The organism is Stenotrophomonas sp. LC732 (assembly GCF_052446685.1).
GTDB classification, from domain to species: domain Bacteria; phylum Pseudomonadota; class Gammaproteobacteria; order Xanthomonadales; family Xanthomonadaceae; genus Stenotrophomonas; species Stenotrophomonas muris.
Window position 1 is genome coordinate 1,059,703 of record NZ_CP199214.1, and the last position, 53,968, is coordinate 1,113,670.

The window sequence follows — 53,968 nt, forward strand, 5'->3', positions numbered from 1 at the left end:
GGCGCCATGGGCGGCCGCGGCATGCCGTTCCGTTGATGACGGCCCCGTCCGCAGTGTGATGTAGCGCCCGAGCTCACGCTCGGGCGGCGGCGCGCAGCAGCAGGCTCGACTCTTCCCCTGTCCCGCGCGCACCATGGGGGCCTGTCCGAAACGATGGGCCGTCATGCAGAGTTCCGCTGTAACTTCCCGCGTCGAGGCGTTCTGCCGGCGCTTTGGCATTTCCGTTCCGATCCTGCTGGCACCGATGGCCGGTGCCTGCCCCGTACCGTTGTCCGCCGCGCTGGCCAATGCCGGCAGCATGGGGGCGATGGGCGCGGTGCTGTCGTCGTCGGCCGATATCGGTCGCTGGATGGAGGACTTCCGCGCGACCTCCACCGGCCCGGCGCAGGTGAACCTGTGGCTGCCGGACCCCGCACCGAGCCGTGATGTCGCTGCCGAGGCCGCCAGCCGCGCTTTCCTCGCGCAGTGGGGCCCGGACGTGCCGGCCAGCGCCGCCGACGCCACGCCTGCCGATTTCGAAGAACAGTTCGCTGCGTTGCTTGCGGCACGCCCGGCGGTGGCCTCGACCATCATGGGCGTGCTGCTGCCGCGCCACGTGCAGCAGCTGAAGGACGCCGGCATTGCCTGGATCGCCTGCGCGACCACCTTGTCCGAAGCGCGTGCCGCACAGGACGCCGGTGCCGACGCCGTGGTGGCGCAGGGCATGGAGGCCGGTGGCCATCGCGGTGCGTTTGATCCGGCAATGGCCGAACGCCAGCTGGTCGGGCTGTTCGCGCTGTTGCCGCGCCTGGCCGATCACCTGCAGATTCCGGTGATCGCTGCCGGTGGCATCGCCGATGGCCGTGGCATTGCTGCCGCACTCACCCTGGGGGCCAGCGCCGTCCAGATCGGCACCGCCTTCCTGCGCACGCCCGAGGCGGCGATCGCGTCGGCGTGGGCCGATGGGCTGGCCGCCAGCGAACCGGAAGATACCTGGCCGACGCGCGCGTTCAGCGGCCGCCTTGGCCGTGGCCTGGCGACCGCGTATGTGCGCGCCGCTGCTGCCGAAGGCGCCCCTGCGCCGCGCCCGTACCCGGTGCAGCGTGGCCTGACCGCGCCGATGCGCAAGCAGGCCGTGCAGGAAAATCGCCTGGCGGCGATGCAGGCCTGGGCCGGGCAGTCGGCGTGGATGGCGCCTGCACAGCCGGCCGCCGACGTGCTGCGCGGCATGTGGGAACAGGCGCAGGCGCTGCTGCGATGAGGGTCACCTGCAATGGCCAGCCGGCGCAGGTGGCGGACCTGCTGCCGGCGCTGGTGAACTACGGCCACTTCACCTCGCTGCAGGTGCGTGGTGGTGCAGTGCAGGGGCTGGACCTGCATCTGGCGCGGCTGTCGCAGGCCACGCGCGAACTGTTCGGCAGCGAACTGGACACGGTGCAGGTGCAGGCGTGGATGTCGCAGGCGCTGCGGCAGGCCGGCCTGGCCGATGCCTCGCTGCGGGTGACGGTGTACTCGCGCCGCTTCGATTTCCGCAATCCGCTGGCGGCCGTGCCGGTGGACGTGCTGGTGGCAGTTTCAGCGCCGGTGGCCCTGGCCGCGCCCAAGCGCGTGCGCAGCGTGGCCTGGCAGCGCGAAATGCCGCAGATCAAGCATGTGGGCACATTTGGCCTGTTTGCCGAGCGTCGCGCGGCGATGGCGCAAGGATTCGACGATGTGCTGTTCGTGACCGCCGATGGCGACGTGAGTGAAGGCAGCACCTGGAATCTGGCCGTGCACGATGGTGAACGGCTGCTCTGGCCGCAGGCGCCGGCCCTGCGCGGGACCGCCGAGGCGCTGTTGAAGCAGCATTGGCCGGGGGCGCAGGCGACGCAGCCGTTGCGGCTGGCGGACCTGGCCGGTGTGAAGAGCGCGTTTGCCTGCAACGCCAGCGGTCTTTGGGCGCTGGACGCCATTGACGGGCATGTCCTGCCCGGCTCGCAGGCCTTGGCTGAACGGGGCAGGGCAGTGCTGGCGGCGGTGCCTTGGGACAGATTGGGGTCAGATCCCTTTTGCGGCGCAAAAGGGTTCTGACCCCGGGCGGGTTCCCCGGGGTTGGCTCGGCCGGGCTCTGCCGCTATAATCGCCCGCTTACCTCGCCATCCTGGCGACTGGGCAATAGGAAAAACACCATGGTCAAGATTCGACTGACCCGCGGCGGCGCCAAGAAGCGTCCGTTCTACCACATCATCGTCACCGACGTGCGCAGCGCGCGCGACGGCCGCAACATCGAGCGCGTTGGCTTCTACAACCCGGTTGCCCAGGGCGCCGAGAAGCGCATCGAGCTGGACCTGGCCCGCGTTGACCATTGGGTCAAGAACGGCGCCCAGCCGACCGACAAGGTCCGCAACCTGATCAAGGAAGCGACCAAGTCCCAGGCCGCTGCGGCCTGATCCTGACGGGCCACGCTTCGGCGTGGCCCTCTTGGTTGAAGCAGATGAAAGATATCGAGCGCCGCATCCTGCTGGGCAGGGTTGTCGGCGCTTTTGGTGTGCGCGGCGAAATCAAGCTCGAGTCCTGGACCGAGCCACGTTCCGCCATTTTCCGTTACCAGCCGTGGATCGTGCGCAGCCCGTCCGGCGTGGAAACCACGATTGAAGGTGTGCGTGGCCGCGACAGCGGCAAGCACCTGGTCGCCCGTTTCCCCGGCGTCGAGGACCGCGATACCGTCGAAGCGATGCACGGCACCGAGATCTACGTGGCCCGCAGTGCATTGCCGCCACCGAAGCCCGATGAGTACTACTGGGTGGACCTGGAAGGCCTGGACGTGAAGACCACCGAGGGCGTTGCCCTGGGCCAGGTCTCGCACCTGTTCAGCACCGGCGCCAACGACGTGGTGGTGGTCCGCGGTGATCGCGAGCGGATGATTCCGTTCGTGCAGCCGGACTTCGTCAAGTCGGTCGACTTCGAGGCCAACCTGGTCGTGGTCGACTGGGATCCCGAGTTCTGAGCGTGAGCATGCGTTTCGACGTCATCACCCTGTTCCCCGAGTTCCTCGCCCAGTCCGCCGGACTGGGCGTGGTCGGGCGCGCGCAGGAGAAGGGGCTGTTCAGCCTGCACGGCTGGAACCCCCGTGATTACGCCGAAGGCAACTACCGCCGCGTGGACGACCGTCCGTTCGGTGGTGGCCCGGGCATGGTGATGCTGATCGAGCCGTTGCAGGCCTGCCTGCAGGCGATCCGTGAGGCTGATCCGACCCCGGCGCGGGTGATCTACCTCAGCCCGCAGGGGGCGCCGCTGACCCAGGCCAAGGTGCGGGAACTGGCGGCGCTGCCGCGCGTGGTCCTGCTCTGCGGCCGCTACGAGGGCATCGACGAGCGTTTCCTGGAGGCCAATGTCGACGAGGAGATCTCCCTCGGCGACTACGTGCTGTCCGGGGGTGAACTGGGCGCGGCGGTGATCATCGACGCCGTGGCCCGCCTGCAGGACGGTGCCCTGAACGACGCCGAATCGGCGGCGCAGGACAGCTTCGAGGGCGACCTCGGCCTGCTCGACTGCCCGCACTACAGCCAGCCGGCCCAGCACCCGCTGGGTGACGTGCCGGACGTGCTGCGCTCGGGCAACCACGCGGCCATCGCCGCCTGGCGCCGCCAGCAGTCGCTGCTCCGGACCGCCGAGCGGCGCCCGGACCTGCTGGATGAGCAGGCACTGGGCAAGGCCGACCGCAAACTGCTGGAGCAGGGCCGTCAGGCCCGGAACCAGAAGGCCAGCCCCTAGCGCAGGGTCGGCTTTATCGGCTATCATGGCCAATTCCCGTCGGCCCTGGTCGGCGCGCGCAGTACCCAAAACAAACGTGCAGCACAGTCCGGTGACTGCATGAGCCTACGTTGTCGATACGACACGCCCACCCGAACAAGAATCGGTGTAACCCATGAGCAAGCTGAACAAGTCCATCGTCGCGGAATTCGAATCCGCCCAGATCACCCGTGAACTGCCGAAGTTCAGCCAGGGCGACACCGTTGTCGTCAACGTGAAGGTGAAGGAAGGCAGCCGCGAGCGCGTGCAGGCCTACGAAGGCGTCGTCATCGCCACCAAGAACGCCGGCCTGAACTCCTCGTTCACCGTCCGCAAGATCTCGCACGGCTACGGCGTCGAGCGCGTTTTCCAGACCCACAGCGCCATCATCGACTCGGTCGAAGTGAAGCGTCGTGGTAAGGTCCGCGCCGGCAAGCTGTACTACCTGCGTGGCCTGGAAGGCAAGGCTGCCCGCATCAAGGAAGACCTGGCTGCCGCTGCTGCCGCCAAGGCTGCCCGTCTGGCCGACAAGGCCTGATAAACAACTTCGGTTGTTGCCGCGACGGCCACCTTCGGGTGGCCGTTTGCGTTTCCGGCATCGCATCGGCCACGATCAGGTGATGAACGACATCAACCTTCGCTATCCGGCCGTGATCCAGTCGGCGTTGCGCTTTCTCGACGGCAAGGGGCTGGCACGCGTGCAATCGGCGCCGTTGCTGCATCGCCTGTTGTGGCGCCTGGGCATCGCACTGCCGCCACCGATCCTGGCCGGCTTTGGCACCAACGCGTTGGTGCAGGGCCTGCTGTTCGGGCTGTTCTGGACCGCGCTGATGTGGCTGATGCTGTGGCAGGGCAGCGAACGTCCGCTGGTGCTGTTGCTGGTGGCCGGTCTGGTGGCCGGCGCGCTGTTCGGCCTTGTGATGGCGGCGCTGATGCGCTCGCTGCGCCGCCACCGCAAGCTGCCGGATTGGCGCCAGTTCCGGGCGCGGCAGGCGGACTGAGCCGATGGCGCACTGCGCCGTGACCGCTGGCTACGGGCCGCGCTAGGCTGCGGTTTCATCCCGATGGACGTGCCGTGCGATGCCTGCCAAGCGAACCGCACCTTCCACCGCGCCCACGCTGTTGTCCGGCGGCAACCCCCGGATCGCCAAGGGCGAGGGCGATGCTCCGGTGCAGGCATACATCGCCGCCATGCCGGACTGGAAACGCCCGGTCGGCGCACAGCTGGATGCGTTGATCGAACGGGCCGTACCCGGCGTGCACAAGGCGGTGAAGTGGAACTCGCCGATGTATGCGGTGGCGCCGGGCGAAGGCTGGTTTCTCAGCTTCCATTGCTTCACCCGCTACATCAAGGTGGCGTTCTTTCGTGGCGCGGTGCTGAAGCCGATGCCGCCCGAGCCGTCCAGGAGTGCCGATACGCGCTACCTGCATATCGCACAGGATGGCGCGCTGGATGAGGCACAGTTCCTCGACTGGGTGCGCCAGGCCGCCGCGTTGCCCGGCGAGCGCATGTAAGCCCACCGTTCTGATTCCTTTCCCGACGAGAACCGCTGATGGCCACGCACGCGCCGAACCCTGACGGTGCCGGAACCCCGGCGACCGAACTGATCGATGCACGCATCGCCGAGCTGGGAGACTGGCGCGGCGAAACGCTGGCACGCGTGCGTGCATTGATCCATGAAGCGCTGCCGGACGTGCAGGAAGCCTGGAAGTGGCGCGGTACACCGGTGTGGGAGCACAACGGCATCCTGTGCACCGGCGAAACCTACAAGCAGGCAGTGAAACTGACCTTCGCCAACGGTGCGGCGCTGGCGGACCCGAAGGGCCTGTTCAACGCCAGCCTGGAGGGCAACACGCGGCGTGCGATCGACATCCATGAAGGTGCGATGCCGGATGCCGCTGCGTTCAAGGCGCTGCTGCGCGCAGGGGCGGCGTTCAATGCGGCGAAGAAGAAACGGTAGAGCCGGCCGCTGGCCGGCTGTTGCGCGATGCTGCTGGAGAGGTGTGAGGTTGCCGGCCAGCGGCCGGCACTACCTTGTCATTGGCCGGTCCATGAGGTTGCCGGCCGGCGGCCGGCACTACCGTGGCGGTGCGGCATCCGGGTCGGCCACCGGCGACGGCGGACAGGCCGGAATCTCCGACGGCGTCGCCAGTTCTTCGGCATGCGAGGGCTTGCCCATCATCTTCGCCTTGCGCCAGCCGCCCCAGCGGTAATACGCCAGCGACAGCAGCATCGACACCAGCGAGCTGACCGGGAAGCTCCACCAGATTGCATCGGCGCCCCAGTACGGCTGCAGCAGTTCGGCGAACGGCACGCGCACGCCCCACAGCGAGCCGGCCAGGATCAGCAGTGGCGGAATCACCGCGCCGGTGGAGCGCACCACGCCGGAGATCACGAAGCTGACGCCGAAGAACAGGAACGAGCCGATCACCACATGGTTGAGGTGGCGGGCGATGTCCAGCGCCTGGCTGGCCGGCGGCAGGAACAGCGCCAGCAGCTGGCGATCGAACACAACCAACGGCAGGATCAGCGCGCCGGTCAGCAGGAAGTTGAACAGCACGCCCTGGCGTGCGGTACCGCGCACGCGGTCCCAGCGCTGCGCACCGACGTTCTGTGCGGCCATCGAAGAACACGCCGCACCGATCGCCATCGCCGGCATCTGCAGGTAGTTCCACAGCTGCAGGGACGCGCCGTAGCCCGCGGCGGTGTCGGTGCCGTACTGGTTGACCATGGTCATCAGCAGGATCACCGACAGCGAGATCAGCACCATCTGCAGGCCCATCGGCACGCCCTTGACCACCAGCGCCTTGAGGATGGTCATGTCGAGCTTGAACAGGCGCAGGTCGGCGCGGCCCAGCCACAGGGTGTGGCGCTTGTGCCGCATGTACAGCAGCAGGCCGGCCAGCGACAGCGTCTGCGCGACCAGCGTGGCCCAGGCCGAGCCGGCGATGCCCAGCGCGGGGAAGGGCCCCATGCCGAAGATCAGTACAGGGTTCAGCACGATGTCCAGTGCCACCGATACCATCAGGAAGCGGAACGGCGTGCGCGAATCACCGGCACCGCGCAGGGCGGCGGTGAGGAAGGCGAACGCGTACAGCGTCGGCATCGCCAGGAAGATGATCTGCAGGTAGGCCTCGGCCAATGGCAGCGAGGCGGCCGGCGTGCCCATCGCCGCCAGCAGCGGATGGGCCATGAACCAGCCGGCGATGGCGATGATCACCGACAGGCCGATGAAGAAGGTGGCACTGGTGCCGACCACGCGCCGCGCCTGCGCGATGTCGCGCGCGCCGATCGCCTGTCCGATCAGGATGGTCGAAGCCATGCCGAAGCCGAACACCGAGCCGATAAGGAAGAACATGATGTTGTTGGCGTTCGCGGTGGCGGTCAGTGCCGCCTCACCGAGGAAGCGCCCGACCCAGACCGCATTCACCGAACCGTTCAGCGACTGCGCGATGTTGCCTGCCAGGATCGGCAGGGAAAACAGCAGGAGATTGCGGCCGATCGGGCCGGAGGTCAGGTCAAGCGGCGCTTTGGCCATGGAGTGGTGATCGAATCCCGGGAGGCGCACACTAGCACCAAGCCGGTTTGCGGGATGTGGCAATGCATCAACGACTGCAGGTGAAGTGGAGCCTGGCGCTGGCCTTGATCAGCGTCGTACTGGCCGCATGTTCGACAGGTGACCGGCTGGGCGATACCCAGGTGCGGCCCACCGACCGGCCCGAGTGCCTGGTCGGCAGCCAGCGCCAGGATCTTTCTGCCGGCGTACCCACCCTGATCGGGGGCAGCGGCTGCCGCACCGACCCCGACAACCCGCGTCCCCTGAACAAGCGAACGGAGTAGTCCCTGCCGATGACCGAGCTTTCCCCGCTGCCGCCCAGTGTCCGCCTGGACATCTGGCTGTGGGCGGCCCGTTTCTTCAAGACCCGCAGCCTGGCCAAGCAGGCCATCGAGACCGGCAAGGTCAGCGTGGCTGGGCAGCGCCCGAAATCCTCACGCGCGGTGCGCGTCGGCGAGCAGCTGCAGGTGGATCGCGGCGAGGAGCATTTCGAGATCCAGGTGCTGGGGCTGAGCGATCAGCGCGGGCCGGCGCCGGCGGCGCAGCAGCTGTATGCCGAGAGTGAGGCCTCCAGGGCCCGCCGCGCCGAGCAGCGGGCGCTGCGCATCGCCGCACGCGATGGTTTCCAGCCGCCGGAGCACAAGCCGGACAAACGCGCACGGCGGTTGATCCGCGCGCTCGGCGATATCGACGCGTTGTAAGTTGCAGGGCGCCAGACCGGGTCCGGCGCCCCCTTGGCTCAGCGCTTGCCGCCCAGCAGGCTGCCGCCGATCTTCAGCAGATCGCCCACGCCGAGCTGGCCGTCACCGTCCTGGTCCAGCACGCTGCCAAGCAGGCCGCCGGCAAGGCCGCCCTGTTGCTGCACCTGCTGCTTTTCCTGGCCGAGGGCCTGGCTGAGCGAGCCGGCATCGGCCTGGCCACCACCGAGGCGCTGGGCGAGGAAGGCCATCACGATCGGTGCGAGCATCTGCAGCAGCTGGCTGGTACGGCCGCTGTCGAGCTGGGTGGCCTGGGCCAGGCCGGTTTCCACCTTCTGCTGGCTGCCGCCGAAGATGTGGCCGAGGATGCCGGCACCGTCGCTGGCGGCGCCACCGCCACCGCCGCCCAGTACCGAGCCGAGCACGCTGCCCAGGTCCAGGCCGCTGTGGTTGTTCTGCAGTGCACCGAGCAGCGCCTGTGCGCCCTGCGGCTGCGAGGCGTTGTTGCCCAGCGCGCCCATCAGCACCGGTAGCGCGGCACTGATCGCACCGGAGGCCTGGGTATCGCTGATGCCGAGCTGCTGCGATACCTGCTGCAGCGGGGCGCCCTGCAGTTTGGCGAGAAGTTCGTCGGTCAGGCTCATCTGCGGAATCCTTGATTGGGGTTGGGCGTGCAGAAGGTACGACGCAGACCGTTAAAACGGCGACGCCGCCTCACGGGGAGGCGGCGTGGCGTTCACGGGGCAGGGCGATCAGAGCTCGATGTCTTCGGCACCCGGGGTCGCGGTGGGGAAGTCCGCTTCCAGCTGGGCCGGCTTGAACGGATCCGTTGGCTGGCTGGCCAGCGCCTTCAGGGCCGCGGCAACACCAGCGCCATAGGCCGGGTCGGCCTTGCTGCAGTTGTCGATGTGGCGCTGCTTGATGAAGTCCGGCGCATCGCCCAGGGCACGGGCGGTGTTGGCGAACAGTCGCTCCTTCTGTGCCTGGTTGTAGCTGCGGAACAGCGCACCGGGCTGGCTGAAGTAGTCGGCGTCGTCCTCACGGAAGTTCCAGAAGTCGGCGTCGCCCCGGATCTTCATCGGCGGTTCGCGGTACTGCGGCTGTTCCTGCCACTGGCCGTAGCTGTTGGGTTCGTAGTGCGGCAGGCCGCCGTAGTTGCCGTCCACGCGCATCGCACCGTCGCGGTGGTTGCTGTGCACCGGGCAGCGCGCCGCGTTCACCGGAATCTGGTGGTGGTTCACGCCCAGGCGGTAGCGCTGCGCATCGGAGTAGGCGAACAGGCGCGCCTGCAGCATCTTGTCCGGCGACGGGCCGATACCCGGCACCAGGTTGCTCGGCGCGAACGCTGACTGCTCCACGTCCTGGTACCAGTTGACCGGATTGCGGTTCAGTTCGAACTGGCCCACTTCGATCAGCGGGTAGTCGCTCTTCGGCCACACCTTGGTCAGGTCGAACGGATGGATGCGGTAGGTTTCCGCCTCCAGTTCCGGCATGACCTGGATGAACAGTTTCCACTTCGGGAAGTCGCCCTTCTCGATCGCGGCGAACAGGTCGCGGCCGTGGCTTTCGCGGTCATGGCCGACCAGGATCTGCGCCTGCGCGTCGGTCAGCGATTCGATGCCCTGCTGGCTGATGAAGTGGAACTTCACCCAGAAGCGCTCGCTGTCGGCGTTGGTGAAGCTGTAGGTGTGCGAGCCGAAACCGTGCATGTGGCGGAAGCTGCGCGGAATGCCGCGGTCGCTCATCACCACGGTCACCTGCAGCAGGGCTTCGGGTAGCAGCGTCCAGAAATCCCAGTTGTTGCGTGCGCTGCGCAGGTTGGTATGCGGGTCGCGCTTGACGGCCTTGTTGAGGTCGGCGAACTTGCGCGGGTCGCGCAGGAAGAACACCGGCGTGTTGTTGCCGACCAGGTCCCAATTGCCTTCTTCGGTGTAGAACTTCAGGGCGAAGCCGCGGATGTCACGCTCGGCGTCGGCGGCGCCACGCTCGCCGGCCACCGTGGTGAAGCGGGCGAACATCTCGGTCTGCTTGCCGACCTTCTCGAACAGCTTGGCGCGGGTGTACTTGCTGATGTCGTGAGTGACGGTGAAGGTGCCGAATGCGCCCGAGCCCTTGGCGTGCATGCGGCGCTCGGGAATGATCTCGCGGTTGAGGTTGGCCAGCTTTTCCAGCAGCCACACGTCTTCCATCAGCAGCGGGCCACGCGGGCCGGCGGTCTTGCTGTTCTGGTTGTCCACCACCGGCGCGCCGAAGGCCGTGGTCATCGGCGTGACCGGTTCATCGCCATGCTTCTGCTTCGGGGTAGTGCTCAGCTCGCGCTGCTGCTGGGCGCCTTCCGCAGGCGACGGCGCGGTGTGATACGGACATTTCGGGCTGTTGTTATCGGACTGGCTCATGGCTGGCTCCTGCGGGTGAAGACGGGATGGAACATCTTCACTCGACTTTAGCTAGGGCCAGATGAAATGAATAATCGAATGATCCGCTCAGTTTGATAGTTTTTGTCAATTGAAACAAAGAATCAGATTTGCCGGATCTTTCGACAGGCCTCCCGCGTGGCGGCGGGAAGCCATGGGTGCGTGCTGCGGTCACAGCAGTGCTTTCAGTCGGTACAGCGCTTCCAGTGCCTGCTTCGGCGTCAGTTCGTCCGGATCGATGGCGGCCAGTGCTTCCTGTGCCTTGTTCGACGGCGCCGCGAACAGGCCGAACTGCTGCGGTGCATCCAATGCCTGCGGCGCCAGCTCGGCGGCATGGCTCTCACCGCCGCGCTGTTCCAGCTCGGCCAGTCGACGGCGCGCCTGCGCCACGGTGGCGCGCGGCAGGCCGGCCAGTGCGGCCACCTGCAGGCCGAAGCTGCGGTTGGCCGGGCCGTCCTTAACGGCGTGCATGAACACCAGCGCTTCACCGTGCTCGACGGCATCCAGGTGCACGTTGGCGATGCCGCTGCGGCCGCCCTCGTGCTGCTCGTCGGCCAGCGCGGTCAGCTCGAAGTAGTGGGTGGCGAACAGCGTGTAGCAGCGGTTCTGGTAGGCCAGGTGGCGGGCCACCGCGTCGGCCAGCGCCAGGCCGTCGTAGGTGGACGTGCCACGGCCGATCTCGTCCATCAGCACCAGCGAATGCGCGGTGGCGTGGTGCAGGATGTAGCTGGTCTCGGCCATCTCGACCATGAAGGTCGACTGCCCGCGGGCGAGGTCGTCACCGGCGCCGATGCGGGTCAGGATGCGGTCGATCGGGCCGATCAGCGCCCGGCTGGCCGGCACGAAGCTGCCGATGTGGGCCAGCAGCACGATCAGCGCGTTCTGCCGCATGTAGGTCGATTTACCACCCATGTTCGGACCGGTGATGACCAGCATGCGGCGGTCCGGATGCAGATCCAGATCGTTGGGTTCGAACGGCTGCTCGCGCACCGCCTCGACCACCGGATGGCGGCCACGCTCGATCTTCAGGCACGGTGCCGTTTCAAGTTCCGGCCGCGACCAGTCCAGCGCCTGCGCGCGTTCGGCGAAGGCGGCCAGCACGTCCAGTTCGCTCAGCGCGGCGGCGCACTGCTTCAACGGTTCCAGCTGTTCGCCGAGGGTGTCCAGCAGCTGCTCGTACAGGTACTTCTCGCGCGACAGCGAACGGTCGCGCGCGGACAGCACCTTGTCCTCGAATGCCTTCAGTTCTTCGGTGATGTAACGCTCGGCATTGGTCAGCGTCTGGCGGCGGGTGTAGTGCACCGGCGCGCGATCGGACTGGCCCTTGCTGATTTCGATGTAGTAGCCGTGCACGCGGTTGTAGCCCACCTTCAGGGTGGGAATGCCGCTGCTCTCGCGCTCGCGCAGTTCCAGGTCAACCAGGAACTGGTCGGCATGGGTGGACAGGCGGCGCAGCTCGTCCAGCTCTTCATCGAAGCCATCGGCCAGCACGCCGCCGTCGCTCAGCTTCAGTGGCGGCATTTCGGCGATGGCGCTGGCCAGCAGTTGTGCGCACGCGTCGTGCTCGCCCAAGGCGGCATGCAGTGCCTGCAGGCGCGGTGAATCCAGCGGCGCCAGCACTTCGCGCACCGCTGGCAGCAGGCCCAGGCCATCGCGCAGGGTGGAGAAATCACGTGGGCGCGCCGAACGCAGTGCGACGCGGGTCAGGATGCGTTCCAGGTCGCCGAGGCGGCGGAACTGTTCGCGGATGTCGGCATCGATGCCGCGATCGATCAGGGTTTCCACCGCATGGTGGCGCTGTACCAGCACCTCGCGCAGGCGCAGCGGGCGGTGCAGCCACCGGCGCAGCAGGCGCCCGCCCATTGGCGTCACCGTGCTGTCGAGCACGCCCAGCAGGGTATTGCGGGTATCGCCGTCGACGCGCGTATCCAGTTCCAGGTGGCGGCGGGTGGCGGCGTTCATCGCGATCGCCTCGGCGGCGGTTTCCATCGCGATCGAGGTCAGGTGCGGCAGGCGCTGCTTCTGGGTTTCCTCGACATAACCGAGCAGGGCGCCGGCGGCGGCGGTGGCACGTGGCTTGTCATCGATACCGAAGCCGCTCAGATCGTGCAGCTTGAAGAAGTTCAGCAGCTGGCGGCGGCCGCTGTCCGCGTCGAACAGCCACGGCGCACGGCGGCGCACGCCGGTGCGGTGGCGCAGGAAGTCGGGCCAGTTCTCCTCGTCGGGCACCAGCAGCTCGGCCGGCTCCAGTCGGGCCAGTTCGGCTTCCAGCGCGTCGTCGGTCTCGACTTCATTGACCAGGAAGCGGCCACCGGCCAGGTCGGCCCAGGCCAGGCCGTAGCCCTGCTTCGTGCGCGACAGCGCCATCAGCAGGGTGTCGCGGCGTTCGTCCAGCAGCGCTTCGTCGGTGACGGTGCCGGGGGTGACGATGCGCACCACCTTGCGTTCGACCAGGCCCTTGGCCAGCGCCGGGTCGCCGATCTGCTCGCAGATCGCCACCGACTCGCCCAGCGCCACCAACCGCGCCAGGTAGCCTTCATAGGCATGTACCGGCACGCCGGCCATCGGAATCGGCGCGCCGCCGGAGCTGCCACGCTGGGTCAGGGTGATGTCGAGCAGGCGCGCGGCCTTGCGCGCATCGTCGTAGAACAGCTCGTAGAAGTCGCCCATGCGGAAGAACAGCAGCGGGTCCGGATACTCGGACTTGGCTGCGAAGAACTGCTTCATCGCAGGCGTGTGTTCCTTCGAGCCCTTGCTGGCGCTGTTGTTTTCTTTAATATCAATCACTTGAGTTGAAGGGCTTTGAGTGGAGTGACGGTGATTCGAGGCGAATGAAGGCGAGTGACGGTGTTTTCTGTAGTGACGATGTAGCGACGGGCGCGGGATGGGGTGGGGTGGGGTGTAGCAACGCCGTGTAGCAATGACCGCGGGCGTGCGTTACTGTAGCAACACCGGCACCCGGAGGGGCATGCGATGAAGAGTCCAGCGTCAAGCAGTAGGGCGGGTTCGCTCAAGTTTAGTTTGACCTACGCCCAGGTGCTGGCGCTGTCGGTCCACAAAGGCCCGGCCTTGGATGCGCAAGGAAAGGTTCGGCTGGTCCCGCGCCCGGACGGGAAGGCTTACGTGGTGCTGGACGGCGGGCCGGGGGCTCCCACGGGGTTTGGCTTCCGGGTCGGCTCCACGATGACCACCTACGTTGGCCAGAAACGAGGGCCCACGGGCACGCCGATCCGCTTCACCTTGGGCAACGTGAGCGACATGGGGCTGGACGAGGCCAGGGAGGCGTGCAGGGAGCACCTGGCGCTGTTGAAGGAAACGGGGAAGAACCCCGTCCACGTCAAGCGCCAGCAGTTGCTGGAAACGCTGGAAAGGGAATCGGAAAAAGAGTTCGGGGATCTGACCCTGCGCGAGGCATTGGAGCGTTACATCGCCCACTTGGACGCCCGCGCAAAGAACAAGAAGATCAAGCCGGCCAGCGTGGACGCGGTGAGGGACAGTTTGGCCCGCCTTTCACGCCCCACGGTTGGGTTGGCGGACAAAACCTTGAACGAGCTCCATTTGGAGGTCATCCAGCAGGCCTTTGATGCTTGCCGGATCAGTTCCATGCAACTGTCCAATCGCATTCCGCGGGACATGAGCAGAAAGCTGGCGGAGGTGGCGGATTGGGCCAAGCTCACCGTTTCCCAGCTGGAAGCGTTGGGCATCACCGGCAAATACATCCAGCGGGTGCGAGCTGCAGGGTTGAGTTCAACGGAACACACGTTTTCGGACGCCAGGCGAGCGGTGGATTTCCTCATCGACGAGGAAAGAGCCCGCGATCATCGGTTTGGCCGTCCCCAGCGCCAGTTCTACAACCCGCTGGTGGTGATCCATACCCGCGACATGCTCCGGGAAGCGCACGAGCTGCGAAACCATTACAGCCGGGCAGAGGTTCGCAATCCCCTGGACGACAAAACGCTGCCCAAGGTCCTCAAAGCCATTGCAGCACGGCGGGACGAACAAGGCGGGCGCAATGCGGCCGGGGCGGACTACCTGCTGCTGACCTTGCTTTGGGGAACACGGCGCAGCGAGGCTGCTCCGTTGCGCTGGTATGACCGCTGCACGCCCGGAGAGTTGTCGCAGGAAATGGTGTCCTGGGTCTGGCTGGCGGGGCCAGAGGACATCAACCCGACCACCAAGCGGGCGGGCAGCCAGGTCTACCTTTTCGAGACCAAGAACAAGGAGCAGCGGTTCTTGCCCGTCACCTACTTCGCCGAGCGCGTCCTGCAGCGGCGCTTCAACGAGCGCGCAGACGATACAGGGGCCAAGCAGGGATTGGAGGCCGCCAAGGCCGCGCTGAGCGCCGCGAGCAAACGGGGTGGGCAACGGGGACTGATCGACGCCTTGGAGGCGGCGGTGGCCGACGCTGAGCACGCGTTGGATCGAACCCGGTTCGTCTTTCCGGCAAGGTCCGGGCGCAGCAAAACGGGTCATTACTCCGACAGCAAATCCATCATCGCCAACGTGCGTCGCGACGCTGGGCTGATCGATTTGCGCGAGGAGGTGGACATCGGCCTGACCCCCCACGATTTGCGTCGCACTCTGGGGCGCTATGCCGAACGGATTCACGGCACCAAGGCCCGGGTCGTGTCGCAGATGCTTCACCACCGGATCAAGGACAAGGATTCCGCGGCCACCGACGCGATCTACACCGAGCAGGAGTGGTCGGTCCTGCGTCAAGCGTTTGCCGTGGTGGAAGAGCACATGATGGCGAGCAGTCCCCGGGTCTGGAACCGCTGGAAGGGCACGGACAAGCCGCGGCTGGATGAGGTCAACGACCCGCCAGTGACGATTTTTGCAGCACGCAACCAGAAGGTGGCGCTCGATGACGAGGATTGAGCCCGTTCGCACAGAAGAGGCGTTCCAAGCCAAAGCGGAAGCCTCTTGGAACGCAGAGTTGGCCCGGGCGAAGAGCGCTGGAGGCGGGTTGGTGTCCGCCAAGGCCGCCGCGTGGTTCTTGGGCATCCATGCCGACACGCTGGGCGAGTGGAGGCGACGCACCCCGCCCACCGGGCCCCGCTTTCAGAAGGCCACCGGCAGCGCCGTCAATGGCCCCAACCAGCGTGTGAAATACGACTACGACGAACTGGTGGCTTGGAAGGATGGGCGTCAGGGCAGGTCAGCGAAAGAGCGTCGGCTGAGCGCTGAGCTGGAGCGCTTGAGCCAACAGCAGCGAGAGCTGGAGCTGGAGCGGCAGATCCACGAGGCCAAGGTGGCATTGGAAAAGCTGCGCAAGAACGCCGGGCGCTTTGCTGCGTTGATCACGTCCCATGAAGGTTGGGCCATTCCCCACCCATGGGCGGTGGTGGGAGGGCTGATTGCCGGGCACGTGCTCACCGTGGACGAGGACACCCTGGATCGCGCCCTGGCCGAGGGCGAACTCTGGGAGGCCCCCCTGGCCGAGGCGCTGCTGGAGCCTTGGACCAGCGTCGCGGCGCGCGAGCCATTCGATGACGCAATGGAGGCGGCACAATCCGCGTTCCAGGCGGCGTGGAGGGCGGTCCGGAACCAAGCCCGTGCGCAAGGCTTGGACGACGGCCTGCCGCCCGCGGCGGACCCAATCACTCGCACACCGTTCCGGTTCTGACCGGCTACCATCGTCATTCCACCCATGCGGCAAACCCATGTCCCTTGATTCCAAGCAGGAAGCGGAAACACAGCTGTTAAAACGCTACAGAAAAACCTGGGGCCAAAAGCACCCGGCGTTCCTGGCCGGCGAGGGCGTCTCCTGGAAGCGTCTGAAGAACGACATTGACCAAGAGGCGAAAGCGGCCAAGGCGAAAACGAAGGTGGAGTTGAGCCCGCCGTGGACATCGGCGCAGGCCGCTGGACTTCTGGGAATCAACCAAAAGGTTTTCCGGGTTCTCGCAACGATGGACAGCGAAACAGGTCCGTTGCTTGCAGACGATGGCAAGCATGCGGCCATTGGCCTGCCCCGACTTCTGGAATGGGCAGAAGGGGTGAGGGGCGCCCCCAAGGTTCGCCGCTGGCGTGAGTCTCGGCGCGATGAGGACTTGCTTGGGGCAACCGTCAAAAGGCCAGCGGCGACGTTCCAAGTGGTCAAAAAAACCCAGATCCGCCTGGGGCTGGTGGACGGCAAGGTGTCAACGCTGGACCTTTCCCACCTCAGTGAAGAGGAGAGGGTTGCACTTGCAGCGCTGCTGCGTGGCGCGCGTGGGGCGCTCCAGCAGGACGAGCGGGGCGTGGTGATGTTCATGCAAAAGGAAGCCACGCTGCCCGAAGCGTTCACGCTGCCCTGGGCGGACGAGGCGCTGAAAAAGGATTGCGCGGGACGCTACAAGGAGCTGCTGGAAAGCGCCCAGGGCGAGCTGGCCCAGCTCCTAACCCGGGTGGAGCAAGACATCCGAAAAGCCCGTGAGGCGGTTGCTCAAGAGGAAAGCCCAACCGCCCAAGCCGTCCAGGCGGCAATGCTGGACATGTGGAGGGGAGAGGAGCGCGACGTGCAGATGCTTCAGTCCGAGGTTCGCGAGGCGTTGTTCGATTTGACCCTGCCGGCTGCCACAGGTCAGGCTCGCAAGCCGTGCCCGTTCTGACCGGAGGCTGGAGCATTTCTCGCCGGCTACCCGCCGGCTCGGTCTTGGAAGAAAAGGCAGGGAGGCCGCGGCTTCCGCCGCAGCCTTGTTCACCCGCTCAAGCCCCAGGTCGCCCTTGGGGCTTTTTTGTGTCCGCACGGGAAAGGGGCAAGCGCCCCTTTTGGGCCCGATTCCCATGTCCTGATCGATAGGCTGGCGCCACACCAATCGACACAGACACCGCCATGCAGCCGCTCATCCTCTCGCTCGACCCCTCGCTCTCGACCCACTTCTCCACCCTGACACCGCAGGTCCTCATCGACGCCCTGGCCGACGCCTTGCCTCAGGCCCTGACCCAGCTCGCCGCTGACACCAGCACGTCGGTCATCGTGCCCAACCGCGACATGCGCGGCCACCACCCCGCCCGGGTGCTCACCCTGCAGCTGGCAACGCTGGACAGCTTCCTGGACGTGGCCGACGCCGCCAACGGCTAAGCCAGCAGCGCAGCGGTAACCCGGGCCTAGGCCCAACCCCCTCAACCCTTTTCGCGAAACGCGGCCGACCAGCCGTGCTGGCGGAGCTTTGCCCAAAAACCCCTCAACCCTGGAGATTTCCCATGAACGCTGCTGCTCACCCCTTCGACCCCAGCGCGCTGTCCCTGCCGAAGCAGCGCAAGAACACCTCGGCCCCTCGCGCCACCAAGCTCGCGTCCGCCATGGTCGGTTACGACCGCCTGCCCGCAGCACAAAGCACGGACACCTGGCTCACCCCGCCGGAGCTCATTTGGGGCAGCCCGAAGGAAGGCTACACTGGCCTGGGGCCCTTCGACCTGGATCCGGCAACGCCCGAGAACGGGATGCCGTGGCCCACCGCGGCTCGGATGCTCAAGCCCAGCGATGACGGCCTGGCGTCGGAATGGCCGGCGGATGCCTTCGTTTTCATGAACCCGCCGTTCGGCCGGGGGCAAGAGGCCTGGATGGAGAAGATGGCCAACCACCCGGGCGGTGGCATCGCCCTGGTGTTTGCGAGGACGGAAACCAAGTGGTTTCAGCGCTTCGTGCTCAACCATCCCAACATCAGCGCGGTGGTTTTCCAGGAGGGCCGCCTGAAGTTCCACCGGGCCAACGGAGACGTAGGTGACGCGCCCCCTGCTGGCCCTGCGTGGATTGCCTACGGCGAGGAGGGTGCCCGTCGCTTGAAGCGGGCGGTCAGGGAGGGGCAGATCCGCGGGTGTTACTTGGAGCTGGATTTCGCGCGTGTGAGTTGGGTGTTGGATGCTGACATGGGGGCGGCCAACGATGAATGAGGTCGCCAACCTGGTGAAGGCCATTCGCGCCATCCCTTCCACCGATGGCAAACCGTGGAATCCGCGGGTTGCAGTCGAAACGTTTGTTCAGCACGCGCTGATGTCACTCGGGATTTACCACGTGAAGCTGGTGGCTCACATCGACCCCAAAGTGCTTGCATTTACCCCCTTGCAAGAAAGAGCCGTCGCAGTGGCCGAGGTGGGGGCGGCCATCACCGCTTACTTCGACGCTGTCGCTGCAAGCAGGCCGTTTGAAGACATTCTTGGGCAGGTCCATGCCGAGCTGCTGGCCAGGAAGGGCGGGGAAGGGCTGGGGCAGTCTTTCACTCCCGGCGATCTTCTCGATCTGGTTCAAGCCCTTGCCACCAACCTCACCTGGCGGCACCCCAGTGCCAGCGTGGGTAACGTCTATGACTGTTGTTGTGGTGCCGGCTCACTGGCCCTGGCCGCGATCCGGAGTCGCCTCAACCTCATTTCAAGCAATGAAATCCGGGTTCGCGCGGGAGACATTGATCCCTTGTGCGCAGCGATGACAGCTTTGCAGATTCACATGAACCAGACCTTTCATTCCCTGCCGCTTAGGGAAGTCAAAGTGACGGTGGGAAACGAGCTGGTCCGAGGAAAAAAGCAGACGGAAGGAGAGGGGCAGGCAGAAGGGGACGAGTTGGCCGACCCTAGGCGATGCGGGTTCTGGTCCCACTCCTTCAACTACGAGTAGGCCGGAGGCCCGCCTTTCCCCTCTCCAAGACTCGGCGGCGAGCAGCCGCCGGCTCTTGCTCCAAGCCGCTTTTGCTTTTGCTCTTCAACCCGCAGAAACCGGGTAACAAGTGCTTGTTACCCCGCTTTCCTGAAAGCCATTCCATACGAAAAATAATCCAACCGTATCGGTTTGTTAGGAAAGACTGCTGGTTAACGCTCCTGCTGGTTAACCCCAAAACCGTTAACCAGCAGCCAAACCAGCAGCAAAACCCTTGTCACGTAAGGCTTTGAAGGCTCCTGCTGGTTTGCTGGTTAATTTTTTTCACTTTTTCTCTGCAACTGTAAAATGTTAAGAATAAGTGAAAATCTCTCGACCAAATGAGACGTTGGCGCGTAGCGTAAACCTGTTTTTTTAACCAGCAAACCAGCAGTTAGCTTATTTTTTGAACAAAAACGAGATTAAACAATCACTTGGAAGGTTTTTAGTTGCTGGTTTGTCTGCTGGTTTAAGAAAAAACAGAAAACCAGCAGAAAAGTTAACCAGCAGCTAAAAAATATTTCTGGGGAAGGGGCTTGACGGTTTCAAGAAACCTGCTTTCTTGAATGTATTACGGATGCAACACGGAGAACCCATGAGCACGCAGCAGAACCAAACCCCACGCAAAGACCCTTTCAATGCCCGCATGGAAAGGGCGTTGATTGAGCGGCTGAAAGCCGAAGCCAAGCGGTCGGGGATTTCTCCCAGCGAGAAGCTGCGCCGGATCCTCGACAACGCGTTGCCGCACGTCGCCTAACCCCACAAACGCGAAACCCCGCCTTGCCGGGCGGGGAGTCGTTGGAGCCGAACTACAATGTCTACGAACAATCTCCCTCAAGATCCGTCGGTCGTCAACCCCCCTGAGGTTGCTTTTCTCATCGAAAAGCACTGGGAGAAAAACCGGCGGGATTACGCCAGCAATCTCAAGGTTGAACAACGGGCCTTGGATCGCCACAAGCAAGCCAAGCTCAACAAAGGCGAGCTGCGCCCGGAAAGCCTGGACTTCTTGTTCGCTCGCCACCTCCAGTTGGGGCTCGACGGCCACCTCTGGGCCAGCGTCCGCGACGAATCCGCGACGCAATCGACGCTGGTCTACCGTTGGAGTGCAAATCACTGGGCGCTGGTTCACCGCGGCCTCGGCGACGGCCTGGCGTCCGACTGGCTCGATGCCAACATCCCCGCAAAGGCCAGCGACAAGCTCGCTTCGAGTTGCTGGGCCTACGCCCGCACCCGCCTAGGCCAGCAAAGCGCGTTGCCGCAGTTGGAACCCAAGCGGGCGGTGGTCCCCTGCGCTGACGCTTACCTGGAAATCACCGCCGACAGCATCCAGGCGTTGGAACCCCAGCCGCGCTACGGCATGACCCACGCCCTGAACATCGCCACGGGCGCCACGCCCGGCCAGCGCTACATCCCCAGCTCCGTGCCGGCCGATAGCCTGCTGGGCAAGTTCCTGGCCCATGCGTTGCCGGACGAAGGCGTGCGCGCCTTGGTGCAGGAGCAGTGCGGGATGACCTTGCTGCCCGGTTCCTATCAGATCGCGGCGTGGTGGCATGGCGCCGCCGGCAGCGGCAAGAGCACGCTGGCCGAGTGCGTCGAAGGCGTCCACAACAAAGTGGCCCGCCTGGACCTGGGCACGTTGAGCGACACGTTTGCACTCGAAGGCATCCTGGGCAGCCAGCTGATCTTGGTGGATGAGGTGGAGTGCGAGAAGTGGAAAGAGGGCACGTTCAAGACCCTGGTCAGCGGCAACGGCATCGCGATCAATCGCAAGCACCTCTCGGTTCTGAACTACCAGTCCAAGGCCAAGTGGATCATCAGCTCCAACTCCGCGCCGTTCTTCCGCGACAAGTCCGGCGGCGTGGCCCGCCGCCTCTCCATCGTGGAGTGGGCGAACGTGATCCCGGAGAGTGACCGCATTCCTGACTTCAGCAAGAAGCTGCTTGCAGAAGAAGGCCAGTTGTTCCTCGACTGGATGCTGGAAGGCGCCCGCCGAGTCGTGGCCCGCGGTCGCTTCATGGCCGACCACGAGCTCCCGGAGGCTGCGCGTGCTTACAAGCAGGCCGTCATCCACAACGCCGATTCCATCGCCGCCTGGGCCCATGCCGACCGCGTGCAGTTCGGTGCCGCCGCTGGCAGTGAGCAGTGGCAAAGCGTCAAGGCCATCCATGCCCGCTATGCGGCCTGGTGCGAGAAGAAGGGCTTTGAACCGGAGGAAATCCTCTCGCAGCGCCAGTTCACCCGCGGCTTGAAGACTGCCGGGCACCTGCGTGGGCGCCCGTCGAATCGGCGCGTGGAGGGCGAGCAGTTGGACTGCTACCTCTGCTGCTGGAAGGGCGAGCAGACCGACGCCGAGCGCGCACAAGAGCAGGAGCTCAAGCGGCTGGAGGCCCTGACCCCAGAAGCCCGCCAATCCGAATCTGAGCAGGCCAAGGCGGCCAACGACGCCCAGAACGAAGCACTGGCCGTCGCCGCCGAACGGCAAGACGAGCAGGACTTCGCCGACATGCCCGATGCCATCCGAGACGTCTTTGGCTTCACCAATACGCCCTACGAGCAGGTCCAGGCGGAACGCCGCGCCGAACGGGAGCGCCAAGCCAAGAACGCCGCCGCATGGGAGAGGCAGGATCGCCGGGAGCGACAGGCGCGCGAGCAACGCAAGGCCGAAGCGGAAAAGAAGAAGGCCGGCTAACCCAGCAACGCCGGGCATTTCCGGGGCAGGCCTTTACAACCGGCGACGTTGCGCTATTGCAAAGGGGTATCCAAACCAAAACGGAGCCCCCATGCCATCGCCCAACCACATCCCCGACGACGCGTTCCCCGAATCGGCCATCAGCCTGGCCGATCTAGAGAGCCCAGAGACACCGGAAGCGGACCCGCAATACTTGCTCGTGCAAAGCGGGTTTGGTCTCCATGTCCGTCTGGGAAAAGACGGCGACCAGGGATTGCGCAGCGAGGACGAAATCGCCGAGCTGGTGCGGCGAGCGTTGTATCACCGCAAGAGTCTGACCCTTCATATCGAGTTCTGACCCGACCCCACCCACAACCACCCGCTTGGAGGCGCAGGAGGTTGAAAAAGATTTGAGGCAACCCCGCATGTCCAAGTATTCCGATCTCATCCAAGCCACCGCCGAGCGAATGCTTGCGCTCATGCAGCAGGGCACCATCCCCTGGCGCCGCCCATGGAATGATCCCGACGCCCCGCAGAACGGCTCGATCAACGGGCCTTGGAACCCGACCACGGGCAAGGCTTATCGCGGCAGCAACACACTCATCCTGCGCGGTGCCCAACTAACCCATGGCTACCAAGACGACCGCTGGCTGACCTATCGCCAGGCCGAAAGCATTGGCACCCAGGTCAAGCGCGGCGAGAAGGGGCAGCGGATCGCCTACTGGGATTTCAGCAAGACGGGCAAGGCCAAAGACGGGGCCGAGCCGTTGACCGAGGGCGAAGAGAAGAACGGATACCAAGGGCCATCGGTGTTCGTCGCCACGGTGTTCAATGCCAGCCAAATGGACGGCATGCCCGAGCCCCCGCCGCCCTTCGTCATGCCCGAGTCGATCCGCAACTTGCGTGTGCGGGAGTTGTTGGACAAGCACCAGCCAAAACTTCATCACGACGGTGGCAACCGAGCGTTCTACTCCATCGCCGCGGATTCGATTCACCTGCCGAAGCACCACACTTTCAGAGATGACGTCAGCTATCAGGCCACGTTGCTCCACGAGTTGGCCCACTGGACCGGCGCCAAACACCGGCTCGACCGCGACCAGGCCGGTCGGTTCGGCAGCCAGGACTACGCAAAAGAGGAACTGGTGGCGGAGTTGTCCAGCCTTTTCATTTCCGAGCGCCTGGGTATTGCCCTGGGCAAGGAGCACGAAGAGCAACACGCCGCCTACCTGCAGTCCTGGATGAAAGCCCTGGCCGATGACCCCAGGACCCTGTTCCGCGCAGCCAGCCAAGCGGAGAAGGTCATGACCTTTTTGGACATCCCGGCGTTTGAACGCGAGCCGCTGCCGCAGGTCAAGAAGGAGCAGGACATGGAGCAGGGGCGAAAGACGGAAGCCGGTCGAAGGACCCCATCGCGACGCAAGGAACGCCAGGTTGCTTAGCGCAGGTAGGGGGTTGACCTTTTGAGGTTTCGAGTTAGAAATGAATGTGCTGGGGGAAGTCCCGGCTGTGGTCCGATTCCTCTACTTCTAACTGAGAACTTTTCCAGGGTGAGCGGTTAGAAGGTGGTTGGGTGGTTATCCTTGCTGTTGTTATAATCCTTGGTTTCCGACGTTTGCCGTCGTCGGGGTTGAAAGAATGCTTGGTTAGTGATTTCCTAGGCCGTTTAACTAAGCGCCATGTTGTTTCTTGAGCTTCTTACGCTGGATTGAGAGGGGTGGCGAACGCCACCCTTTTCTCTTTGCAGCCCCTTGCGCATCCCCTTTTCTTTGTTATGGGTATTTCTACTCACACAAAAAAGGAGGATCTATGCGCAATCTTTGTTTGTCGGCCATCGCCGGTGCGTTGCTGCTCTCTGCGGGGTGTTCCAGTCAGCCCGGCACTGCTCCACTTGAGAGCGAAACTGCGGCCACTTCCGTGATCCTGTTGGGGGAGGTAGACCTGCCCAAGGGCGCGACCCTGGACGATTTCCCCAGCCTTCTCAATGCCGGGGGTATCGCTTGGGAGAAGGTCCAAGAAGGAAGGGTTCAGCTCGAAGGCTCCTTCGACCGTCCTTGGAGCGACGGCCGTTCGTTGGCAGTGGCCGTTGACGTTCTCGGCCGAACCACCCGGTTGATCGTGCGGGCTGGCGACCAGCCACGGCTTTCACCGCCGGCCGTTTGTGTTCGCGGTGTTGGGAGGGATGCCGTCGCGTCGGATATTTCGGAAGCGCATCCCTGTAAGTAACGAGAAAGGCGGCGAAAGCCGCCTCTTTCTTTTCCAGATCCCCTTGCGCAAACCAAACCTTTTGTTATGGATGGTGCAACCCATTCAAAAAAGGAGGCCTCATGCGCGTTTTGGTTCTTTCTCTGGCCCTTGTCGGCCTGCTCCCCTTGACGGCCTCGGCTGCTGACACTACTTCCGCCCGCCGATACGGCGCCAGCGAAACCTTGTCCGTTCAGAACGCCCGCCTGGGCGAGGTGCTGATGGTCCGCAGCGTGGACATCAAATCTGACAATCGCCTCAACGCCGGTTCCGCCATCGGCGCGGCCGTGGGTTATGGGGCCGCTCGCGAGGTCAAAGGCGACTACCGCAGCGCCGCCAGGGTGGCGGGTGGGGTGATTGGGGGCGTCGCCGGCACGGCCATCCAAAACGGGGTGAGCAAGCGCCGCGGGATGGAAGTGTATGTCCGCCATCTGGAGACCGGAAAAGTCATTGCCATTGTTCAGGCCGATGACCTGCCGATCCGCGCCGGTGACAAGGTGTTCTTGACGGGTAGGGGCAGCAAGACCCGCGTTGTGCCGATTGAGGGGCAGCGCTGATGGATGGCTCCACTCAAGCAGTGCTAGACCCGTGTTGCGGTAGCCGCATGTTTTGGTTCGACCGAGCCGACGAGCGCGCCATTTACGGCGACATCCGTTCCGAGGAACACACACTGTGCGACGGCCGGCACCTGGAAGTTCGCCCGGACCAGGGCATGGACTTTCGAGCCCTGCCATTCCCGGACGGGCGCTTCAAGCTGGTCGTGTTCGATCCGCCTCACTTGCGCAAAGCGGGGGAGCAAAGCTGGATGCGCGCCAAGTATGGCTGCCTCAACCCCAGCACTTGGCGCGAAGACCTGCGAGCCGGGTTCGCCGAATGCTTTCGCGTGCTGGAGCCTTCGGGGGTGCTGGTCTTCAAGTGGAACGAAACCCAGATCAAGGTCAGCGAAATCTTGGCACTGACGGATGAGAGGCCCCTGTTCGGTCACCCCAGCGGCAAGCGTGCAGCGACGCACTGGATCTGCTTTATGAAGGGGCAGCGCTGATGGCTATATCTATTTCGGCTGGGGCCTTTGTCTGGGACGGCATGGACTCTTTGGCCGAGGAACTCCGTGCGCTTCCCTTTGCGCTCCAAATCCTGGATGGCATGGACTGCTCCCCTGCGCAACCTCACGAGCTGCACCACCTGCCAATGGCGTGGAATCTCAAGCCCAGCCAGTGGGGCCAACCTCTCACCTTCCAGGCGCGCCCGCTGAGGAGTCGCGCGGGAGGCCGCCCATGGTGAGCGCGATCCTTCTGCTGACCCTGCTTGGCCTCATGGTCCTGGTCCCGCTCTGGACGTTCAAGCGCTTTGGCGACGCTAAGGCAGCCTGGCAACGGGTAAGAGGCGGTGAGCGAGACGCTCGCACGCACGGCCGCGTCGTGATCCATGGCGGGCTGTTTGGAGTTGGGATGGTGGTCATCGCCGCGTTCTTGGCCCAAGCCACCTTCAGCGTCTGGCACCAGCTCGCCACCGGGGGAGGCCTGTTTGTCCTCGGCACGGTCGCGGTGCTCTGTCTGCTGGCCTTTTTCTGGGGCAAGGGGAGGTCGCGCGGATGAGTGCGTTGACGATGCTAGTTATTTCCGTGCTGGTCCTTGCTGTGTTTCTCTGCTCGGCGGCGTTTCTCTCTTTTATGATCGCGTTGACTTACCCGACCGTAAAGCAATCGCTGGCCCTTTTCTGCGCCGGGAAGCGCGACGCATCGCTCTACGTGGATTTCGCGATTTTTGGGGGGATCTTCGCGGGTTGCGTCCTCACGCTCGCATTCGGGGCGGTGGTAATGGCCCTCAACATTTCCAGCGCTGAGGACGCCGCTCTATACGCGGCCACCTTGCTTAGCGCGGGGCTGGGCTACTGGGTGGGCCGATGACACGCGAGCCGTCCACCTTGTTTGCCCCAGGCGTTCTTCCCGGGCCGGATGGCATCGAGCTGTTGCCGATGCCCGCAGACATCCGGGCCATCTACGACGCAGCCCAACGCAACACGCCTTTCAGCAAGGACGTGGACGACGCCCTGGCCGCGCACCGCAACGCACACGGCGAAGCGGAGCAAATCGAGCACGCCCAGCGTGTGGATCCTGCGGATGCCATGCCCTCGGAGCGCTACCGGGCGTATGTGAGCCAACGCCGCTATGCGGTCCGCGCCTGCATTCAGGCCGGCATGGCACGAAAGGACATCGCAAGGTTCCTCGGGGTGGCTGTTTACACCTTGCAGAAAGATGCTCAAGCCCTTGGACTGCGGTTGCCGGTCTGCCAACGACAACCGAGGAGCATTGCAGGGCACTCGGTTGAGGAAGTGCTGAGCCTGCTCCACGAACTGGGCACCCGCACCCGTGTGGCGGCTCGGATCGGCGTCACGCAGCAAGCGGTTAGCCTGTTTTGCAAGAAATACGAACTGGACATACCGCAAAACGGAAAGAAGGCGGTTGTTCTGGCTCGGCGCAAAGAGGTGCGCCGGTTGAGCGAGGCCGGCCTATCGGTGTCTGAAATGGCGCAACAGTTGGCCGTGCCATACGCGTGCATAACGGCCGACCGCAAAGCGCTGAAGCTGCCGCGTGTGCGTCTGCCGGCAGAGAAAATGACCCTTTTGGGCTTGAGTCGAGCAGAGATCGAGGCCCTTCTTGCTCGATTCCAGACCATCAAGGCAGTGGCGTTGCATCTCGGAACCAGTGGGGCGCATGTGTCCTCTTACATGAAGAGAGCCGGCCTCAAAGCGCCACGGGACGGGCGATGCCGCCAGGCCAACACACCATCGACCGACCGCAAACCGCTGAAGCTTCCGGGCATGCGTAAACCGGCGGAGAAAATGACCCTCTCGGGCTTGAGTCGAGCAGAGGTCGAGATCCTGCTCGTCCGATTCCAGACGGCCAACGCTGTGGCTCTGCATCTTGGGGTCAGCGCGTCGTCTATATCTGTTTACATGAAAAGAGCAGGTCTCAAAGCGCCGCGCGATGGGCGACGTCGTCAGGCCGCTCCATCATGATTCCACGCAAAGGCTTCCTCGGCGGCCGCTCCCCGGCCCAGGTTCAATCCTTGCTGGACGAAGGGGGGACTCAGCGCGCCTTGGCCCAACGCCTGGGCGTCACCCACCAAGCCGTGAACCGCTTTGTCCGGCGGCACCGCCTGGCGGGCTCCGGACGGCAGGCGTTCCGGGACCGCCAAGCCCGCGAGCTCGCTGAGCGTCGCCAGCAGGTGCAGCGGCTGGTCCGAGCCGGGCTGACCTCGGTCGAGGTGGCCCAGCGCTTGGGCGTGTCGCCGGCCACCATCGGCCTGGACCGCCAAGCCCTTTGGTTGGGGCGCGTCCTGAAAGGGCCGGAGCACGGGTTCTACCCCGAAATCACGGACGGTTGTAAAAGGGCTGAGAACTTCTGGTCTTGCCTGGCGACCCTTCGTCGCATCCTCGGGTTGTGGAACCGCTCGATGTATTCGAACACATCCGCCCTCGCGGCATCGAGCGTTGGGTAGGTCATGCGGTAGACCCGCTCGCGCTTGAGCAGGCCGAAGAAGCCTTCGCACGCGGCGTTGTCACCGCAGTGGCCCACCGCGCTCATCGAGCACACCAAGCCGTTGGCCGCCAGGTAACGCTGGTAGTCGCCGCTTCGGAACTGGCTGCCACGGTCGGAGTGCAGGATCAGTGGATGGCTGCCTTGGCGCTGCCAGACCGCCATCTGCACGGCCCTGATCACCATCTGACGATCCTGACGATGATGCATTGACCACCCCACCACCCGCTGGTCAAACAGGTCCAGCACGATGCACAGATACAGCTTGCCTTGCCGGGTCTTGAGCTCGGTGATGTCGGTGACCCACCTGGTCTCCGGCTCCAACGCGGTGAAGTCCCGCTCCAGCAGGTTGCGCACACCCGGCGGCGTCAGCGCCGGCTTGCCGCGCTGGCCTCGCCGCTTCGGTCGCGGCCAACCCTGCAGGCCATCGGTCGCCATCAGACGCGCCACCCGGTTCAGGCTCGCCGTCTCGCCTTCCTCGGCAAGGTCTTCATGCATCCGGCCGGCGCCCAATGTGCCCCGGCTGTCCTCATGCAACTCACGGATCCGGCCGAGCAAGCGCTGGTTGTCGCGCTCCCGGGCACTGGGCAAGCGCTTACTCCAGTCGTAGTAACCGCTGGCCGAGACCCGCAGGCAACGACACATCAGTCGCACTGGAAACTCATCGCGGCAACGTTCGATCACCTGATACCTCAGGATGATCCCTTGGCAAAGAACGTCGCCGCTTCTCGCAAAAAATCCCGCTCCTTCTTCACCCGGGCCAGCTCGCGCTTGAGCCGCGCCAGTTCCTCGTCCCGGGGCGTCCCGGTGCCACCGAAGGCCACCTGGCCCCGGCTCTGGGCCTCCCGCTTCCAGCGGGTCAGCAATGCATCCCGGATCCCCAGCTCCCGGGCCACCTGGGCACAGCTGACGCCCGGCTGGCTGGCCTGCTCAACCGCACCGCGCTTGAACTCGGTGCTGAACTTCCTTCGCTTCGACATGAACACTCCTCATGGCCTTGATCGGCCTTCTCGTAAGTGTCCGTGAAAACGGGGGTGAACCCAAGCAACGTCAAAAGTAGCATGGAGCAAAAGCGCTTTGGGAAAAAAGGCAGGTGGGGCCTCGGCTTCCGCCGGGCCCGGCGCTTGGCGGGAAATGTGCTGCGTTTCAAGTTTTCCATCGATCTGCGGCCCGTTTGGCGGTTTTGATACTTAGTCAATAAAACGTAGACGCAAAGTATTGCGATTTTTTGGGGGTGGCTTAGTTTGCGTGGGTAGCGAGGGAGCGCCCCCTCTTCAAAGGTTTTCGCATGATTGCTTACGTTATTGGCCGGTCCGGCTTACTTGCCCATGGTTATCGGGGGTTCTTCTAATGGCCCACCACCACGCCAGCCCCATCCAACTCCAGACGGGCGAGTGGGGCGCCCGGGTGCCCGCCCCGAACGTTCGGAACGGCGACAGGCTCACTGTGGTTGCCGGGAGCGGCAGCTCCTGGGAAGCCGTCGTTGTCGGCGTGGTTTGGCAAGGCCCGGAGGCCGCGATTTGCCAAACGGCTCGGGGGCTCATGCAGTGTGGGTGCTGCGGGGAAGTGGGGCAGAAAGGGGCCTACCCCTTCTCAACGTATCCGGCAGAAATGCAGCGTTGCGACGATTGCGCGGGTTCGGCATGAAGACGCCAGCAACGAGTCGCCGCAAACGCTTCTACGCATACCAGCGCCGCTCGGGTGGCCAGTGCTACTTCGACAAAGCCATGCACGCCCACCTCCAGCGGTATCCGCACACCATCGGCCATTACCAGCTCACACGCTTCCTGGGCACTTCCGCGTTGCTGACCGCTGAAGAAGCGGCCGCCCAAGGATGGATGGCCAAGCCGCACGGGAGCCCTGCATGACCAAACGCTACATTCTCCGCCCCCCAGAACGCTTGGTCGAAACCATCCACGAGACGTGGATTGACGCGCCCAGCAAAGCCGCGTTTCAAGCCCTGGCCGCCGCGCAAGGCCTGAGCATGCGCGCTGCACTGGCTCAACTCATCGAGCAACACGCCCAGATTCGAGAACCGTTTTCCCCTCGACGCCCGACGCCGTGGACCGGGGAGGGGTCGAAGGGGCGAGAGCGCTACAGGGCCGCGCTCCCCAGTGTGCAGCTGGGACTCCATGCCGTGACGGCCCTGCAGATTGACGCTAACCGGGCTGGGATTCGTCTGACCGAGGCCGTCCGCCAGCTGGTCTGGCTATGCATCCAAGCCAACGCCTGATCCCTCGGACGCCTTTTGCGGGCATGGGGCCAAGGACAGCCACGCGGAGGCTGGGGGAAGCCCTGGCCCACGTCCTAACCTCCCCGGAGGGGGCTTTTCAGGCGCGGCCCAGGCCGCGTTCTTTTGAGCTCTTGAAGAGAAAAAGGCAACGTCAAAAGTGGCATGAAGCAAAAGCGCATTGGGGGAAGGGCGGGTGGGGCCTCGGCTTCCGCCGGGCCCGACGCTGGGCTGGAAATGTGAGGTGTTTTAGGGTTTTTGTGTTTTCTGCTTTTTTCCGTCAGTTTTGTGTTTTAGTCATAAAAATGTAGGGTCAATCTATTGCGAAAAGTTGGTTTTCTTTTACTTTGAGATCAGAGAAGAGCGCCGATGCTCTTTAACCAAAGGGAACCCCATGTTGACGTTCTTTGCTTTTTGCCTCTTGGCTGGATTGGTCGCCGGATTGGCCATTGCTGATCGACTGGATGCGCTCTGATGAATACCCGCAGCCAAACCCAAGCGCCCGCCCGGTCCTCCACCCCTGGAGCCCTCCTGCGATTCCTGTTCGACGCCATGTCGGGCATGGGAGCGGCCAAGCTGGGATGGGAGATGGTGACCGACCCCAAGGCCAAGCTGTCGGACATTGCCATCGGCGTGTCGCTCTGCCTGGCTCCTGCAGCGATTGCGGCCACTTGGGCGCTTTGCCTGTTCGGCATCGCCCAACACCACCAGCTTTTTTGAAACCCGAACCCCTGACAACCACGGAGGACCTCGCTCGTGCGAAAACTTTTCAACAAACTGCTCAACATCGCCCTTTTTGGCATGGTTCTGTTCGCCCTGGACCAAGTCCCGGAACGCCTGGATCGCATGTCGCAAACCGCCCAGAACCTGGTTCAGCAGGTGGGCTACTCGGGCCCCATGCAGGGCATCCCCTCGGGCGTGCCAGACGGTTACGAGTTCTGATGACCCCCGCACCCTGGCCATCGTCGGAGCTCGTTCGCCTCGCATGGGCGGCACGCCGGGATCCTCTTGCCCGGCAGCACCTGCTTCAGGCGTTCCAAGAGGGGGCCGATTTCCATACCCCTCTGTCCAGCAGCGATCTGAACGACGACCTGTTTGCCGTCCCTGGGGATTGCTTGGCCGGGGTGGTGATTCGGGAAATGACGGGCGTCAAGGACGCCGAAGAGTGGCTGCACGCGTTTCTTCGCGCGCACGAGTTGCATCAAGCGCTGCCACCTGCTGTGGGAAGCGCTGGCAAGCGGCGCTTCTGATGAACGTGAGCACGCAGTAACGGGTGGTCAGGGCTACGCCTTGGGTTTCGCCGCGGTTTCCGCTCGCTTACCGAACTCCTTGCACCATTCGAGCATGTCTTGAACGTCCTTTAGCAGTTCGTCCGGACCCGGAAGCCAACTGGGGGTGTCGGTGGGTTGGGAGTGCTCGAATGCCGAATACTTCGTCATCATCCCGTCGATCAGTGCGCAGTCTGCTGGGGTGATTGCACTGAGCCGCTGTAGCTTGTTGAGCGTGTTGATCTCGCGCCGGTAGCGGTTGATGACGCCAGAACAAAGCTCGTCCTCTACAGAGCGCTCAACCAAGATTCGGAAGTTGCTGCAGGCGGCCTTCAGGGCAAGTTCTTTTAGTGGCGGATCAAGCTTCTTAAGCTGTCCGATGCTGCTGATCATTTGGTTCAAGCCGGATTGTGGCTTCAGAGAGAACGTATTGATCTGCGCCGGCATGCCGGTCCTGCTTCCATCGCGGGCGATCGATTCAACCGCGACCTTGACCGTAGGCTGATCGAGGTTGGCCCGCTGCTTGGCGGCACTCTGCAGTAGGACCATCAGTGACAATCGATGTGTGAACACGATCACCTGGCGATGCTCGGCCAGATCTACGAGGCGTTTGGCGACCGCCTCCTCAAAGCGCTGATCCAGGGAGGAGATGGGGTCGTCGAAGATCACGGGCATGCCCCGTTCAAGGCCCGTCGCGTCGGCCAGGAAGGCTGCCAACGCCACGATGCGTTGCTCACCCTCGCTCAGGATTTCACGATTCTTCTGGGCGCCTTGCGCGTCCTTCAGCTCAACGTAAAACGTGAACGCCCCTTTGCCTTGGGATCGATACGACATGCGGACAGGAAGCGAATGGCCCCCCAGCGCCCGCAACTCGGCATTGAAGCGGTCGCAATAGCCCTTGGCCAACTCCGACTCGCCAATGTCATTGCTTTTGGTCGTCAACTGGCTGGTTGAGGTGGACCGGACAGCGGCTTCCACCGTTCCCACGCGTTTGAGGCGGATCACGTCGGCCCATACCGCATCGCGCTGCTCCGACAGCCACTGTTGTGCTTTCAGCTCTGCTAGGCGGCTTTCCTTCTCCTTCCGTCCCGTCGGGTCCAGCAAGCCCGCCAGCGCGTCGCGATCAGCGCTAGTGGTCTTGACCTTCTGATCGTAGGCGTTGGTCCACACCGACCACTGCACTGCCGGAGCCGCCGTGGCCTCGGCCATGGCTTTCAATCTCGCATGGATGGCCTCAAACAGCTCAGTGGCTTGGGGGGCTTCCAAGCCAATAGCAGCGCACTGGGCCTGCCAGGCGACATCGGTGAGAGGACTGGGCAACGCTTTCTTCAGCGCCGTCAGCGCGTCTTCCGCGCTCTTAGCTTCTGTCTGCAGGGTGTCGTTGAGGTAGCTTTCAAAGCTGGCCAAGCGGGCCTTGCCGTCGTCTCCCAACGGTTGCTGGCAGAGGACACAACGGGATTCGTCCCCAACGTGGGGGAAAGGGTGGTCACGGTAGGCAAGACCTGTCGAATACGCCTTTGCAGCGTCCCAAAGGGTTCGCCACACGGCGTCTCCGACGCCTTTGAGCGGCAGCCCATTGAGGAAGGCCGTGGCATAGGCGGTGGCGGCCTGGCGCTTGACCTCTGCATTGCTGCGGGCATCCAAGAGGGCTTGGGCCTTCTCGCCGTTCAAGCTCTCCTTCAATGCCGAGATGCTTGTGGCCATCTGCGACAAGCGTTCTAGCTCTCCGACGGCCTTGGCGTGGGCCACTTCAGGGTTCGCCTGGGCCAGTGCGGTCTCCAGCGCCAAACGCTCATCGTTCAGTGCAGCGGGGAAGGCGCAACGCTGGTTAATATCCTCTTCGGTCAGTTTCGCCGTCAACTTCCGGAGGACCGTTGCAGCGCTGCTCTGCGCGTGCTCTTCCGGGATGATGGGCAGTTTGCTGGTGAGCTTGGCGGCGCGGGCCTTCAATCGGGTGGCGAGATCGTCTGAGATGTGGATGAGCATCCCGACGAACCGCATCGCCCGGGGAAGATGGGTGGCGGTGGTGGCGCTGTCTCCGAACTCCAGCGCTGTGGCTGAGTCGAAGACCGGGACCGCTTTCAACGTCGAATGGGCACCGTCGGATGCTTGCCAAGTGAGATCAGCAGACGATGTCGTGCCGTCGGATCGGGTCGCCGTGACTTTGATCAAGGCAGAGGCAGCATCGGGATTCTGCTTGAACACGTTGCCGTGGATAGATCCCTTGGCCCGCGCGCCACAAACGTGCTTCATCAAACGGGCGTAGCCCGATTTCCCGGCCCCGTTGGGTCCGTAGACCACGGTCATCTGGCCTTGGCTGAGGTCCAATGCCGCGTCCTCGCCAAGGGCATTGACGCCGCAGATGGAGGAGACCGAGTCGATGCGAAGCTCAGCGGCGGTGGGTGTCCCCAAGATGGTTCCCGGTGCCAACGCCGGGTGGGGAGCATCCAGCTTCTTGGCTGCCTCGGCCAGGCAGTGATCCGCCAGCGCCTCCATCTCCTCTTCGTTCGGCATGCGGCGGTGCTGGATCACCGTGGAAGCGGCCATGCGCAGCCAGCTTGGGCGGCCATTCAACCACTCTTCCAGAGTCGTAGGCGCAGCGGCCCCATTCTTGTTCGCCATCGGTCACTTCCCCTGTGAATGGCCAGAGCCAGGAAGGCTCCGTTCCCCTTCCGCAATAGTGACGCGGGTCACATTTGGAGGCAAGTCGGTGATGGTCGTAGGGGATGGGGAAATGGTTTTCCCGAACGGTAGGGATCAGGCCTCTGAGGGGGCATCGATCTGGGCGGCAGCCAGGGCGGCTGCCAGATCACGGTTCAGTGCTCGCGCTTCAGCCCGCAGTTCGCTCCAGTTCGGCGTCCCGACCGGGCCTTGCCCACGCATCGACGCGAGCCAAGCATGGGATCGCAGCCTGGCCGCTTCCGCGGCTGGCGTCGAGGACTTGAGGGCGTCCAACGCGGCCAACTGGATTTCCAGAAGGTTGATGTCCATCAGCGCCTGCAACTGCTCCGGTGCCATCGGGCTTGGCGCATCCCGCTGCAGCCACCAGCGTCGAAGTCGTTTCAGCATGTCTTCTCTTCCCTGAGATCGTTGTCGCTACTCGGGAGGATGGCCACGCCACGGCTCTGGGCGTAATCCCTCACCTTCGTCAGCAGCTCTCGCTGCTGTTCGGGTTCAAGCCGCGACATCACCAGCAACGTCTCTGCCACTAGATCATTTGTGGCATGGAAATAGGCGACCGGCATGCCAAGTGCTTGGGCCAGCTTTTCCATCGTTGCAGGATCCGGCACGCGATCTCCTCTCTCGTAACGAGAAACCCTGGGAGCGGCGGAGTTTTCCTCGTCCAACCCAAGCACGGCCCCCAACTGTGCTTGCGTCAGGCCCTTGGCCAGCCGGGCCTCGCGCAAGCGGCGGCCAAACGTGTGAGCTGGGGCGAGAGGGGCAGGCATGGGCGATCACGAACCGGGAACAATCCCCAAGTCTGCCGCTTCCCATGCTGCACCGCATTTGCCAAAATGGCAAATAAGGCCATGGTGGCCGGGATCAGGGGGATGCATGAAGCAAGCGATTGCAGCCGTGGCCGTGTGCCTGGCGTTGGCCAGCGGGACGGCCACCGCCCAGGACGGCATTTTGGGAAGGATTGGCAAGGGGTTGATGCAGGCGGGCAAGGACGCCGCCTCGGCCCCGGCGACCAAGCGTTACCTGGAGCCGGCAGGCACTTACTGGGACGACGGCGACCCTCCAGTGCTCGACGGCTACACCCGGATCCGGTGGGGCTTGGCGGCCACCGCGTCGGCCGGTTTCGGCATGTGCGAAGACAACCTCTTTGCCCAGGCCAAGGCCGGCGCTGCCCTGGCACCGGCGATGCGAACCCACTGCATTGGCTCATGGGGGCACCAGTTCAAACGCGTAGGCCTGCAAGGCGATCCGGCCTCTGCGTTTGAGGCCAAGGCGCGGCAGATCGCCTCTACCGATGCGTTCTACCTGCGGCCCTACATCGACGTGGAGATCGACCCCAAGACCAACATTCTCCTCGCCTACGTGCTGGTCATGAACCACGACTGGTATCCCCGCTCGCCTGACTTTCTTCCGACGGCCGTTATCGGCCCTTCGCCGTTGGGCAAGGGCAGTGCGGTGGTCGGGGTCGAGCATGGCGGGCGCTACCACGCCGCGCTGCGATTGAAGCCGGAAGACGCGGCCGAGCTGCGACGGGTGGGGCGCGACGCCGCGGGAGACCGAATCTTTTTCAAGGTCGTGGAGGGCAGGTTGAAGCCCAACGGCCTGCCCGACATCGTTCTCCAAATCGACCGGCTGGAGATCGGCTACAAGACCCAGAACATCGGCATCACCCCCTCCAAAGACAAGGACGCATGACATGAAGCACGCACTGATCGTGGCCGCAGCAGCGGCACTTTTGACCCTGACCGCCTGCTCTGGTGACAAGGGCCCCTCAAAGGAGGACGGGGTGAAGGTCGTGGAAGGCTTTTTCACCGAGCAGGGGAGGCAGGCAACCCTCCAGCGCTCTTGGCGGTTTGAAGTCACCGACGCGGGCGGCTTGGATCTCGACTGCGAGAAGAAGCCCAATGGGGATCAAGAATGCATGGTGGGCGGGTCGGTAAAAGCGCAGGGGTCCATCGGTGGCCAGCCCACCAAGCCCGAGCCAAGCACCCTCAAGCCGAAGCTGCGTGCACTGTTCCGCCCGCAGGGCGAGGGCTGGCAAGTGGTCGAAGTGACCGACGAAGGGACGTCTGCGGGCTAAACGGGCCGCAGTCCGCCGCTTGACTGCACGCCGGTCCCGATCAAGCGTGCAGCCATCCAACAGGGGAGGACCATATGAACCGCTATCCGCCGCAGCAAGTTGTGTATGCGCCGCCGGGCCCATCCGCGCTGATCCTCCCTAGCGTCATCTTGGGCCCGTTGGGCCTGGTTGGGCTGGCGGCCGGCCTGGAGGTGATGAAGCGCGACTTCTTCATTGGCCTGGTCTGTTGTGTGCCCGGTGCGCTCGTCTTCGCGTTCTTGGCGTTTTGCCTGGCGCTCCACATCCGGGCTCAGCAGCTCTGGGACTGGCACGTCCGCACGGGGCGGATGCCGTATTTTCGGAAGCACGGCTTCCTGAAAGGGGCGCTGCTCGGGGGCGGATTGGGCGTGGTGACGGTGGTGGCGGCCGCCGTTCTGGGGTTCAAGTATGCGGAGCATCCCCAGTTTGGGGAGATCGCTACCGCAGCGTTTTACTTGGTTTGGCTCTGGGGCGTGCTGTTGATCGGCGTGCTGGCCGTAGTGTTCGGGTGGGTCAAGCGGGCGTGGGATAGAACGGCCCTCCCCAGATGATGCTCTCTGCAACTGGCCGCCTAGTCTGAATGATATATTCGCCTACCTAAGCAGCACCACGCCGGACTTACGACCGCGCCGTTCATTGGGTCAGGAAGACCAGCTGGTGCCGCCTAATGTCATTTGCAACGCGCTTAGGTAAGCGTGCGGAAACTCAATCAGGGGGAGTCATGAAGGTTATCCGAATCGTAGTCTCAGCATTGGCTCTAGTGCCTATTGCATGTTTTGCCAAGGGGCCTATAGGTATTGGAAAGCTTGAGGTTGGAGTGTCGCGCAGCGCCGTTGAGGGCCTTTCGCCCACTGACGGGGTTTACCTTGCCGCTCCTCTGGAGCCTTACGAATACAAACATTCAAGTCCAGTGTCGGGCGAGGATAAGTTTAATACGAAGATCGTCAGTCCTTTGAGTGACCAGCCTCAAGAGGCGGTTCTTACGTTCGTCGCAGGGCAGTTGCAATCGATAAATATTGATCTGGGTGATTCCAATCGGATCGTGGATAGCGTCAAGTCGTTGATCACCAGCAAGTATGGTGAGCCCAAGGTGGACAACTCCATGAAAGAAGAGCAGTGCGTCTACAAGGGCGGGCAGAACTTCAAGGTTTCTTCGGGAGCGATTCGCTACGAGTGGAAGCAGGATCGCCCAAATGCAGAAGCGGTCACAGCTTCGCTGTCGGATGTGGTGATGGACATGTGTCCTTCCAACCTGCGCTATGCGATTGGTGCGATCAAGGTTAAGAGTTTGACGATTGGTATTGCCAAGCCCGAGAAACCAGTGGTGAATCCCTTCTAAGGGCAAATCACCTGTTCTCGGGCTCTAGCTCGATGTCAGGTTGGCCCCCGGCACGTCAACGTAATCTCTTGATAGTCCACCCGCACCGGGTTGTAGAACTGGCGATACCAGTTGAACGCCAAGGTCTGGCCCACGTTGTGCTCGTTGCACGCCGGCAGGCCTTGCTGGGTGCCAAACCCACCGTTGGGCGTGCATCCGGGCTGGCCCGTGCAGGTCGTGTAGGGCGTCGAAGCCACCACGGACGACTCGGGCCACTCCCAGCGATAGGGATTGTTGCTCTTGCCCACTAGGTCGGACGCGCACGCTTGCCGGCACACGGCCAAAGAGGTGCCGCCGCTGGTCCAGTTGTAGTCGCAGTAATGCATGCCCATGTTGGAGACGCATTCGAAGTCGTAGGAATAGGCGTAGCGGATGTTCCCGGCGTCCGAAAGCGCGTTGCATTGCTCTTCGTAGAACGCCGACTCGCTCACGTTGGCGGGCCAGTTGCCGGGCATCGGTGCGGGCGTCTCCACCCGGTGGATGGGCACGTTGGCGATGGCCCAGTCCAGCTTTGCTTTCTCCGCTGGCGTCAGGCGCACCACCGCATCCGGATACCAGTAAGAAATGCCACTCGAACCCGAGGTGGGCGGAACGTCCTGCCCATCGGCGGAGTGCCACGCCACAACCTGCAAGCTGCCATCGCTGCAGCGAGCAGCCGTGGGCTTGCATGTGTTGACCTCGTTGCGACGCGCACCTGTATCCACCCAGTTGGACCAGCCCCCGTAAGTCGGGCTGGGCAGGGCGGTGGTGCCAAACGGGCAATGGGTGAACACGTCTCGAGACCGCACCTGCTGGCGCTCCCAGGTGTGCGTCCCAGCTTGGCCCGACGGGCAGGGTTGAGAAGTGGGCAGCCATTGATCGCGTTCCTCCTGGGAGCTTCCAGGGCAGGCCTGGCAATGCCTCGCCGTCACGGCCGCCACCGTCTGGGCTTGAACCCACGCCTCGGGATGCTCCCACGCGGCGTCTGAGTTTGGATCCACGTCGCCGGGAGCGCAGACCTGGCGCGTGCGCACCGTCTCCGTGCCCCAAGTGCCCGCCGGGCAGCTGGCCCGAGCCACCGAGCTTTCCGATTGCCGGCACGGCACCAAGGCCGGCGGAGCCGGGGTGGGGACCGGCGTTGGGAGCGGCTGAGGCACCGGAACGCTGGGCGCAACAGGAAGCGGTGGAAGAGCCGGGGAAGGAGCAACCCCAGGGCTTGGCGACACGCTCCCAGGAACGCCCGGCACTGCATCGGGCACGCTGGGAGCGGTGGATACGGGGCCAGCCGGTGTCGGCGTTGAAGGGCCAGGGACGGCGGGCGTGGAGGGCAGGGGAAGCGTGGGCACCACGGCGACCGACGACCCGGCGACCAGGCCTGAGTAATAGACGACGTCGACCACGGCCCCATCGGCCCCGCACGCCAATCCCAAGCCGGGGACGTCCAAGCTCCCTCGGTTGCTCAGCAGAACACTGGTGTTGCCCACGATCACGTCCCGCACGTTCACGTCGTCCGCGATGGCGGAGACGAACGGCACGCAGGCCCGCGCAGGAAGCCCAGACAGCCCCACGGTGAAGGCATCTCCTGCCAGGCGCACCGTGGCCGGGGACACGGTCACTGCACCACCCCACGCGTTGCTCATGGTCGCTGCGCTGGCCTGGCGGAAGTCGGTGGGGGCCAGCCCATCTTCAAGCACGTTCAACGTGCTGACGCCGCGGAACGAGCCGACGACGCCATGGGACCGATCAACGCGGCTGGCCAGGTCCCGAACGTTCTCGACGTCCGACGCAACCTTCACCCGGGTGGTAACGCGGGGGTAGACCCAAAACGCGGCGGCCCCCATGGCCGTGGCAACCCCCAATGCGAGCAGCAACTCGACCAGGCCAAAGCCTGGGGCGGGAGGACGACGGGAAGGGCGGGCTTGCGGTGTCATGCATTTCAGCATGCGACACAACCGCGTTTTGACAAGCCCTGACGGCAGTTCTTGATTTTAGTCAAAAATCCTTCAAATCAATGGGTTGACATCGGTTGGCGATGTGGTTGGATCGTGGTGTAGGAGCGGTTTAATGGGTAAGCCGACCTACCCACAAAAAGAGAGTGAAGACATGAAGATTCATCCCGTCGAGCCTGCCAGCACTGACCTGGCGCATTTCCAACTCCACACGGCCGCGCGGTTCCTGGACCGCACCAATGGCCTCAATCAGCTGGCCGACAAGCACCGCAGGATCCAGCGCTTGGCCACCCGCGCCCGCCATGAGCGGCGTTGGAAGAAGGAAGAGGAGCGCTTCGCATGAGCCTCTTGAACATGGCCCTGCTGTTTGTCGGTCTCCTGGGCATCGCGGTGTTCTACCAGGACCTGGTCGCCAACCCCATCACCGCTGGGCGCGCCCTGGTGCGCCTCTATCGCGTGTCAGCTCCTGTTCGACAGGGCAGCAAGGCCCAGGAGGCATCCCGGCAGTGGTGGAGCATCGTGCTGGTGCCGTTCTACGTGCTGGTGGCCCTGGTGCTCATCGGGGTTCTGGGAGGTGGGCAATGAGTGCCGGGACCGAAAGCCTCATCAGGGCCATCCAAACCAACGACCCGCTGGCGTTTTATGGGTGGCTCCACACACTCAAAGGGACGCCCGACCTGGACGCTGGCGTGGCCGGCGACCCTGGCATCACTGCGTTGGCCGTCGCCTCCCTCATGTATTCCAAGGCCGTCCAGTCGGACCCGGTCTTGGCGACGCGCTATGCCGCGATGATTGAGGCGCTTATGGACGCCGGGGCCAATCCGCTGGTTCAGATCGGGGAGCGGTTCGTGGTGCGACGGGGGCACACTGGGAAGCTGGAGCGGCGACGGGTGGACGAAGGCCGAACGCTGGCGGAGGTCTGCGGGGGCGTTTTTTGCCCGGCCATGCAGGCATGGTTTGGACGCCAACGGGCAGGCGAATGGTCCCACACCGCGCTTCATCGGCCTCACCCCGCCTACGCCCACCTCCGTCGCAACCATAAAGCCGTGGCCTGAAGCTCAGGCCGGCGGCTACTCGCCGCCGAAAGGCGGGGTGGAGACAACGGCAGGGTGGGCCACGGCTTCCGCCGGGCCCCGGGGGAGCTGAACCTAAGACGTCTGCACCGCTGAAACCCCCTAGCTGCATGGCTCTTGCGGGAATAGGTTTGCATCGTAGTGTGTTGCACGACCTACCCATAAAAGGAGCCCATCTCATGCGTCTCGTTGTCTGCTGCTTCAAGGGGGGCGTGGGGCGCACCACGCTTTCGCTCAACCTCGCCGCCGCGTTTGCCGGCCAATCCCGCGTGCTCGTCAACGACCGCGACCCTCAATGTGGTTCGGTCGCTTGGTCTGCGATGAGCGACGGGGAGACCCCGTTTACCGTGAGCCGTGCCTCATCCCCAGGCTTCGACCTGGAGATTCAAGACCTGCCGCCCAGCGCCCCAGTGAAAGACCAGCTGCCGGACGCGGACCTCTATCTAGTTCCCACGTTGCTCGATGGTGGATCGTTTGTGGTCTATTTGCGGACGATTGAAACCCTGCGACGTCAGGGCAAGCCCTTCCTGCCGGTCGCCAATCGGGTCAACGTGAAGCGGGCGGAGCACCGCCGCCGGCTGGAAGATCCCAGCCTGGCAGGCGCCATCGTCATTCCCGAGCGGGCGGCGTTGGCGAGCTACTACGAGCTTGGCGAGACCGTGTTCTCCATGCGCGGCGCTGGCGTGGACAAGGCGCGAGAGGACATTCTGCGGGTAGGTCAGGCTATCCAAAAAAGATTGGCCAACCCGGCGCGGGGGCATGCATGATGGAGCTCCCAATGCTGCCCCTGCCGGACCTCATGGCTGCCAAGAAGACCCCCGCCAAGAACGCCGTTGCCAAAGCCCGCAAAGACCTGTCCAAGGCCGCGAAAGTGGTCCACGCCAAGCCGCAACGCACGTATGCGCCGCTCATTGATCTGGACCAGTTTTCCGAAGAGCAGCTGGCAGAGCTGATGGTGGCTGCAGGGGACGCGCCTGGGCGGAAGACCTACTTCGACTACAGCGAAGAGCAGCCGTTTACTCGGTCGGGGAAGAAGGTGTATCTCGAAGTGGGCCGCGGTAGCCAGATGTTCGATTACCGGGACGTCAACGGCGTCAGGACCGAGCGAACGATGGTGACCGTGCCGCCCAAGCTCCGCGATCAGCTCCAGGATTTGACGGGAGAAGAGAGCCCGGTGATCACCACTGCGATCATCGCCTTGGCGTCCTGGGCCTGCCAGGAACTAAAAAGGAGCAAGCGGCGCTTGGTGGTGGCGACGGCGACCGACGACCTGGATCCGGTGCGGAAACAGGTCCGGAAGGCGATTGTGGGGCGGGCGAGGAAACAACGGTAGCCCTGGGTTGGTAGTGAACGACAGGCGGCCATCGGCCGCCTTTTTTATGGCTGGCGGCGGGTGGAAAGAGCAACGGCAAAAGCGGCATGGGGAAAAGGCGGGTGGGGCCTCGGCTTCCGCCGAGCCCGGTGCTTGGCTGGAAGTGTGAGGCGTTTCAGGGTTTTCGTGTCTTTTGCGGTTGCCCGTCACTTCTGCACTTTAGTCAAATAAATGTGTTGTTTTCGGGTTTACATTTTTACGCTCTGTCGTAGCCTGGATTTGTAGGGAGGCAATACCGCTGACCTGAAAACCAAACAAGGATTCATCATGAAAACCCCTCGCCGCCAAACCCTCGAAAACCGCGCCGCCCGTTTGGGACTGCGACTCTCCGAAGCTGGGCTCCACGTCAAAATGGAAGCCGCCAACAACTGCGAAGCCATGCCGCGGTGGGAGCTTTCGGACGGGAAATACCAAGACAGTCTTTGCGGGTATGCCACCCTGGCCGAGGTTTCCGAGGCGTTGGATCACAAGGAAATCATGGCAGAGCTATGAGCAGGTCCTACGCCATCCCTGGGGTGGTAGTGAAAGACAGGCGGCCATCGGCCGCCTTTTTTATGGCTGGCGGCGGGTGGAAAGAGCAACGGCAAAAGCGGCATGGGGAAAAGGCGGGTGGGGCCTCGGCTTCCGCCGAGCCCGGTGCTTGGCTGGAAGTGTGAGGCGTTTCAGGGTTTTCGTGTCTTTTGCGGTTGCCCGTCACTTCTGCACTTTAGTCAAATAAATGTGTTGTTTTCGGGTTTACATTTTTACGCTCTGTCGTAGCCTGGATTTGTAGGGAGGCAATACCGCTGACCGAAAAAGCCAAAAAGGTAATCATCATGGAACTCATCATCAATAGCCGTAAACTCAACCGCACCATCACTTTCTCTCGCCCTGGCCGTTCCTACATCTACGCTGATTTGAATGGTCAACCAGGCACCCTCGGTGAGCAGATCTGCGATAGCAATGGCTACACCCATTCCTACGAGGGCGAAGATCAAGAAGGGTTTGAGAAGGTCTGCCGCCGCTGGTATCGCGCCCACGTCCGGGATGAGCTCATCAATGGCTAAGGGATACGCCATCGCCCCCAAGCAGCCGGTTCCCCGCCGGCTGCCCACGGTTCGCATTGCCCCGGACAAGGCGGCCGCATTCCGGGCTCTCGCTCGCCAGCAGGGGCTCACGGCCAGCAGTGCATTGGCTGCCCTGGCGGCCGCCCATGCCGACATCCGCCAGCCGTTCGGGCCCCGGGTCCGTGCCCAGCATGGGCCTGATGGGATGCGCTACGGCGCGGTGCTGCCCGATCCCAAAGTTTCTGAAGAGGTGGCCAAGAGCCTGATCCAAGACGCACGAGCTGCTAGGATCTCGCTGGGCGAGGCGATGCGGCAGTTGGTTGACCGGTGCCTGGAGCAGAGCAGGTGAGGCGGGGAACAAACGGGGGAGGGGAAGCGGCGGCCTGAGGGTCGCCTTTTTTATGCCTGCAGTCTGGCGATGCTGGGAGAAAAGGGGGGGGCGCCCCTTTGGGTGGTGGCTGGGTTTTTGGGATGTGGGAGAGTTGAGCGGTGGCTGGGGCGGAAGCCCCGACCCTGGGCCTTTCCTCCCCGAAGGGGGCCTTTCAGGCGCGGCCCCGGGCCGCGTTCTTTTGAGATCTAGGAGAGAGAAGGCAACGGCAAAAGTGGCTCAAAGCAAAAGCGCATTGGGGGAAGGGCGGGGGGCGGGGTTTCTGCCGGCCCCAGCGCTGGGCGGGAAATGTGAGGTGTTTCAGGGTTTTCGTGTCTTTTGCGGTTGCCCGTCAGTTCTGCACTTTAGCCAAATAAATGTGTTGTTTTCGGGTTTACATTTTTACGCCCTGTCGTAACCTGGATTTGTAGGGAGGCAATACCGCTGACCTGAAAACAAACAAGGAGATTAATGAAGATTCACACTCTTGCGACCGACGGAAGCCAAGTTATCGCTATCACCCAAGCTGCTTCCAGCGGCGGGAAGTATGGGCATCCTGTTATGCTTTCTGCGATTCGTTTTGACTTGACTTCATTCGATCAAGTGATGGAAGAGTTGAATAAGAACGGCCATCGCCACGAAAAGAGCTTCGAAGTGATTGAGCGCTGGAGGGTGGACGCCAGGAATCAGGGACCTCGCTCCCGCTTCGGCGAAACCTTGGCTGCTCTGCGTGAAGAGGTCGGTGACAATCTGAAGGGCAACGTGCTCTTCGCGACAGAGGACGAAGCAGAAGATGCGGTGGAATCGTTCAAGCCCATGACTCGCGCTATCGGCCTCGATATCGCTTTGCCTGCCGCAAACGCCGCAGCCCGCCAGCCGGTGCGCTTTTGACGGCACACTACGAAGCCAAGCCCACGAAGCTTAAGAAGAGCCCCGGTAAGCCGGGGCTTTTTGTTGGGCGGGGGCTAGGGAGGCATAGAAGCAAGAGCGGCCAGGGTGCCGCCTTTCTTTTGTCTGCTCCCTCGTCACCGCTCACCCCATACGCTCCCCAGCATGGATCCCCTCATCACACCAGACGGCCGTTACCTCATCGTCCGCGGGCGCCTCTGGCGCACCACCAACCCAGGCCTCAGTGAGCCGGAGAGGGCGCGCCTGGCCCACGAGCTGATGGACGCGCGGCGTGCCGTGAAGTCAGCGAAGGCCAACGGGAACGAGGAGGCGCTGGCCGCCGCCCGGCACGCCGTGGACAGCGCAAAGAGGGGCCTGGGCGAACGAGGCCCGGTGTGGTGGACGGATGGGACGCCGGACTGGAACCGGCACCTGGTGAAGGACTCCCCCTATGCGGGGTGGTTCGGTAGTTGTATCTCAAAGAGTGAAGGCTAGGATTCCTTCATGAGATCGCAACGGCAAAAGTAGTCCAAAGACAAATGGAATACCACGATGACGGTGATGATGTTTGCGACCAGTTCGCCGAAATAATCTTTGAGTGCCTGCGAAAGGCTTAATGCCAGGGCAGCTGTTCGAAGGTGAAGTTTTTTGCAAGCCTCGAAGTCATCGCAAATGATCTCTCTAACCTTTTTGCCTAGTGAGGCAGTTTTCTTAAGTTGATCGGAGACAACTTTGATGACGCTTTTCCGAAACTTATTGAAATCTATCCACTCCATCTGCGGAATGAAGTTCGGATCCAGGATAGCTTGTTCCCATGTTGCGTTCTGGAGTGGTCTGGGGATGCCTTTCTCTTTGCTCGACTCCCTGATTAGCATGAGGGACAGCTCGAACTTGCTGAGTCGATATAGATCTTCTAAGGGCATATGCAATCCGTTGCGTCGTTGTGATTCGCTGTTGTCGCCTTTTTTCTACCCGCTCGTCAAGCTCTCGTTCACCAACCGAGCCCATGTCACCCCAAGCGCCCGCACCTCATCGGCCCACGCCCGGTATTCGTCTAACGGCATCGGGGCCTCCAGCCCACGCTTCACTCGCTCCAGATATTTTCCCTTCCGGGCGAGGGCTTCCTGATACGCCAGCTCCGCCGATTCCAATAGGTCCGCCCGCTTGGCGGCCTGCAGTTGGGCCAGCCGGCGAACCGAATCCGGGTTCGTGGACAGCACGCGGGGGGCATGAGGCAGGGCCGGACCGCCGGTCATCGGGACGCGCTTGTGGTTGCTCACCGGGTCCATCACACGGTGGCGCCAGCACTCCCGCCAGTCGTCATCGTCCACCTGGCCACCGCCCGGCACCTCAAGCGGCACGACGATCCCATGGGCCTCAATGAGCGCCCACACGGCCCCCAGGAACCCGTTTGCCGGAAGCCGCAGAAGGGCCACTTGGCCCTCTGCCAGCACCTCGCCCCCGTCCCTCAGTCGTAACGCCAGCAGGGCCTCGCTCAGTGCCAGGGCATCGCCTGACCGGGTGCTCCAGCCCACCAAGCACACGCGCTCCCCATCTACCTCACCCGACCAGGCATAGACCCTGAAGCGGGGCTTGTCGAAACGGGCGGACAGGTGTGCTAGCAGCCGCTCACGCTTCGAGTGACGGCTCAACGGGGTGAAATGGTTCTCCGCGTAGAGCAACGCAGAGCGCCGACGCTCCAGCAGCAAAGCCACCCGGTCAGGGGTCGCCGACGCTTGCCAGTCCGACCAGCTCACGACATCGCGCAGGCCCTTGGCAGCCGCGCAGGAACGGCAGGCAGGCACCCAGTTTTCGACCACGGAAGTTGGCCCTCCCAGTTGCGCGGGCACCAGCGACGTAGCCGTCCAAGACTTGGGAGAGGCCAGGTCCAGCGGAGTGGAGCAGAAGGCGCAGGCGTTGCCGAACTCGGCCAAAGCAGCTTTGCGTTGCCAGCCGTTGGCCTTGCCTTCCAGCGGGGCATCGGCTCGGGCAATGGCATCCAAGAAGGGGGGCAGGTCAAGCACGGAACACCCCCCAGCCGTTCAGCGTAAGCCGAGCGCCTGGATCGCAGAACGGGGGCAGTGGGGCGTTGCAGGAGCCTGAAAAAGATTTGACTAAAACGCTTTGCCGAGCCTGTCGAACCACCCCAGCAACCGCCGATCCAAAACCCAGAGCCCGCTTGCCTGATCCATTCCCAGCCCAGCACTGAACCCCCAACCGCTGATCGAATACCGGGGCGCAGTGAACAGAAGCGAGGGCATCACGCTTGACTAAAACGGATTGACTCAAGGCTTTCAGGGCAACCGAACCGAAGCCAGGAACCCCCGCACTCGCCCTCCAGAACCCCCAAGCAGAGTTGACTAAAACGGATGGAGGCAGGGCTTTCCGAACACCCCCGCAGCGTGACTGAACCCAACCACTCACGCGATCCCATGCTGGCGTCCGCTTGACTAAAACGAACGGGGACAGGGCTGGGGCGTCGGGGAAACGGCGGTCCCGGATTTCTGAGATTGGGGGTGCGGCGTCGGTGGAGAGGTGGGGAGCTGGGTGGGTGGGGAGGGAGGCTGCGGGGGCTGGTGAAAACTTTTTTGAGCGGCGGGGCGTGGCGGGGGCGAGGGGCATAGGGGTGTCCGGGTTCGTTGAGGATTGGGGCTTTCCTAAACTTCTACCGGGAAAAAGCGGAAGGGCAAGAGCGGTGGAGCGAAAACTGGGGAGGGACTGCGGGGGAAGAGGTTGGCTGCCCATTCACCGTTCAGGGTTGTCCGAAGGGTGAAGTGAGTAGTCCATACACAAGTCGCACCTCCGATGGGTTCCAGCTTGGCTAGAAACGCTGCGCGTTTCCACCCATCCAAGCCTTGCTGCGCCTTGCTTTTAACCTTGGCTAACAACTTGGCCAACCGTTCGGCTGAAAAATGGCCGGAACCCCAGCAAAACAGAAGAAAATCGGCTTGGCCCACTTGCGCAACTGAAAACTCCTGCTAATCCATGGGTATGGATTTTTCTTTGCAGGGGGTTAAGTGGGTCGTCCGTCGCTTCCAACCAAATCTTTCAGCATCGCTCCCGATGAGTTGGAGAGCGCGAGGTATTGCGCGAAAGAACAGGGTATTTCGCTCAACAAGTATTTGCGCCTGGCGGTCTTGGAAAAGAACCGGGGCGTGGTGCAGGGGCTGGAGACCCGCGACGCCCTGGACGACATCCGGGCCACGGTGCGCGAATCCGAAACCCGGAATGCCATGGCCCTAGAAAGCCTGATAGCGGACCTGCGAGCCGAGCAGGGCGTGGCGATCCAGGACAACCGGAAGCTCGTCATCGAAGCCCTGCGAGGGTTTAGCCACTTCATCGCCGAGCAACAGGCCGACCACGAAGCCCCCGTAGAGCCGCCAGCTGCCAAGCCGCATCGCGGACCGTCCCCCAACCCTTCAGAAAACAGCGCGGATTGGCGGCGTCACGCCAACCGCTCTTAACCCTTTCCCCCACTGCCTCAAAGGAGGTCTCTATGAAACGCTTTGCTCTTACTCTCACCATCGCCGCGTTGCTGGCTCCGGGGCTTTCGTTTGCCCAAGACACCCCCCAGCCCGAACCTCAGAAGAAGACCGGGGTTCACCCCCGTTTTCACGGACACTTACGAGAAGGCCGATCAAGGCCATGAGGAGTGTTCATGTCGAAGCGAAGGAAGTTCAGCACCGAGTTCAAGCGCGGTGCGGTTGAGCAGGCCAGCCAGCCGGGCGTCAGCTGTGCCCAGGTGGCCCGGGAGCTGGGGATCCGGGATGCATTGCTGACCCGCTGGAAGCGGGAGGCCCAGAGCCGGGGCCAGGTGGCCTTCGGTGGCACCGGGACGCCCCGGGACGAGGAACTGGCGCGGCTCAAGCGCGAGCTGGCCCGGGTGAAGAAGGAGCGGGATTTTTTGCGAGAAGCGGCGACGTTCTTTGCCAAGGGATCATCCTGAGGTATCAGGTGATCGAACGTTGCCGCGATGAGTTTCCAGTGCGACTGATGTGTCGTTGCCTGCGGGTCTCGGCCAGCGGTTACTACGACTGGAGTAAGCGCTTGCCCAGTGCCCGGGAGCGCGACAACCAGCGCTTGCTCGGCCGGATCCGTGAGTTGCATGAGGACAGCCGGGGCACATTGGGCGCCGGCCGGATGCATGAAGACCTTGCCGAGGAAGGCGAGACGGCGAGCCTGAACCGGGTGGCGCGTCTGATGGCGACCGATGGCCTGCAGGGTTGGCCGCGACCGAAGCGGCGAGGCCAGCGCGGCAAGCCGGCGCTGACGCCGCCGGGTGTGCGCAACCTGCTGGAGCGGGACTTCACCGCGTTGGAGCCGGAGACCAGGTGGGTCACCGACATCACCGAGCTCAAGACCCGGCAAGGCAAGCTGTATCTGTGCATCGTGCTGGACCTGTTTGACCAGCGGGTGGTGGGGTGGTCAATGCATCATCGTCAGGATCGTCAGATGGTGATCAGGGCCGTGCAGATGGCGGTCTGGCAGCGCCAAGGCAGCCATCCACTGATCCTGCACTCCGACCGTGGCAGCCAGTTCCGAAGCGGCGACTACCAGCGTTACCTGGCGGCCAACGGCTTGGTGTGCTCGATGAGCGCGGTGGGCCACTGCGGTGACAACGCCGCGTGCGAAGGCTTCTTCGGCCTGCTCAAGCGCGAGCGGGTCTACCGCATGACCTACCCAACGCTCGATGCCGCGAGGGCGGATGTGTTCGAATACATCGAGCGGTTCCACAACCCGAGGATGCGACGAAGGGTCGCCAGGCAAGACCAGAAGTTCTCAGCCCTTTTACAACCGTCCGTGATTTCGGGGTAGAACCCCCGACAAGCTGCGCCTGTTCAAGGCGGGCGGGATTGGCTGCGCTGCCGGTGCAGGCATCGCCCTGCTGACGGGCAAGAAAGAAAAGACCCTGACGGCGTGCGCCGCGGGCGCGGTCGTTGGCGGTATTGCTTCGTTTCGGGCACAGGTTCAGGAGGCGGAAGAGGTCGCCCAAGCCGCGAGGCAGGCGGGATTGGACGCGCAAGTGCAGACCAAAACAGTGCAGACCACTGACGGCCAGGCCGAGGCTTTGGACGCGTTGACGATTCGCTACAACCCCAAGGACATGCAGGGCAGCAATCCGAAGACGGCCGCGACCTTGGACAAACTGGCGGCTCTGCTCAAGTCCTCGAAAAGCCAGTTGACGATTCGCTTTGAGGGCGGGGATCTCGCGGTGTGCCCGATCCCCGCGGAGGAGTTGTATCGCCGTGGGGCACTGACTGCTCATCGCTCGATTGTGGCGTGCGGGGAGGACAACGAGCCCTTCCTCATTCGTGTGACTCCCATCCCTGACGTTCGCTAAGCCAACCGAGAGCTGGGGGGCGAAAGCCCCTTGGCTCAAATCTTTTTCAAACTCTTGGAGGATCCGATGAGCAACACCCCCCAAAGCCCGGAAGAGCTTCGCCGTCTGCAGGAGCTGGCTGAGCTTTTTGATGACGACACCGCCCCGTCGCCCGCCACCACCACTCCGCCCACAACTCCAAGCGGCGGTAGCGAGGTGTTGAACGCTGCCAAGCATTGGGGCCGCGCCCTCGGGCGCAGGACCAAGGAGCTGACGGAGAAGGCTGTCGAGAAGACCAAAGAAACCCAAGAAGCCTTGGCACGTCGAGCAGAGGAGGCCAAGGCAGCCAAGGCAGCCAAGGAAGCCGCCGCAGCCGAGCAGGCGCGGCAACAGCAAGAACAAGAACAAGCCGAACGGGAGGAAGCGGCGAAGCCTGACGCCCGTTCGCAGCCGGTGGACGTGTGCGCCCCCGAGCCGGGTTTGGAACCCACAACGGTTGCACCGGAAGGACCCAGCCGGGCCCAAGATCCGCTGGCTCCGGTGGTCGTTGTCGAACCAGAAGCCGTAGAGCCGACGCCGGACGTGCTTGCGGAAGAGGAGGCAGTGAAGCCGGCGGACCTTTCCGTTGCTTCGGAGGCATTGGAAGATGAGGAGGCGTTGCCCCCGTCTACGCCCGCGCTTCGTGTCGCGGACGCGGCAGCGGTTCAACCGGAGCCCTCGCCAGCGCATGTCGCCCATGCTGGCTCGACCTCAACAACGGCCAGCCGCAAGAAGGGTTGGTCAATCGTCGTTGTGGCCAGCGTCGCCTGCTTGGTGCTGGGTGGGGGCATTGCTTGGTGGGTCACTCGCGACACCGGGAAAAACGAACCCGCTCCCACGGCGGCTCCTGCGTCTGCCGTGGCTGCGCCTGTTTCAACTCTGGAAGTGCCGGGCCCGGGGGTTAAGCAAGCGCCCCCTGTTTCGGCTCCTGAACCCGAGCAAGCGCCGGTTGCGGCCGAAGCGCCGCCCGCGTTGCCGGTTGAGAAGGGCGCCGTGCCTGCTCTCGCAGAAGCGCCCAGGGCGGCGGCACGGGCCGAGGTTCAACCGGTGGAGAAAGGCGACAAGCACGCTCCAGACGCAGTTCGAAAGCCGGCCCGGGTGGGTTCCAAAGCGATGCCTGCCGCGGAAGCCAGAGCAAAGCCCATGGCTAGGAAATCGGCAGCGGAAACGCCGCGGGATGAACCGCAGTGGCAGGAGAAGGCAGACAGCGACATGGACGCCTGGGCAAAGAAGGCTGGAATCAACTAACCCCCTTGCGCAAACAAGATGGTCGGTTACAAGTAAATGGTAGTTACATTCAAGGGAGGTTTTATGTTGGGTTGGTTCTTCTTGCCGTATCGCGGCGCCGGGGTTTCATTCACCTCTCGCTTCATGCGGTGGCATGGCGAGACGTTCTTGGGGCGTCCTGATGATCTGGGTTTAAAAAATGTCCCGCAGGCCGTCAAAGACAGTTACTACGATTTGGCCGAGGATCGTCCGGTTGAGTTGCAGCAGCACAATCTGAAAGCGTGGTCCCTTGGGCAGCAGCACGCAGAGGAAGCCCGGCAGGTCAGTAAGGCCGAAATCCCGAAGGCAACCTTTTTGGCCGTGATGGCCGTCAGCTTTGGTTGCGCCCTGATTGCGGCGCCGTTCTCCAACTGGGCTGAATCGCCGGTTGGGATGGCAGTTCAGTTGGTTGCCGGCGCTCTGGATCGCTTGAGTGGACAAGAATCCCGCCCCAAAAGGGCGGCGGCGTCCGCCGAGCCAAAAGCGAGCACGGCACCTGCTCAAAGGGCTGCGTTACCTGCTGAGAAGGAGGCCACTGCGGAGGAACTTGCCGCGCTTCGCGCTGAGTGCGAGGACAGATGGAAAAGGAACGACATTACCAGCAATGCGGTTGTGCGGTGCAGAACGATTTGGAATGAGTTGGGCCAGGAGGAACTGAAATGAGATTGAATCTTTACAACCTGTTGGACCTCGCCAACCAACTCAAGCATCGGATCCTGCTGCGCGGAGCGCCTCAAGGGATCGTTGATGCCATGCGTCAAAAATCCTCGGCCAACTACAAGAACGTCCAAGGCCTGGTCAACGCGCACAACCGTGTCTCCAGCCGCCGGCTGGTGGTTCCGAAAGGTCGTGAGAAGAACGCCACGGATTTGGGAGCAGAATACGACGCCGTAAGCGGCTGCTACGTGGTTCCGGAGTCGATGGACGAGAAGGACGAGAAGTTCTCTGTCTTCTGGCCTTCGGCTCCATTGGATCTGCAGAATCAGGAGGGCAGGGCGGAGCTGACCAAAGACGGGCGGCTGATCGAGAGCCGGGTGCTTCCCAGGGACAAGTTCCAAGGGGGAGATAGCACGGCGCTCTTCTTGATGTATGCAGCGCTTCCCATCCTCGGTGCGCTGATCTCAGCTCTCACCGCCATCCCTTACGTCGGTATCTTGGGGTGGTTGCTGCTTCCGGTCGTCGTCCCCTACGTGAGGGCCATTCAAAGGAGCGAGGGCACCGCGGATGCGTTGCGGGCGTTCTTCCTGACCTTTGCATTGCCGTTGGTGCTCATCAAAGGCCTGGGGACGGCGGCTTGGACCAGCGACACCGTGTTGAACGGTGCCATGACGGCAATGACCCTTTATCTCGTGGCTGGGTTCCTCTACTGCCTGATTGCTCCGGTGGAGCAAGATCAGGAAGCGTGGGGCGGAAGGCTGGCACGTCTGAAGGCTTTTGTCCTTTGGAGCAGTGTTGGCATGGTTGCGCTGCTGATCACGACGCTCTTCCCTCCGGTGATCGGCGGCTTCGCCTGGTTCGTGATGGCCGGCGCATACGGGTTTGTCTACTACTCGCGGGACTACAAAGAGCGCACGTTGGCGCTTCAGTCCCAAAGCTCCCGGTTCAACCTGGGCAAGCAAGGGTTGATGGAGCGGGCGACGGCCGAAGCCTTGGAGAACCAAGTTCGGAAAGCCTTGGCTGACAAAACCCCATTCGTTGCCTGGGGCACGGCGACCGGCCACCTGAAGAGAAAAGGGGCGAAGTTCTGCTACGACGCCGGTTCCCCCGCGGGCATCAGCGTCGATGACCTGTTCATGCACGCCATGATTTTGGCCGAAAGCGGCATGGGGAAGTCGTCCTACATTCGGTGGCTGATGGCCGAAATCATGAAGTCGGGCTACCCCTGCGCTTTTGCGGTCTTCTGCGGCAAGGGGGCGCTCGCTGGCGAGGTTCGCGGCATGCTGGACTACGTGGTGGAGACCGGCGTCCACCTGGGGTTGATTGAAGGCCTGGATGCCCAGGGCGTGAAGGCTGCGCTGACCAACACTCGCATGGAAGACGACGAGACGGATATTTGGAAGGGGATGTCCGCGGACATCATCGATCACGCGACCGTCATCCTGGAAGCGCTCCACAACCATGAGAACAAGATGCGGGCGTTGGATGCCGCAGAGAAACTGGGCCTGGAGCTTGAGATCGAAGGATTGCTTCAGAAGCAAGATGCTGAGGTGGCCAATGGCGGGGATGGTGCTGATATCGATCTGGTGATCGCCGACCTGGAAGCAAAAATGGCCATTCGCCAGCAAGAGCTTTCCAAGGAGCGCGAGTGGCAGTGGACGCTGGAGCGCCTGAACAAGGTTCTCATCGCCATCAACGACATTCGCACCACGCAGACCAGCAGCTTGCCCGGTGAAAGCTTGTTGGCGGCGGCCAACTTCCTCGGCGTGCAACCCATGCATCTGGGAAGCGATGAGGACTTTGCGGCCCGCAAGAAGGACTGGGACCTTCGGCTGGAAACGGCTCAAAAGACCATTCACCCGGACCTTCTCGTCGGCGGCTCATTGCTTCAGATGTCGTTTGAGTTCGTGCTCAAGAAGTGGCCGACCTACCCGGCCGAAACGCGCGGCAGTTTCATGGCCAACGTGGACCGTCGGATCAATCCCCTGATGCGCGGCAAGTATTTGGTGGACGAGAACGGCGTGCCCTGGCACAGCATTGAGCGAGGCGAAGTGGACGTGGGCCAGATGCTCAAGGGCACCTCCATGGGCGTGAACCTGCCCGACACGCGCCACGGCACCGCCGGCGTGTTGGTTCAGAACCTCATCTGCCAGCGTCTGAACAACGGCATCAAGCTGCGGAACGAAGTCAGTGAAGAAGAATGGCGCGGGCGCGGCGAGCTGCCGGTGATCTTGATCAAAGACGAGTGCCAGAACCTCATTGGGCGCGAGGACCAGATCATCCTGCCGATCTGCCGCTCAACGAAGATGGGCTGTATCTACGCCACCCAGAACGTGGACGGCATTCGGGTGAAGCTGCCCGGGGATGCGGCTGATCAGTTCTTGGGCAGCTTCCAGAACCTCGTTCTTCAGCGCACCACCCCGAAGAGCTACGAGTATGCGGCCAGCCGCTACGGAGTCGAAGAAATGACTTCCTTCAAGCAGAAGGCCGTTGGCTTGGACTACTCCGGTGGGATTGAGATGGCGTTGGACAACTCGTTGTTCGACCCGAATCACCCCATGGCGGCCGGCATGAAGCAACTGCGCAGGGCGGGTGCTGGGCGCTTGGTGGCGACCCACATCGACCCCGTGACCAAGATGCGCTGGACCGGCCAGAAACTCACTGGGGTTAATGCCGTGAAGGACATTGAGGTGCCGGCGTCCGGTCACCGCGAGGCCCAACCGTTGTTCTCGCAAGCCGAGTTCACCGGCCTGCTGAACCAGCAGGGGCGAGCCATTCTTTGGTTCAACCGGGCTGGCGTTCGTCGCGCCGACGTGTGCAACACCCCCTTCCTTCCACTTAGCCAAGTCGAGGAGGTGGTTGCGGCCATCAAGAAGGAG

The 53,968-nt window shown here is 63.4% G+C and carries 63 protein-coding genes (2 of these 63 running past the window's edge); 52 read left to right on the top strand and 11 right to left on the bottom strand.

The features are described from left to right. The 10 genes from ffh to ACT6SE_RS05145 all read left to right on the top strand — a co-directional run. Positions 1-36, top strand: partial view of a signal recognition particle protein gene (gene ffh, locus ACT6SE_RS05100; protein ID WP_014036403.1) — the end only. 1,341 nt of this gene lie to the left of the window's left edge; 36 of the gene's 1,377 nt are visible here — the last part of the coding sequence; its start codon lies off the left edge, out of view; its stop codon occupies positions 34-36. Between the two features lie 127 nt (positions 37-163). Beyond that, positions 164-1,240: an NAD(P)H-dependent flavin oxidoreductase gene (locus ACT6SE_RS05105; protein WP_046429548.1), complete on the top strand. Its 1,077-nt coding sequence runs from the start codon at positions 164-166 to the stop codon at positions 1,238-1,240. After that, on the top strand, positions 1,237-2,049 hold the full coding sequence (locus ACT6SE_RS05110) for an aminotransferase class IV family protein (RefSeq protein ID WP_046429550.1): 813 nt from the start codon (positions 1,237-1,239) through the stop codon (positions 2,047-2,049). Before ACT6SE_RS05105 ends, ACT6SE_RS05110 begins: the two co-directional genes overlap by 4 nt. 98 nt (positions 2,050-2,147) lie before the next feature. Then, positions 2,148-2,408 carry a 30S ribosomal protein S16 gene (gene rpsP / locus ACT6SE_RS05115; RefSeq protein WP_005415733.1) on the top strand — a complete coding sequence of 87 codons (261 nt, stop codon included), beginning with the start codon at positions 2,148-2,150 and terminating at the stop codon, positions 2,406-2,408. A gap of 44 nt (positions 2,409-2,452) precedes the next feature. Continuing rightward, positions 2,453-2,965, top strand: coding sequence for a ribosome maturation factor RimM (gene rimM / locus ACT6SE_RS05120; protein ID WP_010483256.1), 513 nt, complete (start codon positions 2,453-2,455; stop codon positions 2,963-2,965). Between the two features lie 8 nt (positions 2,966-2,973). Next, positions 2,974-3,732 carry a tRNA (guanosine(37)-N1)-methyltransferase TrmD gene (gene trmD, locus ACT6SE_RS05125; RefSeq protein WP_046429552.1) on the top strand — a complete coding sequence of 253 codons (759 nt, stop codon included), beginning with the start codon at positions 2,974-2,976 and terminating at the stop codon, positions 3,730-3,732. A 154-nt stretch (positions 3,733-3,886) separates the two neighbouring features. Further along, entirely contained in the window at positions 3,887-4,288 is a 402-nt protein-coding gene (gene rplS / locus ACT6SE_RS05130) for a 50S ribosomal protein L19 (protein WP_005415736.1), read from the top strand. Positions 4,289-4,370: 82 nt separating this feature from the next. Beyond that, the gene (locus ACT6SE_RS05135) at positions 4,371-4,751 is read left to right on the top strand and encodes a DUF6404 family protein (RefSeq protein WP_032956354.1); all 381 of its coding nucleotides are present in this window, start codon (positions 4,371-4,373) and stop codon (positions 4,749-4,751) included. 79 nt (positions 4,752-4,830) lie between these two features. After that, a complete protein-coding gene (locus tag ACT6SE_RS05140; RefSeq protein ID WP_032956352.1) occupies positions 4,831-5,265 on the top strand; it encodes a DUF1801 domain-containing protein in 435 nt (144 codons plus the stop codon). A 38-nt stretch (positions 5,266-5,303) separates the two neighbouring features. Continuing rightward, the gene (locus ACT6SE_RS05145; protein WP_046429553.1) at positions 5,304-5,711 is read left to right on the top strand and encodes a DUF1801 domain-containing protein; all 408 of its coding nucleotides are present in this window, start codon (positions 5,304-5,306) and stop codon (positions 5,709-5,711) included. Between the two features lie 117 nt (positions 5,712-5,828). Here the strand turns inward: ACT6SE_RS05145 and ACT6SE_RS05150 are convergent, their stop codons facing one another. Then, a complete protein-coding gene (locus ACT6SE_RS05150) occupies positions 5,829-7,289 on the bottom strand; it encodes an MATE family efflux transporter (protein ID WP_014646406.1) in 1,461 nt (486 codons plus the stop codon). Between the two features lie 62 nt (positions 7,290-7,351). On the opposite strand from ACT6SE_RS05150, the gene ACT6SE_RS05155 reads away from it, so the two are divergent. Beyond that, a complete protein-coding gene (locus ACT6SE_RS05155; protein ID WP_014646407.1) occupies positions 7,352-7,591 on the top strand; it encodes a hypothetical protein in 240 nt (79 codons plus the stop codon). A gap of 9 nt (positions 7,592-7,600) precedes the next feature. Further along, complete coding sequence (locus ACT6SE_RS05160) at positions 7,601-8,008, top strand: RNA-binding S4 domain-containing protein (RefSeq protein ID WP_014646408.1); 408 nt, start codon at positions 7,601-7,603, stop codon at positions 8,006-8,008. Between the two features lie 38 nt (positions 8,009-8,046). On the opposite strand, the gene ACT6SE_RS05165 is transcribed toward ACT6SE_RS05160, so the two are convergent. The 3 genes from ACT6SE_RS05165 to mutS all read right to left on the bottom strand — a co-directional run bounded on the left by ACT6SE_RS05165 (position 8,047) and on the right by mutS (position 13,146). Then, positions 8,047-8,649: a DUF937 domain-containing protein gene (locus tag ACT6SE_RS05165; protein WP_046429556.1), complete on the bottom strand. Its 603-nt coding sequence runs from the start codon at positions 8,647-8,649 to the stop codon at positions 8,047-8,049. 108 nt (positions 8,650-8,757) lie between these two features. Beyond that, entirely contained in the window at positions 8,758-10,401 is a 1,644-nt protein-coding gene (locus tag ACT6SE_RS05170; RefSeq protein WP_444811106.1) for a catalase, read from the bottom strand. Positions 10,402-10,590: 189 nt separating this feature from the next. Beyond that, on the bottom strand, positions 10,591-13,146 hold the full coding sequence (mutS, locus tag ACT6SE_RS05175; protein ID WP_444811107.1) for a DNA mismatch repair protein MutS: 2,556 nt from the start codon (positions 13,144-13,146) through the stop codon (positions 10,591-10,593). A 294-nt stretch (positions 13,147-13,440) separates the two neighbouring features. Between mutS and ACT6SE_RS05180 the strand changes: the two genes are divergently transcribed. The 15 genes from ACT6SE_RS05180 to ACT6SE_RS05250 all read left to right on the top strand — a co-directional run bounded on the left by ACT6SE_RS05180 (position 13,441) and on the right by ACT6SE_RS05250 (position 26,960). Continuing rightward, positions 13,441-15,297 (top strand): integrase arm-type DNA-binding domain-containing protein, encoded by a 1,857-nt coding sequence (locus tag ACT6SE_RS05180; RefSeq protein WP_224119354.1) that lies wholly within the window; start codon positions 13,441-13,443, stop codon positions 15,295-15,297. A 91-nt stretch (positions 15,298-15,388) separates the two neighbouring features. After that, positions 15,389-16,045, top strand: a complete 657-nt coding sequence (locus ACT6SE_RS05185; protein ID WP_235319588.1) for a nucleotide-binding protein — start codon at positions 15,389-15,391, stop codon at positions 16,043-16,045. A gap of 37 nt (positions 16,046-16,082) precedes the next feature. After that, complete coding sequence (locus ACT6SE_RS05190) at positions 16,083-17,012, top strand: hypothetical protein (RefSeq protein WP_046429566.1); 930 nt, start codon at positions 16,083-16,085, stop codon at positions 17,010-17,012. Between the two features lie 224 nt (positions 17,013-17,236). Then, a complete protein-coding gene (locus ACT6SE_RS05195; RefSeq protein ID WP_046429568.1) occupies positions 17,237-17,485 on the top strand; it encodes a hypothetical protein in 249 nt (82 codons plus the stop codon). A gap of 122 nt (positions 17,486-17,607) precedes the next feature. Then, complete coding sequence (locus ACT6SE_RS05200) at positions 17,608-18,297, top strand: phage N-6-adenine-methyltransferase (RefSeq protein WP_229295621.1); 690 nt, start codon at positions 17,608-17,610, stop codon at positions 18,295-18,297. Then, positions 18,290-19,015, top strand: coding sequence for an N-6 DNA methylase (locus ACT6SE_RS05205; protein WP_033833383.1), 726 nt, complete (start codon positions 18,290-18,292; stop codon positions 19,013-19,015). Before ACT6SE_RS05200 ends, ACT6SE_RS05205 begins: the two co-directional genes overlap by 8 nt. 613 nt (positions 19,016-19,628) lie before the next feature. Further along, the gene (locus ACT6SE_RS05210; protein WP_136191690.1) at positions 19,629-19,790 is read left to right on the top strand and encodes a DUF3450 domain-containing protein; all 162 of its coding nucleotides are present in this window, start codon (positions 19,629-19,631) and stop codon (positions 19,788-19,790) included. Between the two features lie 57 nt (positions 19,791-19,847). Beyond that, on the top strand, positions 19,848-21,722 hold the full coding sequence (locus ACT6SE_RS05215; protein WP_180834177.1) for a DNA primase family protein: 1,875 nt from the start codon (positions 19,848-19,850) through the stop codon (positions 21,720-21,722). Between the two features lie 91 nt (positions 21,723-21,813). Further along, positions 21,814-22,059 carry a hypothetical protein gene (locus tag ACT6SE_RS05220; RefSeq protein WP_049433832.1) on the top strand — a complete coding sequence of 82 codons (246 nt, stop codon included), beginning with the start codon at positions 21,814-21,816 and terminating at the stop codon, positions 22,057-22,059. A gap of 67 nt (positions 22,060-22,126) precedes the next feature. Beyond that, positions 22,127-23,140 (top strand): ArdC family protein, encoded by a 1,014-nt coding sequence (locus ACT6SE_RS05225; RefSeq protein WP_057502475.1) that lies wholly within the window; start codon positions 22,127-22,129, stop codon positions 23,138-23,140. 885 nt (positions 23,141-24,025) lie between these two features. Then, entirely contained in the window at positions 24,026-24,499 is a 474-nt protein-coding gene (locus tag ACT6SE_RS05230; RefSeq protein ID WP_049420820.1) for a hypothetical protein, read from the top strand. 47 nt (positions 24,500-24,546) lie between these two features. After that, on the top strand, positions 24,547-24,984 hold the full coding sequence (locus tag ACT6SE_RS05235; RefSeq protein ID WP_230548482.1) for a class I SAM-dependent methyltransferase: 438 nt from the start codon (positions 24,547-24,549) through the stop codon (positions 24,982-24,984). A 232-nt stretch (positions 24,985-25,216) separates the two neighbouring features. Next, entirely contained in the window at positions 25,217-25,537 is a 321-nt protein-coding gene (locus tag ACT6SE_RS05240; RefSeq protein WP_049420819.1) for a hypothetical protein, read from the top strand. Next, positions 25,534-25,848: a hypothetical protein gene (locus ACT6SE_RS05245; RefSeq protein ID WP_139042370.1), complete on the top strand. Its 315-nt coding sequence runs from the start codon at positions 25,534-25,536 to the stop codon at positions 25,846-25,848. The genes ACT6SE_RS05240 and ACT6SE_RS05245 overlap by 4 nt, the downstream gene beginning before the upstream one ends. Positions 25,849-25,916: 68 nt before the next feature. Beyond that, positions 25,917-26,960 carry a hypothetical protein gene (locus ACT6SE_RS05250; protein ID WP_139042369.1) on the top strand — a complete coding sequence of 348 codons (1,044 nt, stop codon included), beginning with the start codon at positions 25,917-25,919 and terminating at the stop codon, positions 26,958-26,960. 343 nt (positions 26,961-27,303) lie between these two features. Here the strand turns inward: ACT6SE_RS05250 and ACT6SE_RS05255 are convergent. Beyond that, positions 27,304-28,460, bottom strand: a protein-coding gene (locus ACT6SE_RS05255; RefSeq protein ID WP_087944427.1) for an IS3-like element ISStma5 family transposase whose coding sequence is annotated in 2 segments (ribosomal slippage) — positions 27,304-28,220 and positions 28,220-28,460 — 1,158 coding nt in all. Because the reading frame shifts where the segments join, the coding sequence is not laid out codon by codon here. A gap of 663 nt (positions 28,461-29,123) precedes the next feature. On the opposite strand from ACT6SE_RS05255, the gene ACT6SE_RS05260 reads away from it, so the two are divergent. From ACT6SE_RS05260 to ACT6SE_RS05280, 5 genes are all read left to right on the top strand, one after another. Beyond that, positions 29,124-29,348 (top strand): hypothetical protein, encoded by a 225-nt coding sequence (locus tag ACT6SE_RS05260; protein ID WP_024957547.1) that lies wholly within the window; start codon positions 29,124-29,126, stop codon positions 29,346-29,348. Continuing rightward, positions 29,345-29,713 (top strand): hypothetical protein, encoded by a 369-nt coding sequence (locus tag ACT6SE_RS05265; protein WP_024957548.1) that lies wholly within the window; start codon positions 29,345-29,347, stop codon positions 29,711-29,713. The genes ACT6SE_RS05260 and ACT6SE_RS05265 overlap by 4 nt, the downstream gene beginning before the upstream one ends. Before the next feature lie 471 nt (positions 29,714-30,184). Then, positions 30,185-30,430 (top strand): hypothetical protein, encoded by a 246-nt coding sequence (locus ACT6SE_RS05270; protein WP_024958712.1) that lies wholly within the window; start codon positions 30,185-30,187, stop codon positions 30,428-30,430. Positions 30,431-30,466: 36 nt separating this feature from the next. Then, the gene (locus ACT6SE_RS05275; protein ID WP_008268538.1) at positions 30,467-30,652 is read left to right on the top strand and encodes a hypothetical protein; all 186 of its coding nucleotides are present in this window, start codon (positions 30,467-30,469) and stop codon (positions 30,650-30,652) included. Continuing rightward, positions 30,652-30,960, top strand: coding sequence for a hypothetical protein (locus tag ACT6SE_RS05280; protein ID WP_024958711.1), 309 nt, complete (start codon positions 30,652-30,654; stop codon positions 30,958-30,960). The genes ACT6SE_RS05275 and ACT6SE_RS05280 overlap by 1 nt, the downstream gene beginning before the upstream one ends. A gap of 33 nt (positions 30,961-30,993) precedes the next feature. On the opposite strand, the gene ACT6SE_RS05285 is transcribed toward ACT6SE_RS05280, so the two are convergent. The 3 genes from ACT6SE_RS05285 to ACT6SE_RS05295 form a co-directional block, all read right to left on the bottom strand. Beyond that, complete coding sequence (locus ACT6SE_RS05285) at positions 30,994-33,600, bottom strand: AAA family ATPase (RefSeq protein ID WP_230548558.1); 2,607 nt, start codon at positions 33,598-33,600, stop codon at positions 30,994-30,996. Between the two features lie 135 nt (positions 33,601-33,735). Continuing rightward, positions 33,736-34,047 carry a hypothetical protein gene (locus tag ACT6SE_RS05290; protein ID WP_136191685.1) on the bottom strand — a complete coding sequence of 104 codons (312 nt, stop codon included), beginning with the start codon at positions 34,045-34,047 and terminating at the stop codon, positions 33,736-33,738. Continuing rightward, the gene (locus ACT6SE_RS05295; protein WP_024958708.1) at positions 34,041-34,427 is read right to left on the bottom strand and encodes a helix-turn-helix domain-containing protein; all 387 of its coding nucleotides are present in this window, start codon (positions 34,425-34,427) and stop codon (positions 34,041-34,043) included. The genes ACT6SE_RS05290 and ACT6SE_RS05295 overlap by 7 nt, the downstream gene beginning before the upstream one ends. A gap of 106 nt (positions 34,428-34,533) precedes the next feature. On the opposite strand from ACT6SE_RS05295, the gene ACT6SE_RS05300 reads away from it, so the two are divergent. From ACT6SE_RS05300 to ACT6SE_RS05315, 4 genes are all read left to right on the top strand, one after another. Then, positions 34,534-35,352 (top strand): hypothetical protein, encoded by an 819-nt coding sequence (locus ACT6SE_RS05300; RefSeq protein WP_046433503.1) that lies wholly within the window; start codon positions 34,534-34,536, stop codon positions 35,350-35,352. A 1-nt stretch (position 35,353) separates the two neighbouring features. Further along, positions 35,354-35,737 carry a hypothetical protein gene (locus tag ACT6SE_RS05305; protein ID WP_046433505.1) on the top strand — a complete coding sequence of 128 codons (384 nt, stop codon included), beginning with the start codon at positions 35,354-35,356 and terminating at the stop codon, positions 35,735-35,737. Positions 35,738-35,811: 74 nt separating this feature from the next. Continuing rightward, positions 35,812-36,306 carry a hypothetical protein gene (locus tag ACT6SE_RS05310; protein WP_224119381.1) on the top strand — a complete coding sequence of 165 codons (495 nt, stop codon included), beginning with the start codon at positions 35,812-35,814 and terminating at the stop codon, positions 36,304-36,306. A gap of 170 nt (positions 36,307-36,476) precedes the next feature. Then, positions 36,477-37,094 carry a hypothetical protein gene (locus ACT6SE_RS05315; RefSeq protein ID WP_139042366.1) on the top strand — a complete coding sequence of 206 codons (618 nt, stop codon included), beginning with the start codon at positions 36,477-36,479 and terminating at the stop codon, positions 37,092-37,094. Between the two features lie 35 nt (positions 37,095-37,129). Here the strand turns inward: ACT6SE_RS05315 and ACT6SE_RS05320 are convergent, their stop codons facing one another. Next, a complete protein-coding gene (locus ACT6SE_RS05320) occupies positions 37,130-39,043 on the bottom strand; it encodes a type 4 pilus major pilin (protein WP_158230176.1) in 1,914 nt (637 codons plus the stop codon). 133 nt (positions 39,044-39,176) lie between these two features. On the opposite strand from ACT6SE_RS05320, the gene ACT6SE_RS05325 reads away from it, so the two are divergent. From ACT6SE_RS05325 to ACT6SE_RS05370, 10 genes are all read left to right on the top strand, one after another. Continuing rightward, a complete protein-coding gene (locus ACT6SE_RS05325; RefSeq protein WP_130519086.1) occupies positions 39,177-39,404 on the top strand; it encodes a hypothetical protein in 228 nt (75 codons plus the stop codon). Next, positions 39,401-39,646, top strand: a complete 246-nt coding sequence (locus ACT6SE_RS05330) for a hypothetical protein (RefSeq protein WP_046433511.1) — start codon at positions 39,401-39,403, stop codon at positions 39,644-39,646. Before ACT6SE_RS05325 ends, ACT6SE_RS05330 begins: the two co-directional genes overlap by 4 nt. Continuing rightward, positions 39,643-40,116, top strand: a complete 474-nt coding sequence (locus ACT6SE_RS05335; protein WP_046433514.1) for a hypothetical protein — start codon at positions 39,643-39,645, stop codon at positions 40,114-40,116. The genes ACT6SE_RS05330 and ACT6SE_RS05335 overlap by 4 nt, the downstream gene beginning before the upstream one ends. Before the next feature lie 197 nt (positions 40,117-40,313). After that, the gene (locus tag ACT6SE_RS05340) at positions 40,314-40,901 is read left to right on the top strand and encodes a ParA family protein (protein ID WP_046433516.1); all 588 of its coding nucleotides are present in this window, start codon (positions 40,314-40,316) and stop codon (positions 40,899-40,901) included. Between the two features lie 11 nt (positions 40,902-40,912). Continuing rightward, positions 40,913-41,467 (top strand): hypothetical protein, encoded by a 555-nt coding sequence (locus ACT6SE_RS05345; RefSeq protein WP_049420868.1) that lies wholly within the window; start codon positions 40,913-40,915, stop codon positions 41,465-41,467. A 306-nt stretch (positions 41,468-41,773) separates the two neighbouring features. Then, positions 41,774-41,998, top strand: a complete 225-nt coding sequence (locus tag ACT6SE_RS05350; RefSeq protein ID WP_046433416.1) for a hypothetical protein — start codon at positions 41,774-41,776, stop codon at positions 41,996-41,998. A gap of 323 nt (positions 41,999-42,321) precedes the next feature. Then, entirely contained in the window at positions 42,322-42,552 is a 231-nt protein-coding gene (locus tag ACT6SE_RS05355; RefSeq protein WP_040234203.1) for a hypothetical protein, read from the top strand. Beyond that, a complete protein-coding gene (locus ACT6SE_RS05360) occupies positions 42,545-42,901 on the top strand; it encodes a hypothetical protein (RefSeq protein ID WP_046433437.1) in 357 nt (118 codons plus the stop codon). Before ACT6SE_RS05355 ends, ACT6SE_RS05360 begins: the two co-directional genes overlap by 8 nt. Before the next feature lie 489 nt (positions 42,902-43,390). Then, positions 43,391-43,810, top strand: coding sequence for a hypothetical protein (locus ACT6SE_RS05365; protein WP_046433439.1), 420 nt, complete (start codon positions 43,391-43,393; stop codon positions 43,808-43,810). 162 nt (positions 43,811-43,972) lie between these two features. Further along, complete coding sequence (locus tag ACT6SE_RS05370; RefSeq protein ID WP_046433441.1) at positions 43,973-44,302, top strand: hypothetical protein; 330 nt, start codon at positions 43,973-43,975, stop codon at positions 44,300-44,302. On the opposite strand, the gene ACT6SE_RS05375 is transcribed toward ACT6SE_RS05370, so the two are convergent. After that, entirely contained in the window at positions 44,299-44,730 is a 432-nt protein-coding gene (locus ACT6SE_RS05375) for a hypothetical protein (RefSeq protein WP_046433443.1), read from the bottom strand. The genes ACT6SE_RS05370 and ACT6SE_RS05375 overlap by 4 nt on opposite strands. A 45-nt stretch (positions 44,731-44,775) precedes the next feature. Next, on the bottom strand, positions 44,776-45,831 hold the full coding sequence (locus tag ACT6SE_RS05380) for a hypothetical protein (protein WP_049420370.1): 1,056 nt from the start codon (positions 45,829-45,831) through the stop codon (positions 44,776-44,778). Positions 45,832-46,824: 993 nt separating this feature from the next. On the opposite strand from ACT6SE_RS05380, the gene ACT6SE_RS05385 reads away from it, so the two are divergent. The 6 genes from ACT6SE_RS05385 to ACT6SE_RS05410 all read left to right on the top strand — a co-directional run. Beyond that, positions 46,825-47,271, top strand: a complete 447-nt coding sequence (locus ACT6SE_RS05385) for a hypothetical protein (protein WP_152665607.1) — start codon at positions 46,825-46,827, stop codon at positions 47,269-47,271. Positions 47,272-47,465: 194 nt separating this feature from the next. Beyond that, positions 47,466-48,622, top strand: a protein-coding gene (locus tag ACT6SE_RS05390; protein ID WP_087944427.1) for an IS3-like element ISStma5 family transposase whose coding sequence is annotated in 2 segments (ribosomal slippage) — positions 47,466-47,706 and positions 47,706-48,622 — 1,158 coding nt in all. Because the reading frame shifts where the segments join, the coding sequence is not laid out codon by codon here. Positions 48,623-48,830: 208 nt separating this feature from the next. Next, positions 48,831-49,148, top strand: a complete 318-nt coding sequence (locus ACT6SE_RS05395) for a hypothetical protein (RefSeq protein WP_444811108.1) — start codon at positions 48,831-48,833, stop codon at positions 49,146-49,148. Between the two features lie 66 nt (positions 49,149-49,214). After that, positions 49,215-50,414 carry a hypothetical protein gene (locus ACT6SE_RS05400; protein ID WP_444811109.1) on the top strand — a complete coding sequence of 400 codons (1,200 nt, stop codon included), beginning with the start codon at positions 49,215-49,217 and terminating at the stop codon, positions 50,412-50,414. Positions 50,415-50,477: 63 nt separating this feature from the next. Continuing rightward, a complete protein-coding gene (locus ACT6SE_RS05405) occupies positions 50,478-51,095 on the top strand; it encodes a hypothetical protein (RefSeq protein WP_283785278.1) in 618 nt (205 codons plus the stop codon). Beyond that, positions 51,092-53,968 carry the 5' portion of a hypothetical protein gene (locus tag ACT6SE_RS05410; RefSeq protein ID WP_444811110.1) on the top strand. It continues 54 nt past the right edge of the window, so 2,877 of the gene's 2,931 nt are visible here — the first part of the coding sequence; it begins with the start codon at positions 51,092-51,094; its stop codon lies off the right edge, out of view. Before ACT6SE_RS05405 ends, ACT6SE_RS05410 begins: the two co-directional genes overlap by 4 nt.

Coding starts and splice junctions, on each gene's coding strand:
- ACT6SE_RS05105 (WP_046429548.1), top strand. CDS start 164: ATGCAGAGTTCCGCTGTAACTTCCCGCGTCGAGGCGTTCTGCCGGCGC.
- ACT6SE_RS05110 (WP_046429550.1), top strand. CDS start 1,237: ATGAGGGTCACCTGCAATGGCCAGCCGGCGCAGGTGGCGGACCTGCTG.
- rpsP (WP_005415733.1), top strand. CDS start 2,148: ATGGTCAAGATTCGACTGACCCGCGGCGGCGCCAAGAAGCGTCCGTTC.
- rimM (WP_010483256.1), top strand. CDS start 2,453: ATGAAAGATATCGAGCGCCGCATCCTGCTGGGCAGGGTTGTCGGCGCT.
- trmD (WP_046429552.1), top strand. CDS start 2,974: ATGCGTTTCGACGTCATCACCCTGTTCCCCGAGTTCCTCGCCCAGTCC.
- rplS (WP_005415736.1), top strand. CDS start 3,887: ATGAGCAAGCTGAACAAGTCCATCGTCGCGGAATTCGAATCCGCCCAG.
- ACT6SE_RS05135 (WP_032956354.1), top strand. CDS start 4,371: ATGAACGACATCAACCTTCGCTATCCGGCCGTGATCCAGTCGGCGTTG.
- ACT6SE_RS05140 (WP_032956352.1), top strand. CDS start 4,831: ATGCCTGCCAAGCGAACCGCACCTTCCACCGCGCCCACGCTGTTGTCC.
- ACT6SE_RS05145 (WP_046429553.1), top strand. CDS start 5,304: ATGGCCACGCACGCGCCGAACCCTGACGGTGCCGGAACCCCGGCGACC.
- ACT6SE_RS05150 (WP_014646406.1), bottom strand. CDS start 7,289: ATGGCCAAAGCGCCGCTTGACCTGACCTCCGGCCCGATCGGCCGCAAT.
- ACT6SE_RS05155 (WP_014646407.1), top strand. CDS start 7,352: ATGCATCAACGACTGCAGGTGAAGTGGAGCCTGGCGCTGGCCTTGATC.
- ACT6SE_RS05160 (WP_014646408.1), top strand. CDS start 7,601: ATGACCGAGCTTTCCCCGCTGCCGCCCAGTGTCCGCCTGGACATCTGG.
- ACT6SE_RS05165 (WP_046429556.1), bottom strand. CDS start 8,649: ATGAGCCTGACCGACGAACTTCTCGCCAAACTGCAGGGCGCCCCGCTG.
- ACT6SE_RS05170 (WP_444811106.1), bottom strand. CDS start 10,401: ATGAGCCAGTCCGATAACAACAGCCCGAAATGTCCGTATCACACCGCG.
- mutS (WP_444811107.1), bottom strand. CDS start 13,146: ATGAAGCAGTTCTTCGCAGCCAAGTCCGAGTATCCGGACCCGCTGCTG.
- ACT6SE_RS05190 (WP_046429566.1), top strand. CDS start 16,083: ATGTCCCTTGATTCCAAGCAGGAAGCGGAAACACAGCTGTTAAAACGC.
- ACT6SE_RS05195 (WP_046429568.1), top strand. CDS start 17,237: ATGCAGCCGCTCATCCTCTCGCTCGACCCCTCGCTCTCGACCCACTTC.
- ACT6SE_RS05200 (WP_229295621.1), top strand. CDS start 17,608: ATGAACGCTGCTGCTCACCCCTTCGACCCCAGCGCGCTGTCCCTGCCG.
- ACT6SE_RS05205 (WP_033833383.1), top strand. CDS start 18,290: ATGAATGAGGTCGCCAACCTGGTGAAGGCCATTCGCGCCATCCCTTCC.
- ACT6SE_RS05210 (WP_136191690.1), top strand. CDS start 19,629: ATGAGCACGCAGCAGAACCAAACCCCACGCAAAGACCCTTTCAATGCC.
- ACT6SE_RS05215 (WP_180834177.1), top strand. CDS start 19,848: ATGTCTACGAACAATCTCCCTCAAGATCCGTCGGTCGTCAACCCCCCT.
- ACT6SE_RS05220 (WP_049433832.1), top strand. CDS start 21,814: ATGCCATCGCCCAACCACATCCCCGACGACGCGTTCCCCGAATCGGCC.
- ACT6SE_RS05225 (WP_057502475.1), top strand. CDS start 22,127: ATGTCCAAGTATTCCGATCTCATCCAAGCCACCGCCGAGCGAATGCTT.
- ACT6SE_RS05230 (WP_049420820.1), top strand. CDS start 24,026: ATGCGCGTTTTGGTTCTTTCTCTGGCCCTTGTCGGCCTGCTCCCCTTG.
- ACT6SE_RS05235 (WP_230548482.1), top strand. CDS start 24,547: ATGTTTTGGTTCGACCGAGCCGACGAGCGCGCCATTTACGGCGACATC.
- ACT6SE_RS05240 (WP_049420819.1), top strand. CDS start 25,217: ATGGTGAGCGCGATCCTTCTGCTGACCCTGCTTGGCCTCATGGTCCTG.
- ACT6SE_RS05245 (WP_139042370.1), top strand. CDS start 25,534: ATGAGTGCGTTGACGATGCTAGTTATTTCCGTGCTGGTCCTTGCTGTG.
- ACT6SE_RS05250 (WP_139042369.1), top strand. CDS start 25,917: ATGCCCGCAGACATCCGGGCCATCTACGACGCAGCCCAACGCAACACG.
- ACT6SE_RS05260 (WP_024957547.1), top strand. CDS start 29,124: ATGAAGACGCCAGCAACGAGTCGCCGCAAACGCTTCTACGCATACCAG.
- ACT6SE_RS05265 (WP_024957548.1), top strand. CDS start 29,345: ATGACCAAACGCTACATTCTCCGCCCCCCAGAACGCTTGGTCGAAACC.
- ACT6SE_RS05270 (WP_024958712.1), top strand. CDS start 30,185: ATGAATACCCGCAGCCAAACCCAAGCGCCCGCCCGGTCCTCCACCCCT.
- ACT6SE_RS05280 (WP_024958711.1), top strand. CDS start 30,652: ATGACCCCCGCACCCTGGCCATCGTCGGAGCTCGTTCGCCTCGCATGG.
- ACT6SE_RS05285 (WP_230548558.1), bottom strand. CDS start 33,600: ATGGCGAACAAGAATGGGGCCGCTGCGCCTACGACTCTGGAAGAGTGG.
- ACT6SE_RS05290 (WP_136191685.1), bottom strand. CDS start 34,047: ATGCTGAAACGACTTCGACGCTGGTGGCTGCAGCGGGATGCGCCAAGC.
- ACT6SE_RS05295 (WP_024958708.1), bottom strand. CDS start 34,427: ATGCCTGCCCCTCTCGCCCCAGCTCACACGTTTGGCCGCCGCTTGCGC.
- ACT6SE_RS05300 (WP_046433503.1), top strand. CDS start 34,534: ATGAAGCAAGCGATTGCAGCCGTGGCCGTGTGCCTGGCGTTGGCCAGC.
- ACT6SE_RS05305 (WP_046433505.1), top strand. CDS start 35,354: ATGAAGCACGCACTGATCGTGGCCGCAGCAGCGGCACTTTTGACCCTG.
- ACT6SE_RS05310 (WP_224119381.1), top strand. CDS start 35,812: ATGAACCGCTATCCGCCGCAGCAAGTTGTGTATGCGCCGCCGGGCCCA.
- ACT6SE_RS05315 (WP_139042366.1), top strand. CDS start 36,477: ATGAAGGTTATCCGAATCGTAGTCTCAGCATTGGCTCTAGTGCCTATT.
- ACT6SE_RS05320 (WP_158230176.1), bottom strand. CDS start 39,043: ATGACACCGCAAGCCCGCCCTTCCCGTCGTCCTCCCGCCCCAGGCTTT.
- ACT6SE_RS05325 (WP_130519086.1), top strand. CDS start 39,177: ATGGGTAAGCCGACCTACCCACAAAAAGAGAGTGAAGACATGAAGATT.
- ACT6SE_RS05330 (WP_046433511.1), top strand. CDS start 39,401: ATGAGCCTCTTGAACATGGCCCTGCTGTTTGTCGGTCTCCTGGGCATC.
- ACT6SE_RS05335 (WP_046433514.1), top strand. CDS start 39,643: ATGAGTGCCGGGACCGAAAGCCTCATCAGGGCCATCCAAACCAACGAC.
- ACT6SE_RS05340 (WP_046433516.1), top strand. CDS start 40,314: ATGCGTCTCGTTGTCTGCTGCTTCAAGGGGGGCGTGGGGCGCACCACG.
- ACT6SE_RS05345 (WP_049420868.1), top strand. CDS start 40,913: ATGCTGCCCCTGCCGGACCTCATGGCTGCCAAGAAGACCCCCGCCAAG.
- ACT6SE_RS05350 (WP_046433416.1), top strand. CDS start 41,774: ATGAAAACCCCTCGCCGCCAAACCCTCGAAAACCGCGCCGCCCGTTTG.
- ACT6SE_RS05355 (WP_040234203.1), top strand. CDS start 42,322: ATGGAACTCATCATCAATAGCCGTAAACTCAACCGCACCATCACTTTC.
- ACT6SE_RS05360 (WP_046433437.1), top strand. CDS start 42,545: ATGGCTAAGGGATACGCCATCGCCCCCAAGCAGCCGGTTCCCCGCCGG.
- ACT6SE_RS05365 (WP_046433439.1), top strand. CDS start 43,391: ATGAAGATTCACACTCTTGCGACCGACGGAAGCCAAGTTATCGCTATC.
- ACT6SE_RS05370 (WP_046433441.1), top strand. CDS start 43,973: ATGGATCCCCTCATCACACCAGACGGCCGTTACCTCATCGTCCGCGGG.
- ACT6SE_RS05375 (WP_046433443.1), bottom strand. CDS start 44,730: ATGCCCTTAGAAGATCTATATCGACTCAGCAAGTTCGAGCTGTCCCTC.
- ACT6SE_RS05400 (WP_444811109.1), top strand. CDS start 49,215: ATGAGCAACACCCCCCAAAGCCCGGAAGAGCTTCGCCGTCTGCAGGAG.
- ACT6SE_RS05405 (WP_283785278.1), top strand. CDS start 50,478: ATGTTGGGTTGGTTCTTCTTGCCGTATCGCGGCGCCGGGGTTTCATTC.